Below are 57671 nucleotides of genomic sequence, written 5' to 3' on the forward strand. Positions count from 1 at the left end.
TACCAGGAGCTGCGCATATTATGAACTTTGTCCTCTTGACAGCCGTACTTTCGGCTGCAAATTCCGGAATCTATGCGACATCAAGAACGCTTTTTTCAATGGCACAAGGTGGTGTTGCACCTAAGGTGTTTGCAAAACTCTCTGCAAAGGGAATCCCATTAACAGGAATTATGCTTACGAGCATATGTATACTTGCAGGTGTTTACTTAGCGTATTTAACACCTAGTCAAGTTATAGGCTATCTCATGACTATTCCTGGGTTTACAGTGATGTTACTCTGGATCAGTATTTGCGCTGCACAGTTAAAACTAAGACCGCTTTATAAAAATCAACCGGCTTTTCAAGTGAAATGGTATCCATATACGACCATCTTCGCGATCGTATCTTTAAGCATTATCTTTATTGGATTTGTGTTTAATCCAAACAATCTGATTGGTACATCAGTCAGCTTGGCAACGATTTGCATGCTAATCATCCTCTCATTTTTTGTTAGAAAAAATGTTATGAATGAAATTACAATTTAATCAGTACAAAAAGGGCCATCAACTATTTGCTGGCCTTTTTTGCTTTTTCAGAAAAATATTCAATCACATACTGACGAAATTGTTGTCCGGCCTCTGTTAAATACCGCCGCTTTGACCAGCCTAACCCTATGGTCCTTTGGCACTTTGGTTCAATAATTCTCAGTTTATTTGGAAAGGGATTTGTATGATGGAACCAAGAAATTTCGGGAATGAAAGCTATCCCTAATCCTTTTCTCACCAAATCCCCTATCACCCCCGGCTCATCTCCTTCAAAAGCAATGCTTGGAACAAATCCTGCCTCACGACAAAATTCATCTGTTAGATTTCTAAATCCGAAACCTGTATTCATACTGATGAAAGGCTCGTTCTTGACTTCACTGAGATAGATGTTCTCCTTACTCGAAAGCTCGTGTTCCGGGGGAACAATTAAGTAAATCTCTTCTGTCATTAAAGGTTCCCAGATGATCTCCGTTCCCTCAATAGGCACGGATGAAATACAAAAATCAATCTCAGCCTTTTCAAGTTGGCTTTTCATTAAAGAAGTTGACGCAAGGACTTGTTGAAATTTAACATCGGGAAAATACTTTAAAAAAGAACTCAATAATTCTGGAAGGACTCTTGGGATACTGACAGCTAACGTAATTTGCGTTTGCCCCTGATGTGCTCTTTCCTCAATTTCTCTTTTCCCTTCATTCAATTCTAAAAATATCCTATTTACACGATCTAAAAACAGTTTTCCGTAGTCGTTTAACCTAAGCTGCCGATTTTTTCGATCAAATAACGGAACACCCAAATCTTCCTCTAATCGGGCGATGGTTTTACTTAAAGAGGGTTGGGCAATTTGAAGTTCTTCAGCTGCTTTGGTCATATGCTCCAGTCTGGCAACCGTTTGAAAATACTGTAATTGTAAAAGCTCCATAATTTTCCCCTCGCTTATCAATAGCTTGAAAGCTACTGAATGATAACTAATTATATATTATACAATATGGCAAAAAGTATTTATCATAGTGTTTATGTAAAAAAACTCATAAGTAAAGGGGTAATTATGAAAGGTATTCACTTAGTATTTAGAGATTTAAAGATGATGTGGCATCATAAGCATGGAAGAATAGCTTTAGTATTTCTTTTAATCGTTCCATTAATCTATTCTGGTTTCTTTCTTGCAGGATATTGGAATCCCTATGGAAGATTAGATCAACTTCCAGTCGCTGTCGTAAATCTAGATGAAGGATCGATGATGGATAACAAGTCCATTGAGGCAGGTCAGGAGTTTGTTAAAAATCTAAAAGAAAATAAGGATCTACATTTTTCTTTCCTCTCTGAAAAAACCGCAAACCAAGGTTTAAAAGACGGGAAATATTATATGGTGCTGACCATTCCAAAAGATTTTTCACAAAAAGTCAGTACACTTATGGATAAACATCCAGAGCAGGCAAAACTGAACTTTAAAATAAATCCAGGGAAGAACTACGTTGCCTCACAAATTAGCACGACCGCAACGGAAAAAATGAAGACAAAAATAGCAGCCAGCATTACGAAATCCTATGCAGACGGTGTATTTTCAAAGTTTGTTGAATTAGCAGACGGATTACAGGAGGCTGGCGATGGGGCCACAAAAATTAATCAAGGAACAATTGATGCCAAGAATGGAATGATCCAGCTTTCAGACGGCGTCGGCCGCTTAAATGATGGTGCTAAAAAGCTTGAGGATGGAAGTCAGGAACTTTCAAACGGTCAACAAAAATTAACTCAAGGGATCAATGGTTTAAAAGAGGGCTCACAATCACTTTCGAATGGCATAGAAAAGCTTTCTGATGGTCAGTCCCATTTAGAACTTGGAATGGAACAAGTGACGGACGGCATGCATTCTTTGGCTTTGAGTAGTGAAAAGTTATCTCAAGGACAAACAGGAATGAAAAACTCAACCGATGATTTAACAAAAGCTGTAGAACAATTTCTAAAAAATCACCCTGAGATGAAAGATGACCCGAACTTACAACAAATTGCTGCCATGTCAACTGGTCTATCAAAAGCAGCTGATTCATTGAGCAGTGGACAAGCACAACTTGCACAAGGGGCAAATCAATTAGTTCAAGGTCAAGAAAAAGTCCAAGATGGGATGAAGCAGTTCGGAAATAAAGTGGATGAAGCAGCCCTTGGGGCAAAAAGATTGTCTGAGGGAACCGAACAATTTTCTAATGGTTTCTCTCAATGGAATAATGGTTTTTCCGATTTAAACAATGGTATTAATGATTTAGTAAACGGCGGAAGTAAACTAGACAATGGCACAAATCAGTTAGTAGATGGTTTAGGTCAATTGACAGTTGGTTCAGACCAGTTAGCCTCTAAATTAAATGATGCAGCCAAGCAAACGTCTAGTATTCATAATAATGACCAATTAACTTCAATGTTCTCTGAACCAGTCAAATTAGTAGAATCAGATTTATCAGAAGTTCCCAATTATGGTACAGGAATTACACCATATTTTCTATCATTGGCATTTTATGTAGGTGGAATTATGGCAGCCAACATCCTTCCATTAGGACGAAGACAAGATCTCAAAGTCAATGGAACGCAACACTTTATTAATAAACTGGGGCTTAAGTACTTGATTGCATTAATACAAGTGTTATTTGTCGATTTGGTAGTCCTTTTCGGATTTAAAGTACATGTGGCAAGTGTTCCATTGTTTATTGTATCCAGCGTCGTTGTTTCCTTAACCTTCATGACGTTCATCCTGATGTTAGTAACGATGTTTGGAGTGGCAGGGAAATTTATGGCTGTCACATTATTAGTCTTACAATTAGCCACATGTGGTGGAACATTCCCGGGTGAATTGAGTAATCCTGTCCTTAGCAAAATCGGCAGCATTTTACCAATGGCCCATTCATTACGGAGCTTCCAAGAAGTTATATCCTTAGGGGACTGGGCTCAACTTCAACAGCAAATATTAATCTTACTTTTCTACCTAGTAACAGCCGGGGTTCTTGGATGGTTGACTAGTCATATTCAACATTCCAAATCTACCGTGGAGCCTACTGTTTAGCAACAAAAAAAGTGATATCCAGCAACGTGGGTATCACTTTTTTTATCCTTTTTTGTCGTCAGGCTTCTCAATTGACGAAGGATGATGTTCACTTATATTCCCATCCGATTCAACAAAAAGCCTAAGTGCCGACAATTTATTTTCCCAAAATAGCTCAAAATATTGAAGCCAATCTTTTAGTTCATATAAGGGTTCCGGCTCAAGCTTGTATCTTGTTTCCCTTCCGGCTTTCCGTTCCTTTACCAGTCCCGCCTCTGCTAAAACACGTAGATGTTTAGACACGGCGGTACGGCTTATCGGAAAGTGTTCACTTATTGCCGTAACAGGCATCTCTTCCTTACTAAGGAGTTTTAACAACTTTCGTCTTGTTGGATCAGCGATGGCTTGAAAGACATCATGCTTTGCCGATGAAGCTGCCATTTATGCCTCAACATAAGCTTGCAATTTTTTCACAAGACCTGCCCAGCCCTGATTCATGTTTTCACGAATAGGAGTATGAGGCGCGCCAAATTCAGTCACTTTGTTTGCGTCCCAACCGCCATGGATTAAAGTTAATTCTGTTTTATCATCCAGTTCTTTTAATTCAAATGTGAGATTCCAATCCTTCCCCCAATTAAAAGAAAGACGGTTTGGTGGATCAACATGTGTTACCTTACATGGCGACATGCCAAATTGTGCTGCATTTAAATGAAATTCATGTCCTTCAACAGGTTGAAGGTCATTTGGCATGAACCACGCACCCAGGCCCTCTGCTGTAGCTACAGCATCCCATACTTTTGCAATGGGAGCATTATATACGACTGTATACTTAATATCCTCTAATGTTGCTTGTGACTCGTTACCCATCATAATTACCTCCTCGAATTGTGCTGCGATTATTTCTTCATTACGAAACCATTTGGTTTCGCATTTAAACTATATAACACCATTTGGTTTCACGTCAAGCATTTCTTTTGAAAAAAAAACGGTGACTTCCCATTTAGTAAAGTCACCGGAACGTTTATTCAATATACTCGCATCCAATAAATATATAATCATGTATAGGATAAGCATTCAAAATATGCTACTTTTAATGTACTAGCTCCTACCAAACCTTATTAAAATAAAAATTCTGAGGTAATACATATGTTAAATTCACAATATTTACGAAGAATTAATTTGAAGAGAGAGGAAATTCCTTCTTTTAATAAATACCCGTTTAACCTGCCTAGTATGAAGACATTAGACGAGCTATCCTTTCATCCAAGTGTTACCTTTCTCATTGGCGAAAATGGCATGGGAAAATCCACTTTATTGGAAGCAATTGCGGTTGCACTTGGTTTCAATCCAGAGGGAGGGTCTTTTAATTTTAACTTTTCAACCTATGATTCCCATTCTCCTCTTGCTGATTTTATTAAAGCGATTAAAGGGATTGAAAAACCTAAGGATGGATTTTTCCTGCGAGCGGAAAGTTTTTATAATGTCGCTTCAAATATTGAAGAGCTCGATAAAGGTGATGGCGGCCGCAGAGTAATTGATTCATTCGGCGGTGTTTCCCTTCATGAGCAATCACATGGTGAGGCCTTCTTTGCAACATTTCTCCATCGCTTTAGAGGCAATGGAATTTATATTTTAGATGAACCCGAAGCCGCTCTCTCGCCGCTACGGCAGATGTCGATGCTAACAAGGATTCATGACTTGGTGAAGGAAAATTCACAATTTATTATTGCGACCCATTCGCCAATTATCATGGCTTATCCAGATGCAAAGATTTTTGAATTTACTGAAGAGGGTATTAAAGAAAGCATACTTGAGGAAACAAATCATTACCAGATTATGAAACAATTTTTTGATGATAAAAATAGGATGCTGCATCATTTGTTAGATGAATAATTGTTCAATAAAAAAAGCGCGGGATGAACCCGTGCTCATTTTATTGGACAATATTTTTCCCATAAAAGATTTCATCCATTTCAATCTTTAACCGCTCAGTAATTTCAATATGTTCATCAGGGGTTAAGGTATCTTTTGTATATCCAAACAAATAATTATTTAAATCGAATTCGCGCAATTTGCATTTTGTGTGAAAAATATGTTCCTGATAAACATTGACGTCAATCATATCGAATAATTCACCGACATCCTCAGGAATATAATTTTGAATCGAATTAATTTCATGATCAATAAAAAGCTTGTGCCCCGTTTTATCCCTTGTAAACCCGCGCACACGGTAATCAATCGTCATTACATCCGTTTCAAATGAGCGAATCAAATAATGAAGAGCCTTCAGTGGCGAAATCTCCCCGCACGTAGAAACATCAATGTCCGCCCTAAACGTACTGATTCCTTCATCCGGGTGAAATTCCGGGTATGTATGGACCGTGATATGGCTCTTATCTAACTGCATAACCACCGATTCCGGCAGCGGTCCAGGCGATTCTTCAAAGGATTCAGAAGGTGCATTGGCAACTGGACCTTCTGAAACTAAAAGCGTCACGCTTGCCCCGGCTGGTTCAAAGTCCTGGCTGGCCACATTTAATACATGGGCCCCAATGATATCTGAAACATGGGTTAATATTTTTTGCAGTCTGTCCGCACTGTATTGTTCATCAATATAATTTAAATAAGCTTCTCTCTCTTCCCTCGTTCTCGTAAAACAAATGTCATACATATTAAAGCTTAACGATTTCGTCAAATTATTAAAACCATGTAACTCGACTGCCTGCTCGTGTGTAAGTTTCATGTTAGTTCCCCCTTAAAATTAAGGTTTCCTTTTCAAGTAAATATTATTAAGATACCCATCGAATAACCGTGTTACTTATATTTTTTAAATGTTTTTTACCTTATTTATAATAATTATAATTTAATATTTACTTTTAATTAATATGTGTTATAATTAATTTAGATAAGAAATTAGGAGGAATGCTAAATGACGATTGAACAAGTAATCAACCAACAAATCGCAAACTGGAATGTATTGTATACTAAATTACATCGTTTTCATTGGTATGTGAAAGGTCCCCACTTCTTTACCTTGCACGCAAAATTTGAAGAATTATACGAGGAAGCAGCAACAACGATTGATGAGTTTGCAGAACAATTATTAACCATGGACGGTCGTCCTGTTTCTACCCTTAAAGAATATCTACAACTCGCAACGATTGAAGAAACGAACGACACTCTAACGGCCGAAGAAATGGTCCAAACCATCGTTCATGACTTTTCTTTAATCATTGATGAATTAAAGGCTGGGATGGAAGTTGCTGAACAAAACAATGACGAAGTGACCAGTGATATGTTTTTAGGACTAATTGGCAAACTTAACAAACATAATTGGATGCTTCACTCTTTCCTACAGGCTTAAAATAATGGTTATCTTAAAAAGGACAAGCTAAATGCTTTGTCCTTTTTTCGTGGGGTTGAAATTATTTTTTTCCAATCCTGGATGACTTTGTTATTATTAAACCAAGATTAGTTATTTGGGAGGTGCGGTACCAGATGAAGATATTCACGATCATGGTGATGGCCAGTTTCTCTTTAACTATGCTATTAACCGCCTGTAATCCGGAAAAGCCAACTCCAAGTAAAAATGTACAGCCAAAGCAAAATGCCTTACAGCCTAAGGAAATAAATCAAACCTATTTAACACAGCTGGATGAAATAAAGAATTGGTCTCAGAAAGGCATGGTGAAAGATTGTCCCTTTAATGCGCTTGAAAGCACAATTAGTCAGGTTACCACTGAATGGGGTGAGCCTGACAAGAACGATCAGGCAGGTGCGGGTACCTATGCAACCTATGATAATAAAAATACCGTTTTAGGCTATAACAAGGCAGGAGAAATTTTCGACGTCCGTTCCTATGCAACTGACTTCAAAAAAATTACAGATACTATGGTGGTTAAGGCTTACGGAAAGCCCAAAGAAATTCGGGAGAGTGACAATGAAAATATATATGTATATGAATGGGGTAAAGAAATTCAACTTAAGCTAATCGTTCCAAAAAGTGGCCATGTCATTGATCATATTTCAGTTTTCAACCCGAAAAGAGCCACAACAGTCACAACCACTAACAATGAATATATCCTTGATATCAAAGGAAAATCTAATAAGTTATCAGATTTAGCTTGGGCTTCTATGCAAAAGTGGCGTAAAGATATAGTTCTCTTTGCTAAAAATCAGGATAATGTTTATATTAATGGCCCTAATGAAAAAAAGGTTGCCTTAACATTTGATGATGGACCCGATGAGATAATTACACCTGCAATCATTGAAATATTGGCCAATTATCATGTAAAAGGGAACTTCTTTTTTATCGGCAGTAAGGTTACAAAGCACCCTGATGTGGTAAAGAATGCTTTTAATAACGGAAACTTAGTTTTAAGCCATAGCTTTAATCATGTGGAATTAACGAAATTAGGAACTGAAGCGATCCGACTCGAAATTGATCAAGCAGGAAAGGCTATTAAGTCAGTGATTGGGAAAGAGCCGGCTATTCTTCGTACACCATATGGGGATACAGACGAAAAGGTTGTGGACGTTACCGAGCAAGAGGGTTATTCCATTGTCCTATGGTCCATCGATACTCTTGATTGGTCCCAAAGGGATTCGAAAAATATTATTCGAAATGTCGTTGATAACTTACGAAACGGTGACATTATCTTAATGCATTCCGATTCTGATAAGAGTGAGACCAAAAAAGCACTACCGCTCCTAATTGAAGAATTGCAAAAAAGGAATGTTCAAATTGTCGATTTAGAAACTTTGCTACATGTGAAGGCCTATCAATAATAAAAATTGGAGATTCGCTGATTGGACCTTGAAATTCGCCGATTGAATGCAAAAATTCGCTGATTGAACCCAAAAATTCGCCGATAAAAATAAATATTCAAGAAAAAAGCCGTACCTGGTACTATAAAAAGAGAAAAAGCAGCTTCCAATGAGGCTGCTTTTTCATATATAGGGCTAATTCACTTGATAATTTCTCAATAACTCTACTTCTTCATCCGTTAGTTCACGATATTCACCTAATTCGAGTGTCTCATCCAGTGGCAAAGGGCCCATTGAAATCCGCTGGAGATAGACCACCCTTTTCCCAACCGCTTCAAACATTCTTTTCACCTGATGAAATTTCCCTTCGGTGATGGTTAGTTCAATATCGGATCGGATCCCAGATTTTAAAATTTTCAATTCACCTGGCTTTGTTTCATAGCCATCATCCAACGTGACGCCATTAGCAAACGCCTCAATATCTTCCTCAGTCACTTCACCATCAATAACAGCAAAATAGGTCTTCGGTACATGCTTTTTCGGAGAAAGCAAACGGTGTGCCAATTGACCGTCATTGGTGATTAGCAGTAATCCTTCGGTATCTTTATCCAATCTACCAACGGGAAACGGCTCATAGACCTGGTCCTCAAGCTCTAATAAATCGATGACAGTTTCTGTATTAGTATCTTCTGTCGCTGATAAAACTCCTTGCGGCTTATTCATCATCAGATAGATAAATTCTTTGTATTCAATAATTTCTCCGTTTAGTGTTACGGTTTGTTTAGATGGATCCACATGCTGTTTTGCATCTTTTACAACGACATCATCCACTTTAACCGCACTACCTTTTAACAGTTGCTTGACTTCTTTGCGGCTGCCGTAACCAAGGTTAGCCAGCATTTTATCAATTCTCAACGCTTCTCCTCCCCAGTTTTTTTATTTTGTTCATTAACCGATCAAGTTTATCTCCAAATAAACGGCTGGCAAGTCCTGATTTTAAGCCAAGATAAAAATAAATTCCAGCTCCCACTGTCGCACAAATAACGATTATTATAACAGATTGAATTTTTGATGCCGGAGAAAGGAATAACAATAATAGTTTGTACATTAATTCTGTTCCCACCCACATGAATCCAGCAAAGATGACAATTAACAAGCTCCTTCTCCAAACAAGTCGGAATGGATAACGGGCATATGCCTTAATAACAATAAAATTGATGAGAATGGCTGCAACATATCCAAGTGTAGTCGCCAATACTGCCCCTCTTGTTTCCATAATTTTTATTAACGGAATATTTAGAGACAGTTTAATTAATAATCCTACAAGTAAACTTAACACCGTAAATCGCTGTTCGTTGATCCCTTGTAAAATGGCTGCAGTGACAGAATATAAGGAAAAAAGAATGGCTACAGGTGCGTATGCCCTTAATACTTCAGTACCAATTACATCATGCTGATAAAACACTGTATATACAGGTTCTGCCAATAACGAAAGACCGATGGCTGCAGGTAACGTTAAAAATAGCAGTACCTGAAATGTCTGATTTAATTGTTGGTTTAGGCTTTCCCCTTCCCCCTCAACGAAGGCCCTCGTTATACTTGGTACAAGGGTTAACGAAAATCCTGTTGCCAGCGAAACTGGAATAATGACAATTTTATGGGATTCAAAGTTCAAAATAGAGAAGAAGGATTCTGCAAATTTCTTTTTCCCGATTTCTGCCATTGCCTGACTAAATGTGAATTGATCAATCGCCTGAAATAAAGGGTTGGCAATCCCCACTAACACGAATGGAAAAGCATAAATAAGAATTTCCTTATAAATATCCTTAAGAGAGATATCAATTGTGCCTTTATCATGTAAAAGGAGATCGTCTAAATACGGTTTTCGTTTATACCAATACCAAAATAAAACGATTAAACCGCCAATAGCGCCAATAAAGGCAGCAAACGTCGCCACACTTACGGCTGTTACCATTTTGCCATTAAAAAAATGTAAGACGGCGAAGGCCCCTAGAAGGGTAAACGCAATCCTGACAATTTGCTCCACGACTTGTGAAAGTGCAGAGGGGCCCATCGATTGGTGCCCTTGAAAGAATCCTCTAATGAGGCTCATAAATGGAACAACAATTAACGCAAAGCTTACAGCTCGCATGACCGTTGTGACATTATCTAAATTTGCCTTTTTATCACCAACACTCATTTCCGCTAATGTAGGTGCCGCAAGATACATCACTAAAAAAGCCATAACCCCTGTTAATGTCATAATGACTAAACCCGATTTAAACAACTTCCTGCCAACTGCATATTCCTCAAGAGCATTATATTTTGAAATAAATTTAGAAACGGCGAGCGGCACACCGGCTGTTGCGATGCTAATAAAAATCGTATACGGCACATAGGAAAACTGATAAAGAGTAGTCCCTTCCCTACCAACAATTTGAAAGAATGGTATAACATAAATTAAGCCGATAACCTTTGAAAGTATCGTTCCTAGCGTTAATATAAATGTTCCTCTTAAAAGCTTAGACTGCATAAAATCCCTTCCTACCCGAAGAAATAAGTGCGCTTTTTCATAAAGAAAACTCGCCGACTGGCGAGCCCGTTAGGGCGAAGACAGAGGCGTAGTTGCCCTTATGCGTTCAGAATTTATGATAATAAATTCTGATTAGCCAAATATAAATCGACTTTTTTTGCACACTATTAGTAGTTTACAACTTCTTTCTCTCTGACGCTACTAACAACTAAGTTAAATTTCTTAAAAAAAAGGCACATTCGTTTTATTTTGATGATAAATGTTTATAATGGAATGATGGATTAATATAAAGTTGGTGTAAATATGGAATATGATGTAATTGTCATCGGCGGCGGCCCCTCCGGGTTAATGGCGGCCATTGCTGCTGGTGAAAAAGGTGGAAAAGTACTTTTGATTGATAAAGGGGACAAACTCGGCAGAAAACTAGCTATTTCCGGTGGCGGACGCTGTAATGTGACCAATCGCCTGCCGATCGAAGAAATCATCAAACACTTGCCGGGAAACGGTAAATTTTTATATAGTGCTTTTTCTATCTTTAGTAATGAAGATATAATAAAATTCTTTGAGAGATTAGGAATTGCCTTAAAGGAAGAAGATCACGGCCGTATGTTTCCCGTCTCTAATAAAGCACAATCAGTTGTGGACGCATTATTAAATCAATTAGAAAAACTCCATGTACGAGTCTTCAAAAATAGTCCTGTCCGTGAACTCATCTATGAAAATGGACATGTTTCAGCTGTGGTGCTCAGAGATGGACAAATCATCTCGGCAAAATCCATTGTTATTGCGGTCGGAGGAAAGTCTGTCCCTCATACCGGTTCAACAGGAGATGGGTACGCCTGGGCTGAAAAGGCGGGTCATACCATTACGGAACTGTTTCCAACCGAAGTTCCAGTGACATCTAGTGAACCTTTTATAAAAAACAAAGTCCTCCAAGGTTTGTCGTTAAGAGATATTGACTTAAGTGTCTTGAATCCAAAAGGTAAGCCTATTATCTCGCACCGAATGGATATGATTTTTACCCATTTTGGACTAAGCGGCCCCGCCGTTCTTCGGTGCAGTCAGTTTGTGGTGAAAGCCATGAAAAAGTGGAATTTGAAAGAAGTTTCCATGAGTCTAGATGTGTTACCAGAAAAAAAAGAGGAAGAAGTTTTTCAAGAGATCCTTTCGCTTGTAAAAAATGAGCCTAAGAAAAGCATTAAAAATACGCTCAAAGGGCTAGTCCCTGAACGATACCTCTTGTTTCTATTAGAACATAATGGGATTGACCCAGCTGAGCAAGGCAGTACGATCTCTAATGAAAAAATTCGTAGTTTTTCTAAGAGTTGCAAGCAATTCCTCATTAAAGTTAATGGCACCCTGCCTCTTGAAAAAGCTTTTGTAACTGGCGGCGGAGTGTCAGTTAAAGAAATCGAACCGCAAACGATGGGTTCGAAATTAATGAATGGACTATATTTATGTGGTGAAGTTCTTGATATCCATGGGTACACTGGCGGGTATAACATTACCTCTGCACTAGTGACTGGAAGATTAGCTGGTACCAATGCAGCCCTTTCCGCAAAAAATAAAAAGGTCTGACTATTTGTCAGGCCTTGTAAATGATCATCGCTGAAAAACAATAAATTTGCTCCTCTTCTTCTTCCTCCGCCATCGCGGCCACATTATATTTAATATCGAGGAGGCTTGTTTCATCTATCCCTTTTAAAAAACGGTTCATTTCCTTCTCTAAATCCTTCTCATGCTCCCGATCAAACAACTTAACCTGAATCATTGTTCTCTCCCTCTCTTTTTTACTATCATTCTTACCATTTTTCAGAATTTTAAAAATCCATCCACTAAAAAGTTAAGTTTTTTTTAAGTTTGCGCTTGTAAACTCCCCTTTAGAATGACTGTTTTTTATTTTGAAAGAAAAAAACCGATTCCATCCTGGAATCGGTTATTCTGTGTATTCAGTCTCTCCCGGCCATGCAAGCATACCACCAACCATATTGCGGACCTTAAAGCCCTGATCCTGCAAATAATGGCAGACATTCCCACTGCGTGCACTTGAGCGGCAAATAAAGATATATTCTTTATCCTTGTCAAAATAGTCGAGTTTATCGGGAATATCCCCCATGCGGATATGCTTTGCCCCTGGGATCATCCCAAATACGACCTCGTTATCTTCTCTTACATCAACTAGCTCAAGTTCTTCCCCTGCCTCAAGCTTTTTTTGTAATTCTTCTGGTGTAATTGTTTGAATTTCTTCCATCTAGTCCATCCCCTTTAGGAAAAACAGCCCCAGCGAAGGGGCCATTCTTTTATTCTAATTTGCGACGATATTAACAAGTTTCCCAGGAACTGTAATTACTTTTCGAATCGTTTTTCCTTCAATTTGTTCCTTAATTTGAGCATCTTCCATTGCGATACCTTCAAGTGACTCTTTGCTTGCATGTGTTGGTACCATAAGCTTTGCTTTTACTTTACCATTTACTTGGATAACAATTTCAACTTCTTCATCCACTAGTTTTGCCTCATCATAGGCTGGCCATGCTTCGTAAGTGATTGTTTCACTGTGACCTAACTTTTCCCAAAGCTCTTCAGAGATATGCGGGCAAACAGGGGCAAGCAATTTTACGAATCCTTCAATGTACTCTTTTGGTAGTACAGTTGCTTTATAGGCTTCATTAATGAATACCATCATTTGTGAAATCGCCGTATTAAAACGTAAGCCTTCATAATCCTCTGTCACTTTTTTCACAGTTTGATGATACACTTTTTCCAAATTAGAGGCTGCTTCAGTTGCTTGAATCTTTGGATTTAATTCCCCGTTTTCCTCAACCAATAAACGCCAGATCCGATCTAAGAAACGGCGGGAACCATCCAGCCCATTTGTCGACCAAGCAATCGATGCATCAAGCGGTCCCATAAACATTTCATAAAGGCGAAGAGTATCAGCACCGTGACTGTCTACGATATCGTCAGGGTTAACGACATTCCCTTTTGACTTACTCATTTTTTCATTTCCTTCACCTAAAATCATTCCTTGGTTAAATAACTTTTGGAATGGTTCTTTAGTTGGAACAACGCCGATATCATATAAGAATTTATGCCAGAAGCGCGCATAAAGTAAATGTAATACGGCATGTTCTGCCCCGCCAATGTAGATATCAACAGGAAGCCAATGATTTAACTTTTCCTGAGAAGCAAGTTCTTGGTCATTTTTCGGATCAATGTACCGTAGATAATACCAGCAGCTTCCTGCCCATTGTGGCATCGTATTGGTTTCACGTCGGCCTTTTTTACCTGTTTCTGGATCGACAACGTTAACGAAATCATTGATTACCGCAAGTGGTGATTCTCCAGTTCCAGATGGACGGATTTCTTTCGTTTTTGGCAGCATCAGTGGAAGCTGGTCTTCTGGAACTGCAGTCATCGTGCCGTCTTCCCAATGGATAATCGGAATGGGTTCTCCCCAATAACGCTGACGGCTAAATAACCAATCCCGAAGGCGGAAAGTGACTTTCTTGGTGCCGATTCCTTTTTCTTCTAACCAAGTAATCATTTTTTGAATAGCTTCTGCTTTATCTAAGCCATTTAAAAATTCAGAGTTAATGTGTTCGCCATCACCTGTGTAGGCTTCTTTTTCAATATCCCCACCAGCAACAACCGCTTTAATCGGCAGGTTAAATTCTTTTGCGAATTCATAGTCACGCTCGTCGTGTGCTGGAACCGCCATAATTGCACCCGTACCGTAGCTTACTAATACATAATCTGCAATCCAGATGGGCATTTTCTCTCCATTTGCAGGATTGATGGCATAAGCGCCGGTAAATACACCTGTCTTCTCTTTGGCAAGATCAGTACGCTCTAAATCGCTCTTTGTTTTCACTTTATCCAAATAAGCATCAACAGCAGCACGCTGTTCAGCTGTTGTTATTTTATCCACAAAAGCATGTTCAGGGGCAAGCACGGCATACGTAGCACCGAATAATGTATCTGGGCGAGTTGTGAATACCGTGAAGGTCTCTTCGTGTCCTTCGATCGAGAAAGTAACTTCAGCCCCTTCCGAACGGCCGATCCAGTTACGCTGCATTTCCTTTAAGCTTTCCGGCCAATCAAGTTCTTCTAAGTCTTCAAGTAAACGGTCACCATAAGCTGTGATTCTTAACATCCATTGCTTCATTGGACGCCGTTCAACAGGATGCCCGCCACGTTCACTTTTGCCATCAATGACCTCTTCGTTCGCTAGGACCGTTCCAAGCGCTGGGCACCAGTTTACGGCCACTTCATCAATATAGGCTAAGCCCTTTTCAAACAGCTTTAAGAAAATCCATTGAGTCCATTTGTAGTATTCAGGATCGGTGGTGTTGACTTCACGATCCCAATCATAGGAGAATCCTAAGGATTTTATTTGCCGGCGGAAAGTGTTGATATTCTGTTCTGTAAATTCCGCAGGGTCGTTCCCTGTATCTAAGGCATACTGTTCTGCCGGTAAGCCAAATGCATCCCAGCCCATTGGGTGAAGGACATTGTATCCCTGCATCCGCTTTAAGCGCGAAAGAATGTCAGTTGCGGTATAGCCTTCAGGGTGTCCTACGTGCAGGCCTGCACCTGATGGGTATGGAAACATATCTAAAGCGTAGAACTTTCTTTTGTCATATTCTTCGCTTGTTTTAAATGTTTTTTCTTCTTCCCATTTCTTTTGCCACTTTTGTTCGATTTTATTATGATCGAAACTCATATCTGTTGCCTCCTAAAAAAAAATAAAAAACCCCTCATCCCAAAAAGGGACGAGAGGATTGTATGTATCTTCCCGCGGTACCACCCACATTAGTGTTGTAAACACTCGCTTCATTCATCCTTAACGCGGAAAACGGCAAGCCTTACTTTTCCTTCACGCTTGCAACTCAAAGGCGAGTTCATGATGTACCCGGTTGACTTGCACCAGCCGTCAACTCTCTATAGTGCGGGTATGAACCATTACTACTCCTAATCACAGTCATTTCAATATAACGTATTACGGTTATTGTATTAAATTTTTAATAAGTATGCAAGGCATACAATCGCCTAAGTTCAGGATGGACGAAATATTACCCTTTTAAACGACACTTTCCCCAAAAATAAGTGCTTTTTCCTTCTCCCCGATCCACTTCAGTTTCACGTACCTTTCCTTAGAAATTTGATGCCAAGGATGCAATTTTATCTTCTTTAATATCAAAATAATGATCTAGAAAACATTTTATGGCTTCATCTTCGAAAAATTACTTCTGTCTATTTATTTTCCCCCTAAAAATTTCTGTCGAACCATAAGGAATTGGAAGCATATGGGAGATGCTTGGCCAAATTCTAAGCATCTTGGAGGTCACATCACTAAACACAAATATATCAAAGGAGAGCCTAAATAAACCGTCCAAATCAATTTCGAGAATATTCAAAATTTATGTTAAGGTTAAGTGTGTCCAAAAAAATAATAGAAAAAAGGGGGAATAATTCTAGTGAAATATTTAATGAAAGCCCTATCAGTTTTAGCCCTGTTGTTTTCACTTGCGGCCTGTGGGAGCGACAAAACTTCGACAAACGGAATGAATTTAGTCGACGAAGGTAAATTTACTTTTGCTTCTTCAGGTGAGTTTAAACCATTTAGTGTGACTGATACTGATGGTAAAATGACAGGTTTTGACATTGATGTTGCTGTAGCAATTGCCAAAGAATTAGGACTTGACCCGGTTCAAAAGAAATTTAAATTCGGTGGAATTGTTGAAGGGGTAAAGGCGGGGCGCTTTGATGCTGCCGTAGCTAGCCATACAATTACAGAAGAAAGATTAAAGGCTGTTAACTTTTCTACTCCTTACTACTACTCCGGACCTCAAATCTTCGTAAGACCTGACAGTTCCATTAAAACCCTCGATGACCTAAAAGGTAAAGAAATAGCGGTATCTAAAGGTTCCACATACGCAAAAACAGCAGAGGAAGTAACAGATAAAATTATCCTGCTTGACAGTGACGTAACTGCGCTAGAAGCCTTGAGCAAGGGAAAGCATGATGCGGTTATTACTGATTTCATCACCGGTAAGGAAGCCATCGGGGCAGGAATGAAAATTGCCGGTAAAGAGTTGTTGGGACGCAGTGATCAGGCAATTGCGATTGCCAAAGATAACAAGAAGCTTTTAGAAGAAGTCAATAAAGCTCTTCAAACACTACGTGATAATGGAACATTAACAAAAATCAGCAAGAAGTACATTGGAGAAGACATAACCGTAGATCCTGAAAAGGAATAACTACTGGGCGAATGTACATGGGTAGTGCATTCGCTATCCGTATTTATACTAATCTATAATCATTTTAATTGGACTATTTAAAGGTCTATTAAGAAAAAAAAGAAAGAATGAGATTCGGAGGTAGGTTTACATAATTGACAGCACCGAGGAAGAAGGGAAAGCTATGGAATGGTTCAATACATTTATTAAATCGTATCCTGTTTTTCTAAAAGGAATGTGGCTGACATTTGAACTAACAGCCGTTGCTATATTTATCGGTATTTTTATTGGTTTATTTTTCGCATTTTTAAAAATTTCTAACATAAAAATTCTAGAGTGGATAGCAGATACTTATATCTTTCTTATTCGCGGGACCCCGCTCGTTGTCCAAATTTTCGTCTTCTACTATGGTTTAACTTCACTTAATATTTCACAATTTCTAGCAGTCGTCCTTGGACTTGCCTTCCATAATGGGGCCTATATTGCCGAGATCTTCCGTGGGACCATTCAATCGATTGATAGAGGACAAATGGAAGCTGCGCGGTCCTTAGGAATGAATTTAAAGTTAACATATAGGAGAATTATTTTGCCACAGGCGCTTCGCAGGGCGATGGCACCACTTGGAAACCAGTTCATCATTGCCCTTAAGGATTCTTCACTTGCTGCCTTTATCGGAATGTATGAGTTATTTAATGTCGCGACCACTTATGGCTCGAATACTTTTGATTTTATGACCTACTTATTGATTGTTGCCATTTATTATCTATTTCTAGTGCTTATATTGTCAATTCTTGTGCGTTACGTCGAAAAGCGCTTGTCTGCGAGCGATTAAGAAGGGAGGCTGTCGTATGGGTGAATCAGTGATGGTAAAAGCAGAAAAGTTAAATAAATCATTTGGCGACCTTCATGTTTTAAAGGATATTGATTTGACCGTAAACGAGAGTGATGTGGTTTGTTTAATTGGCGCTAGCGGCTCGGGTAAAAGTACCTTGTTACGCTGTCTTAATTTCCTTGAGGTCAAAGATAGTGGAAATATTTATATTGGTGGAGAGAAAGTGGAACGGGAAACTCATGATTTGAACGAAATCAGGACCCGAGTTGGGATGGTATTTCAGCATTTCCATCTCTTCCCACACATGACAGTAATTGAAAATATCATGGAAGCACCCGTAAATGTGAAAAAAATCCCTAAAGTCCAAGCCTATAAAGAGGCCAAGCAGCTTCTCGATAAAGTCGGTCTTAATGATAAGGAATCCGTCTATCCAGGTAAGCTTTCCGGCGGCCAAAAGCAGCGTGTCGCTATCGCTCGTGCACTTGCAATGAAACCGGACGTGATGCTTTTTGATGAACCAACATCCGCTTTGGACCCTGAACTCGTGGGTGAAGTTCTGGTGACCATGAAGGAGTTAGCCTTAGAGGGAATGACGATGATCGTGGTTACTCATGAGATAGGCTTCGCCAAGGAAGTGGCTAACTGGGTTGTATATATGCATGATGGCAGGATTGTTGAAGCAGGACATCCTAAAAAAATATTCGAACAACCTACTGAACAAAGAACGAAGGATTTCTTGGATTCTGTATTATAAAATGGTCTTTCTAGACTCTTATAGTTTCCTTTTAAGAACCATAAATATGTAGAAAGAAGCCGCTGACAAATGTTCAGCGGCTTCTTTTCAAATGCTCACCCGCTTAAAAGCGAAGTGTAATCGGGCTGCGGTTAAATTTAGTGATATTTTAAAGCTAGACTTCATTTAACCTCACTTGTTTTTGGACTTTCAGGCGATGGTCGTATAGTAAGGTCGTTAAGATTGCGATAATAAATAACCCTAATAATACAATAAATAGTATAGACATGCTAAAGAGATCAACGAGCATCCCCCCAAGTAAAGGACCGAGCATTCTTCCGCCCGTGGCGGTACTGTTGACGATTCCCTGGTAGAAACCCTCCCGTCCCTTTGGGGCTAAGTCGAAGGCGACTGTAGGAACTGCTGGCCAAATGAACATTTCACCTACAGTTAAGATAATCATGGCAACAAGGAACCCTGAGAAGGCCTCTGCCTTTCCTGCAACTAAAAACGAAACGATAAAGATGCCAATTCCAATTATCATTTGAATCTTTAGTGAAGCCGTAAGATGCTTTAGAACACCATTTAAAAGCGGTTGCCCAATAACAATTAAGGCCCCGTTTATCGACCATAATAAACTATATTGCGTTAACGAAATATGGATTTCCTGTGTATATGAGGCAATCGTTGTTTGCCATTGCACGTAGGCAACCCAACAAAGGAGATAGCCTGTGCATAGGATCATAAGTGCTTGCAAATTTTTTCTGTTCTTAATCGCAGGTGTTTCGATATCAATAGCTGCCTGTTTTCCTGATTTCCCTAAGATCCCTTTGTAGCCAAATACAGCAATAAGGAGAAAGATAATATACATGATGGTATTAGCAAGGAAGATTAGTTGAAATGAATAAGCGGCAACAATTCCCCCAAGGGCAGCTCCCACTGCTACTCCTAGGTTTTGGGCAACATAAATGGCATTAAAGGCTTTACGCCCTCCCTCTTTCCAGACCGAACCTGCCATTGCATACATCGATGGAAAAATAATTCCTGTACCAAACCCAATAATAATTTGGAAAATAATATAGGCTGGCCATCCATGCCAGAACGTTAAACCAATGAGGGCTGCGAGAGTAATACTAATTCCTAGAATAATAGACTTATAGCCGCCGATTTTATCAAATAGACTGCCGCCATATAGGTTCCCGATTACACTAGCTCCAGAGTTGAGCATCAAAACAATTCCGGCAACTGATAATGATTTTCCTAGATGGTCGTGAATATAGATTGTATTTAAAGGCCATAAAAAAGAAGAACCTGTAACATTAACAATCATCCCAATGATTAAGAGCCATAAGGCACGTGGCATGAAAAAACGCCCTTTCAAATTTCACTATTTCAATTTCCAAAGATTTATTCTATTCCTTTTTCAAACGGGGTGCAATCCTTTTTCCTTTCCAATACGTGTGGGCCGAATTTGCAAATATTTTGAACTCTTTTTAATAGGACTAGCTCCCTTCTTTCGGATTCCGCCGATTCGGGCCGAGATCCCGCCAACTTTCTAATTTATTCCGCCAAACTAAGATGGGATTCCGCCAACCTATCCATTTAATCCGCCAAATCTCTAGTTATTCCGCCAAACCCTTTTTTATGAAACGTTATCGCCCCAGGACTCCCTTTGTTTATGGACTAGCTCCCTTCTTTGGAATTCCGCCGAATCGGGCCAGGATCCCGCCAACTTTCTAATTTATTCCGCCAAACTACGTTGGGATTCCGCCAACCTATCCATTTATTCCGCCAAATCTCTAGTTATTCCGCCAAACCCTTTTTTATGACCCAGAACTCCCTTTGTTTGATTCTGCCAAATTCCATTTTCCCCACTTAAAAAGCTTATTAAAAAAAAACACTGTCCACATAAGTGCAACAGTGTTTTCCTATCATTCACATTATTTAGGATTATTTCTTCGGTGCTGTTGGTACAATTGGTGCTTGAGCAGGGAAATAGCTATTAACGGCTGCGTCTTTTTTCTTCTCATTTACTTTTTCGTCGAGAACGGCCTTTTTCACCTTTTCAATTTCCCTATCTACCTCTTCCATATCGACGCCTTTTTTGACAAGTTCCTCTGTGGCCAGGCGAACTGCTTTGTTGGATTGTACAACTGATTCTCTCAGTGAATCCATCGAACCCTGTGGATTATGGAAGCCTGCAGAGTTTTCAGCTGCGATAATATCCCAGAACCATTGGCCCTTGCGAACGAATTCTTGTGCTTGTTTAATTTTCGTTTGGTTCACACCAGTTGTAATCATTTTGTTTACATAATAATGTGAAGTCGTGGATATATCTTGGGCTTCGTGTAATGCACTGACATTGGTTTCTTGGATATCAAGTACACGATCTTTAAGTTTATCTAAATCACGGTCGCCGTGACACTGACCGCATGAAGTTTGCATTGTTTTAAGTGGAGAAGTCCACCAGTGTGAGGTGATTTTTCTTTTTCCATCAACACGCTCATATGGCATATGACAGTCGGCGCAGGAAACATTGGCTTTGCCATGTGTACCTGATGAATGTGTTTCATACTCAGGATGCTGCGACTTTAACATCGGAGTTCCTGAAATATTACTAATCCAGTCTTTTTCAAAGCCCTTTTCTTTAGCAATCGTGCTGTAATACTCATACATTTCTTCCGGTTTAAAACCTTTTGTCCATGGGAAGGTTACTTCACTATTGTCCGCCGCAAAATAATATTCCACGTGACACTGACCGCAAACATAACTGCGCATTTCATTCTTTGTTGGATTGGATGTATCTACACCCTTCGCTTCCAATGCTTTATAAAAGCTTGGACGAGTAACACGTAAGTCCATTGTTTTGGGATCATGACAATCGGAACAGCCTATCGGAGAGTGCCCCATCTCTTCACCCTTTGGCCAAATATCTTTATTAAAATTAGCGCCCCAGTAATGGTCACCCATTTCCTCAATCATTTTTGGAACAGCCGTCGATTTACAGGTATAACACGAGCCAACTGATTTATCGGTAATCCGTTGAATACTACGAATGTCTTCTAAGGCATATGTATGTCCTCGTTCCTCATTGTATTCGGTTGCAAATCCATATCCATTAAAAAGGATCGGTAACAAAGGCTCTTTATCCGCTTCAAATTTGCTTCGTTTTTCTGAACCGCCGTAAGTGGTGTCTTTCATCTTTTCATTCTTTTTGTAACTATTATATTGAAGTGGAAATAAGTCCTTAAACGCTTCATTACTAATTTCATCGGCTGAGAGGCCTGTTGTCTTCTTACCCGCAGCGGAAGCTGTTTTCTCACTGGATTCGTTGCTGCACCCAGTAATAATCAAAACAAAAGCTAGCAGGAGAAGATACGCCCCATATCGAAACCTTCCCATTTCTAAAATCCTCCCTTATTTTCTAATAACTCTCCTGAAACAGGTGGCTTATTATAACTATCGTCTTTAAAGCCTTTCCCATGTGGTACTGTTTTGTGACAGGATATACACTTTTCCTTTGCATCATGAGATACATTGCTTAGTGTACTTTTGTGACAAGAACTACAGTTGTCATTCATGATTTTCTCCGTTCGATCGGTCGCCTCAATCACATCCGGAATTTTCTTTGTTCCGAGTGTGTTAAAATAAATATGTGTCATCCCAGCGCGACCCTTAAAAAATAATTTACCAACTTCACTTTTATGTGGAAGATGGCAGTCATTACACTGTAAATCCGAGTGAGTAGAATCCATAAATGACTTATGGACGGATTTCATCGTATGACAGTTTTGACAAAAACCAGGTGAATCCAAGTAGGCCATTGTTTTTACCGTTGAAAAAGATAAAAACACACCAATCAGAAGGGCCAACACAATTAAAAACTTTTTGTCCATTTTTAGTAATTTTTTAAACATTCCTTCACCTCCCATAGAAAATCTTTTTCTCTCTTTTTTTATAGTTAAAGTACATTTCTGTACCTTAATCCCAAATGAATTAAAGCATGAAAGTCATTGTGGCTAAATTGTGAATGCGTTCACATAAATGTCAAAAAAGATGTTAGATGAACCATGCTTCTTTGATTCATCTAACATGGAGTAGAGGTTTACTAGCTGAAATTTTTAATCCATACCTTATTTAAACCATGATATATAATGGCAAACTGTGACGTGCGTCACAAATAAAACAGCACTTGTTACCGAACTGTGAACGGAGATTTCCTTCTATTTTCAAGTTGTATTTAATGAAAAATTGTTATTCCAAGTGGTTTTAAGCAATTTATTATGTATTTTGCTCAAATAAATTTATCAAAAAAAAGAACCCCTCCATGAGGGATCCTTCCATATTTCAGGACGACTGGTCTTTTTCCTGGTGAAATTTGGATTTAACTGGTTGTCCACCTGTTTTTTCATATTTTTTCTTTGATTGCTTGACAAGATCAACATCTTGCCCGAGCTCTAGATCTTGATTATTTATTCCATTTCGTGTTTTCTGTTCGGGATTTTGTTGCTTTGAACGTTTTTTCATAGGTTTTCCTCCTTATTCCCCTTCTAAAATCATTGTATTCTGAAGCTGCTGCAGCTGGAGTCTCATCCTATGGAGTTGATCACGTTGTTGCGCGTTAGCACTTATTGCCATTTTAGCAATGTCTTGATAAGTATCTTCAAGCTGCTGCAATGCCTGTGTATAATTATCATTATTATATTGCTCTTGGAGACTGCTTTGTTTGTATTGTTCTTCGGCAAAGCGAATCGTATCCTCAACCTGCTGCATTAAATTATCCATTGAGTCGCGAGTAGCCATCTAAGAACCCCCTTCTGAAATAACTCAATCCCCTAGTTAGAAGCATAATGCTTCATTTCTTATTTTGTTCTCCATTCTTTTTCCTATAACATAATCACTTGGATAATTATTACCAGCCAGTGCCGTAAATAAATACATTTGGATTAGCTTGTCACAACATGATAAAATTGATGTTATGCACTTTTTATTATTTTAAAGGAGGTTTTCTGATTGATTCAGATGAGACCTTTTCCATATGCTTCTGATGATAAACGTTACCATACCTGGAATTATCACTTGCGCCAAGAATTTGGTCATAAGGTGTTTAAAGTTGCACTGGATGGCGGTTTTGACTGCCCGAATCGTGATGGCTCGGTTGCACACGGAGGCTGTACCTTTTGTAGTGCGTCCGGATCAGGTGATTTTGCCGGTAACAGAGTCGAGCCCCTAGAAACTCAATTCAACGAAATTAAAGAAAAAATGCACACCAAATGGAAAGATGGTAAATACATGGCCTACTTTCAAGCTTTTACGAATACCCATGCGCCGGTAGAGGTTCTCCGTGAAAAATACGAATCAGTTCTGAAGCAGGAGGGTGTAGTCGGTTTATCGATTGCCACTCGTCCTGATTGTCTTCCTGATGATGTTGTCGAGTATTTAGCGGAACTGAATGAACGAACCTATTTATGGGTGGAACTTGGCCTCCAGACTGTTCACGAACGGACCGCCTTACTTATCAATCGTGCCCATGATTTTCAGTGTTATCAAGATGGGGTTAATAAGCTACGAAAGCATGGAATTCGCATCTGCTCCCATATTATTAATGGATTGCCGCTTGAATCCTATGAAATGATGATGGACACTGCTCGTGAAGTAGCCAAATTAGATGTTCAGGGAATAAAAATTCATTTGCTTCATTTGTTAAAAGGAACGCCAATGGTAAAGCAATATGAAAAAGGCATGCTTGAATTTATGGCCCAGGATGACTATGTAAAATTAGTATGTGACCAATTAGAAATATTACCACCAGAAATGATTGTTCACCGGATTACGGGTGACGGACCGATTGATTTAATGGTCGGACCGATGTGGAGTGTAAATAAGTGGGAAGTCTTAAATGCCATTGATGCAGAACTGAAGAATAGAGACAGTTGGCAAGGGAAGTTTTATCAAGGTAATTTGGTGAAGTAACCATGAAAATAGATAAGATTCTTCCATTTGCGAAAAATTTACTCCAAAAAGCGGTTCAACCCGGAGATATCGTAATCGATGCGACAGTAGGAAATGGCTATGATACAGTTTTCTTGGCAGAACTTGTAGAAGAATCTGGACACGTTTACGGATTTGATATTCAAGAGAAAGCAATTGTCACTACTCAAGAACGGTTGGTAAAGTATTGCCTGTCAGACCAAACAACGATTTTCCATTCAGGTCACGAACATCTGTCCCAATTGATTCCTGACATTTACCACGGTAGGGTAACTGGTGCCATTTTTAACTTAGGTTATCTTCCCGGAAGTGATAAAACGATTGTTACACAACCTGACACTACCATTGCTGCTATTCAACAACTTTTGGAGATAATGGCACCTGAAGGTATCATCGTGCTCGTTATTTATCATGGACACAACGGCGGGGCAGAAGAACGTGATTCTTTGCTTGATTATTGCCAGCAAATAGACCAAAAGACAGCACATGTACTTCAATACCAATTCATTAATCAACAGAATCATCCAGCGTTCATTATCGCCATCGAAAAAATATAAACCAGGCAGCCGGGAAGTTAACAATATAGATTGTTAACAACTCCCAGCTCCTGGTTTTTATTTTGAAATTAATCTAGTCACAAACTCCGGAACTGATTTTTGGAGAGAGCGGTAGGCAAGACCATTCACATAAAAGAAATAGCTAGTCCAACCACCCGCTTTGATCATACCCTTTGCCAATTTACGAACATTTTTCTGTTTACGAACTTTGGCATCTGATAAATAAATTCCTAACAAACCACGGTTAATTAAGCGATGAAAATTTTTATGAGGAAGAAATTCTGTGTGCCGATCAGCCTCTTCAACAAAATGATTCAACCGCTGAAAAAGCCTTTCCTCATTATGATAATAGGAACAAAAATTTAAGTCTCCCCCTATAAGATCTTCCTCTTGATCAATAAAATAATCTAAAAGAATATGTAAGCCTTGAATATAGGGAAAGTACCCTTTTCGAATATTATCAGCATCACTGAGCTTAAAATCATCACGAAGCGCGTAAGAAACTAAGCAAAATATCCCTAATGTAGAACCCGAACAAGCAGAAAATTCATACCATTCCATTTCAGGCAGGTGATGTTGATTTTTTTGAAACCATTTTTCAAGACGCGGAACCCGCTCCTCTGGAATGACATGTTTGTGAATTTGTAACTCACAATAGTATTGGCAGAGCTCAAGCAAGAAATCTTTAATTCCGTCATAATTCTTAATTTCTCTTAGGACAGAACGACAGGTTTCCGATAAATCATTTAAATAATTATCATCATCCTGATCCTCGCGAAGGCGGTAAAAGTTTTTCTTGTCAGCCCTAAGGACGAGAGCATCTGCCATCGATTCATGGAGCGCGGCAAAATCCTTAGGGTCAAGAGAGGTAGACCGGTCACAGAGATTATCTAAATAATCGCTGATGGTCTGATAGGCAACGATAAATTTTATCGCCTTTTTATAGTCCTCTTTAGCGGTTAGTGCAAGGATTGCTCCACCCTCGCAATGGAATGTTTTATGATTGATGCTTGCAAGCGCTTGAGTTCTTAGTTCCTCGTTTGGGATTTTTTCAGCACGGCTTTTCCAATAAGCCAATTCTTTGTGTACTGCTGGAAGTATTTTGCGATATACCCTGGACATTAGGGTGACTGGCATCATTGGAACCGACAACCTTTCTAAACAATATATCCGATAGCTTTTAATTGACTATAAACAAAATCCTTAGCGTATTCAAATACCTCTTCCCGCTCCGGTTCATTAAAAATTTCATGGTAGCATTTAGGCCATTCCTTAAATCTTTTTTCAGAAAGTGGCACCTGATTAAACCATTCTTTCACAGTAATTTTATTAACAATTTTGTCATCGCCGCCTTGCATGACAAGCATCGGGATATCCTGTATTTTTTCATTCGCATGAAAAGCTTCTTTCATGGCAGCTGCTAATTCCCGATACCATCGAACAGAGACTTTCGTTATATAAAGGGTATCATTTGAATCAGCTTCACGGACTTCTTCGTTTCGTGTTGCCATTTGGACGGTTAATCCGGACTTTATTCTAAGTGTCGGAAATACCAAATTCAAGCCATGTGATAGGATATCTAAAAATCTGGAAGGGGTATGAACTAAACCTAAACACGGAGAAGAAAGAATGACTCCTGCTACATTTACTTTTTCTTCCTGTAAGATACGAATCGAGATTAATCCTCCCATACTATGACCAAGTAAAAAGACAGGTAAATCATAACGATAGGCAGCCTGAATCCAATCCTTTACCTCAAAGATATAGTCATCGAAGGAAGTAATATGACCGCGGTTGGATCTGGTCGTCATCCCCTGGCCAGGAAGGTCCGCCATAATAACATGGAATCCAGCTGAACGCCACATTTCAATCAGCCAGCCATAACGGCGATGATGTTCCATCGCACCATGGACAATCACGATGACCGCCTTTGCTTCCCCTTCTGCTTCCCACTTCCACATAAATTTCCCTCCTAGAGTAGTTACGTACCAATGATGAAAAAATAGTCAAAATAATACCATAGCTTGACTATTACAAAAAAGACGAATTATTGTTAATCGCTTCCTACTTCCGATAAAATAGTATCATCATGAAAAAGGAGCGAGAAGAATGATTTATCCTTATAAAGATAAGTATCCAGAAATTGCTGATACTGCTTATATTGCCGATTATGCCACGATTACTGGTGATGTTACGATTGGCGATGAGTCAAGTGTTTGGTTTAACACTGTCATAAGAGGGGATGTTGCCCCAACCATTATCGGTAAAAGAGTAAATATCCAAGATAATTCTATCTTACACCAAAGCCCCAATAACCCGCTAATTTTAGAAGATGAAGTTACCATTGGACATCAGGTGATTTTACATAGTTGCATCATTAGAAAAAAAGCATTAATTGGTATGGGTTCAATTATCCTTGATAATGCTGAAATCGGCGAGGGTGCTTTTATTGGTGCTGGCAGCCTTGTTCCCCAAGGGAAGAAAATCCCCCCTAATACTTTAGCATTTGGCAGACCCGCAAAAGTTATTAGAGAATTAACTGAAGAAGACATTAAAGATATGGTAAGAATCTCTACAGAATATGCAGAGAAGGGTCAATATTATAAGTCCATAAAATAATAAAATAATAAATAATCAAAAACAAAAGCACCCATTGAAATTTGGGTGCTTTGATTTTTAATTTTTCGATGTTTGCAGGCTTTTTTCTAATGCAAAATCGCGCTGGAAGGAATAAACATCCTCCACATACACTTGATGCCATACCATAAACATTAGTACTGTCCAAATCTTTCTGCTGTTATCGGCCTTGCCCTGGCAATGGTCTTCAAGCAATTGAAGCACATAAGATTTATTGATTAAATGCTCCGTGTTGCTTTCGCGAATAATTTTTTTCGCCCATTCATTCATCTCATCCTTCAACCAGTGACGGATAGGCACAGGGAAACCAAGTTTTCTGCGGTCAAGCACATGGGCAGGAACAATCCCTTCAGCTGCCTTACGTAAAATATACTTTGTCGTTCCATGAACAGTTTTCAGGCTTGTCGGGATTTTGGATGCTACCTCGAAGACCGCTTTATCAAGGAATGGCACACGAAGTTCTAATGAATGAGCCATTGTCATTTTATCGGCCTTCAGTAAAATATCACCACGCATCCAAGTATGGATATCAATATACTGCATCTGGTCAACCAGATCGTAGCCTCGGGATTCGGCGTAAAGAGGCTTTGTAATGTCAGTATAATCTAATCCTTCACGATAAACATTTAATAATTCACGCTTCTCTACTTCTGTAAACATCTTCGCATTTCCGATATAGCGTTCTTCCATTGGCGTTACACCACGTTCGATAAAGCTTTTTCCTCTCATTCCTTCTGGCATCATGCCCGCGATCCCTTTTAAAAGGGCTTTTCCCGCTCTTGGAATTTTATTAAATACCTCTAATGATTGCGGTTCATGGTAAATATTGTATCCGCCAAACAATTCATCCGCACCTTCACCAGAAAGAACAACGGTTACGTGCTTTCTTGCCTCACGAGCCACAAAATAAAGCGGGACACAGGCTGGGTCTGCCAGAGGATCATCCACATGCCACATAATTTTTGGTATTTCGTTCATGTATTCCTGTGGTGAAATCACATAACTGATATTTTCGACTCCAAGCTTTTCAGCCGTCTCTTTTGCGACATCAATTTCACTAAAACCATTATGCTCAAATCCTACTGAGAAGGTTTTAATTGCAGGGTGAAATTCTTTGGCAATCGATGCAATAATCGAAGAATCTATCCCGCCAGAAAGGAATGAACCAACAGGAACATCACTGCGCATATGCATTTTGACAGAGTCAAAGAGGACATCTTTAATTTCCTTGATAAAATCAGGTTCTGATTTTTGTACTGGCTTAAAGTGTGCTTTCCAATATCGCTTGATTTCCATTGGAGAGCCAATTTTTTTTGTAAAGAAATGACCAGGCTCTAATTTCTTAATTCCATCAGACAAAGTATTAGGTTCAGGAACAAATTGATAGGTCAAATAATGCTGCAAGGAATCATAATTAAGCACGTCATTTTCAATACCTAACAGAATACTCTTTTTCTCAGAAGCAAAAAACGTGCGATCACCATCTTCAAAATAAAAGAACGGTTTGATTCCAAAGGGATCACGTGCCCCATAAAGGCTTTGCTCTTGTTTATCCCAAATAACAAATGAGAACATTCCGCGCAGTTTTTCGACGGCTTTTTCCTTCAAATGACTGAAAAGCGCAATAATTACCTCAGTATCGGAGCTCGTTGAAAATGTTAAGCCTTCAGATAATAGTTCTTCACGCAGTTCTACATAGTTATAAACTTCACCGTTAAAGATAATCCAGTAGCGTTCATTCTCATAGGTTAGCGGTTGATGACCGCTCTCAATATCAATGATACTTAAACGGCGGAACCCAAATTGGATATGATCATCATAATAAAAACCATCATCATCCGGTCCACGATGAGTTATAATATCGTTCATATTTTTAAATTGTTGTTTTTGTTCTTCACTATAGTTTTGTGTTTTATCGTGTACACAACCTATAAAGCCACACATTATGTACCTCACCTCATTCTAAATATCCCTTAAGAAGGACGTATTGTCCAATAGCGCAAACACCTTACGCTAGGAGTAGTCTAAAAAACATACTCTCTAATACTACCACTTTTTTTCTAAAAAATGCACTGTGAACAATAGGTAATTTTAATATCCACATTTTTCACTTCTTTTGGCCTGCGTAAACATTTCATTTTATGCACTTTTCGTTTTATTGTACAGGTAAAAAGACGTATAAATAAAAACAGGAGTTACATGTAGAATGTAACTCCCCTTTTTCCTATTTATTGGTTCGCTTGACGTAAAACCTCTACTTTGTCTGTTCGTTCCCAAGGTAGATCTACATCTGTACGGCCAAAGTGACCATATGCTGCGGTTTGTTGGTAAATTGGACGGCGAAGATCCAACATATTTATGATACCTGCTGGGCGAAGGTCAAAGTTTTCACTAACAAGATCAACTAAAACATCCTCGCTTACTTTGCCAGTACCAAACGTATCAACAGCAATTGAAACAGGTCGTGCCACACCGATTGCATAAGCAAGCTGAACTTCACACTTTTCAGCAAGCCCTGCGGCTACGATGTTTTTAGCAACATAACGTGCGGCATAGGCTGCAGATCGGTCCACTTTTGTAGGATCTTTACCGGAGAAAGCACCGCCGCCATGACGAGCATATCCGCCATATGTATCAACAATAATTTTACGGCCCGTTAAGCCTGCATCCCCTTGTGGTCCGCCAATTACAAATCGTCCTGTTGGATTAATAAAATATTTTGTGTTGTCATCGATAAGTTCTTTTGGTACGACAGGATTGATAACATATTCTTTCAAGTTACGTTGAATTTGCTCTAACGTTACTTCTGGGTTGTGTTGGGTAGAAATAACAATAGTATCAATACGTACCGGTTTATCGTTCTCATCATATTCGACAGTTACTTGGGTCTTTCCGTCTGGACGAAGGTAATCAAGAACTTTGTCTTTCCGCACTTCTGTTAATTTACGAGCAAGCTTATGTGCAAGTGAAATGGGAAGAGGCATTAGCTCTTTCGTTTCATTACAAGCAAAACCAAACATTAAACCTTGGTCTCCTGCACCAATAGCTTCAATTTCCTCATCAGACATTTGACCTTCACGTGCTTCCAAAGCCTGGTCAACACCCATCGCTATGTCCGCAGACTGTTCATCAATAGAGGTTAATACGGCACACGTCTCAGAGTCAAAGCCATATTTTGCGCGATCATAACCGATCCCTTTAATCGTTTCACGAACAATTTTTGGAATATCCACGTAAGTAGAAGTAGTGATTTCCCCTGCTACTAATACTAATCCAGTTGTTACTGAAGTTTCAGCCGCAACCCGAGCATTAGCATCCTTCGCTAAAATAGCATCTAAAATGGAATCAGAAATTTGGTCACAGATTTTATCAGGATGACCTTCAGTAACTGACTCAGAAGTGAACAAACGACGTTTTGTTGACATCTGAATTCCTCCTATATTATGAGATCATCGAGGTTTTTGGAAGGTTACAGGAATACTTCTTGAACCTCGTGAATTTGATACGGTACTCATTCCCTTAGTATGTAATTAACAAAGGATTTTTATTAGAGACTCTTATTAAAAAGGACTTATACAAAACAAAAAACCTTACCATAGAGGAAAGGTTGTTTTCGGGCCTTTCGCTCTTATCGTTCAAGGCATTAGCCTTGCGTCAGATTAGCACCTTCGCATTTGAAAAGGACCTTTTAAGTGGTCAATCATTTCATATTGCAGGTTGCTGGGTTTCATTGGGCCTGTCCCTCCACCAGCTCGGGATAAGAGAGTATCCGTTCAAATTAGAATAATATCATACTGTCTAACAATGTCAATGAATTTTTCAAAGTAAAAAGGAAAAAAGGAACTTACTTTCTTAATATAAACAATTTTTATATCTATTGATAAATTTTAAAAAGTATTAAAATCACTTTAAATAGTATGGATTATTATTACTAATGTGCTATACTTTTTATTACATTTACAACATAAAAAACTAATAAAGGATGGTTTCATTAAATGAATTCTGTTGACACTCCAAATGAATTATTACAGTTTTTAAAAGAAAGTCACGTCCATGTGCAACTATCAGTTCCTCAATTAGTTGAAAAAATCTTAACCCGTAGCGAAGGGTCTCTTACTTCTACAGGCGCGATTAGTGTCGCTACAGGAAAGTATACAGGCCGCTCTCCTCAGGACAAATTTATTGTATTAGAAGAGTCCACAAAAGAGAAAATTGAATGGGGTACGACCAATCAACCGATTTCTGAAGCAGCTTTCACACGTCTTTATCACAAGGTTATTGATTATTTAAAAGAGAAAAATGAAGTGTTTGTTTTTAAAGGGTTTGCCGGTGCCGATAAAAAATCTCGTTTGCCCATCCAAGTGGTTAATGAATTAGCGTGGCAAAATTTATTTGTCCATCAGCTATTTATTCGTCCATCAGATGATGAATTACTTGCTCACGATAGTGAATTCACCGTTATTTCTGCCCCTAATTTCAAGGCAGATCCAGCAATCGATGGTACAAAATCAGAAGCCTTCATTATCATATCTTTTGAAAAAAGAATTGTTTTAATCGGTGGAACAGAATACGCAGGCGAGATGAAGAAATCTATTTTTTCTGTTATGAATTATTTACTGCCTGAAAATAATATTTTTTCCATGCACTGTTCTGCTAATGTCGGCCTTGAAGGTGATGTTGCATTATTCTTTGGCCTATCCGGTACAGGAAAAACAACTCTATCCGCTGATCCGAGCCGACGATTAATTGGTGATGATGAGCACGGCTGGTCCTCCAATGGAGTCTTTAATATCGAGGGAGGTTGCTATGCTAAATGTATTAATCTTTCTCGTGAAAAAGAGCCGCAAATTTTTGATGCTATCCGCTTTGGAACTGTCTTAGAAAATGTAACCTTGAACAAAGAATCCAGAATCCCTGATTATGATGATGGAACCTTGACAGAAAATACACGTGCCGCCTATCCGATTCAGGCGATTGATAATATTGTTCAACCAAGTATTGCCGGTCATCCAAACACAATCATCTTCCTGACTGCTGATGCTTTTGGCGTATTGCCGCCAATTTCAAAACTAACTAAGGAACAAGCAATGTTTCACTTTTTAAGCGGCTATACGTCAAAATTAGCCGGAACGGAGCGCGGAATAACATCACCACAAGCTACCTTCTCTACTTGCTTTGGTGCCCCATTCTTACCGTTGCCAGCGACTCGTTACGCAGAAATGTTAGGTGAAAAAATCCTTGAGCACAATGCGAATGTATTTCTAGTGAATACAGGTTGGACGGGCGGTGAATATGGTGTCGGTAATCGAATGAAACTTTCCTACACTCGTGCCATGGTTCAGGCGGCACTTGGAGGAGAACTAAATCATGTCGAGACTGTCCAAGACAAAATCTTTGGTTTAAATATTCCGCTTCATATTGCGGGTGTCCCAGATGAAGTCCTACAACCAAGTAAAACATGGTCTGATCCGTTTGCTTATGAGAAGAAGGCAAAAGAATTAGCAGCAAAATTCCGCGAAAACTTCAAAAAATTTACGAATGTTGCTGAAGAAATAGAAGAAAAAGGCGGACCAATCGCTTAAGCGGAAGCGCCGTTATATATAAAGTATGCCCATATCAAATCGATATGGGCATTTCTATTTTATTAGTTTGTTGAATTTAAAGAAATTAATTGATAGGTGATCGTTGTGGTGTTATTTTGCATCTCGACTTTTTTAATAAGCGCGGTACCACTTGAATCACTATCCATAGTTTTTCTTACATCAATCGGAATCTCAATTGGATAAAGTCTGTACCCTTCCTTTTCTAACAAGAAGACGTTTTCCTCTACGCGTTTCTCTCTGCCCTTTGTCACAATCATCGTATTTAACTCAAGAGGCATTCCCATAACTATATCGCTCCTCTGCTTGTTTTACCTATATCTTATCATCTTTTACGTTGACTTTTCATCCACTTTGATAAATCCGCAACGACTTTTCTATTGATCACAGGTGGGAAGTAATGTGTATACTCATTAAAATACCAACATTCCACTGGTTTTTCTAATAATCTTAACCTTCTTTCCAGACGATAGGCGTGCTCCACGGAGACATTTCCATCGTTTACACCATGGATAATCAGAACAGGGGCGGTCAGTTTTTCTAATGTATAAAGAGGAGTTCTGTCCTGATAGCGTTCTGGATATTTTTGCGGGGTCCCGCCAATAACCCTTTTCATCATCCTGCGTAAATCTTTACGTTCCAAATAAGTGAGGGACATATCACTGACTCCCCCCCAGGTAACAATAGAGGCAGTTTCCGGAAACTCTATCGCGGTCAAAAGTGCCATTACTCCCCCCCGCGAGAACCCAAAAATATGTACATCCCGTACCTTTGGCAATGATTTTAACAGCCAAAAAGCCGCAAACGCATCTTCCCTATCGTCCCCGGCAAAATCCTCATTGCCCTCACCGCCTTGATTGCCACGATAATAAGGCGCAAAAACAATGAAACCCTCAGCAGCAAACTGGGCAATTCGAGCGGGGCGGACTTTGCCCACATTTTTGATACCGCCACGTAAATAAAGGAACCCATCAAAGACGCCTGCCCCAATCGGTTCCGCAAGCATCCCTTTCACTTTTAATCCATTGGAAAGGTAGGTGATAACCTTTAATTCAACGTTTGGATTGGGGGAAGGAAAGCGTGTTATATCAACAATCTCCCCATTATTGTATTGGTTCATCTGCACATCTTACCTCTTTTTATAAAATTTATTATCACTAGGCATTCACACATTTTTCTCCGCTTCATACGATATCTTAGGCAATGAGCCCAGATTTTTTATGATATCTAAGGAGGCACGCTTCATGAAAAAATCGTTAAAATTCAGTTTCTCCTTTCTCCTCATCACTATACTCATGTTTTCACTTGTCGCTTGTAATAGCACCACAAAAGATGAAACGAAGAAACTTGAAAAAGTTCGAATCGCTGAAGTTACCAGGTCTATTTTCTATGCCCCGCAGTATGTTGCCATAGCCAAAGGATTTTTTAAAGCTGAAGGTTTAGATGTTACGCTGACAACCACGCCTGGCGGGGATAAAACCATGACCACGCTTATTTCAGGTGGAGCGGACGTTGCTCTAGTTGGATCAGAAACTTCGATTTATGTATACGCACAAGGGGCTAGTGACCCAGTTATTAATTTTGCCCAATTGACTCAGACAGATGGGACTTTCCTAGTTTCTAGAGAAAAAATTGATAATTTCTCTTGGGATCTCTTAAAAGGGAAAACTTTCTTAGGTCAGCGTAAAGGCGGTATGCCACAGATGGTTGGAGAGTTTGTTTTAAAGAAGCATGGCATTGACCCACATCAAGATTTGAATTTAATTCAGAACATTGATTTTGCCAATATTGCCAACGCCTTTGCCTCAGGAACGGGTGAATTTGTTCAATTATTTGAACCAACGGCAAGTATTTTTGAAAAAGAAGGTAAAGGCTTTATTGTTGCTTCCTTCGGGAAAGAATCTGGCCATGTTCCATATACATCGTTTATGTCCAAGGAAAGCTATATGAAAGAAAATAAGGGAACCATCGAGAAATTTACAAGGGCCATTTATAAAGCACAACAGTGGGTTGCGTCACATAGTGCCGAAGAAATTGCCAAAGCGGTTGAATCATTTTTCCCAGATACAGATTTAACTATTATGACCACTGTTGTTGAGCGTTATAAAAATCAAGGCTCTTTTGCTACAGATCCAAGACTCGATCAAGAGGAATGGAACAATCTTCAGAACATCATGAATGAAGCTGGAGAACTTCCTAAAGAAGTGGATTATCAAACACTTGTTAATACCGAAATTGCTGAAAAAATCATAAAAGAATAAAGATAAGGGAGGCCGTCCCCATGAGTTTTTTGACCGTTCAAAATATTCATCACACTTATTTTACTAAAGCCTCTGCTACTACGGCCCTCTCCGATATTTCATTAATAGTTGAAGAGGGCGAGTTTATCTCCCTCCTCGGCCCAAGCGGCTGTGGTAAGACGACACTGCTTTCCATCATATCTAGTTTACTTAAACCAACGCAAGGTACTGTCTTGTTAGAAAATAAACCTGTATCAACATCCAAAAACCAAATTGGTTATATGCTCCAGCAAGATTATTTGTTTCCGTGGAAAACAATTGAAGAGAATATCCTTTTGGGGCTGAAACTATCGAAACAGTTGAATCATCATACAAAAACAGCTGCCCTTGACCTGCTTAAGCAAATCGGATTAACCGGAGTGGAAAAACAACTGCCACGGCAGTTATCAGGGGGGATGCGGCAGCGGGTAGCGCTCGTTCGGACCCTTGCCACAGAACCAAAACTACTAATGCTAGATGAACCCTTTTCCGCTCTCGATTATCAAACAAAGCTGAAACTTGAGGACTTAGTCTCACAAACATTAGATGAGTTTGGTAAAACGGCGATTCTCGTTACTCATGATATTGGCGAAGCCATTGCCATGAGTGACCGTGTCTATTTGATGTCACCAAGTCCCGGAAGAATATATAAAACATTTACGATGCCTGAGGAACTAAGAAATGTATCTCCATTTGAAGCAAGAAACCATGAAGCATTTTCAAATATCTTTCAAACGATATGGAAGGAGTTGGAGTCTCTTGAGCCAGAAAAAGAATAAGCTAGAACTCCTCCATAGAAGCTATATTCAATCTTTAAAAGTAGAAAAAAGATGGGTTAGGTTTTATCAAGCGATCATTTTCGTCGTCTTTTTCTCGAGCTGGGAATGGTCTAGTCAAAAACAGTGGATTGACCCACTTCTTTTCAGTTCCCCATCGAAAATTTGGAACTTGCTTTTGGAAAAAATTCACGATGGATCTTTAGTAAGTAATATCGGAGTGACTTTGACGGAAACGGTACTAGGATTTATTCTTGGGACACTTCTGGGTACGATATTAGCTGCGGTTCTATGGTGGTCCCCAATGATTTCAAGGATCCTAGATCCCTATCTTGTCATCTTAAATGCAATGCCAAAAGTCGCATTGGGACCAATTTTGATTGTGGCACTAGGTCCAGGGTATACATCGATAATTGCTATGGGTACGATTATCTCGATTATCATTACCACCATCGTTGTTTATACCTCATTCAAAGAGGTGGATCCGAATTATCTTAAAGTGCTCCAAGCCTTCGGAGCCACACGCTGGCAATGTTTCAAGGAAGCAATCCTCCCTGCTAGTTTTCCGACAATTATTTCTACCTTAAAGGTAAATGTCGGATTGTCATGGGTCGGTGTTATTGTTGGAGAATTCCTTGTATCCACAAAAGGGCTTGGCTATATGATCATTTACGGCTTCCAAGTATTTAATTTTACCCTCGTATTCTTATCACTTTTGGTTATTGCCGTATTTGCAACCATTATGTACCAACTCGTAGAATTATTGGAGAAAAAAATTATTAAGGAATAGCAGAAATAGAAAAGCGGAAGGGCCTTGCACAAGGAAAAAGAGGTTCATTTTTTCCCAGGGGCGACAAGCATAAGACGAGCCGACGAGAAGGTTGCTCTTTAACCTTCTTGACGGATTGGCTTATGACCTCGAGCCCCTAGGCGCTGGAGCTAGACATTGTGACCAAGGCTTTCTGCTATTCTTTTTGATCTTGTAATTTTTGAATGAGTTTCACACATTGCTCAACAACCTGATCTTTCATAATAAAGCTGTACTCATCCCCAAATCGTTGCAATAATAAGTCACCTTGTACAAAAACGGGCCCATTTGTTTCGTAGTAACTAGACGTTGCCTTCATCCTTTTTACCTTTCCCCAAAAGACTGACTTCACAAATGTCATGCTTGGGTCAGAAATTTTATACTCAGCCAAAAATGTAAGCTCACCTAATATTGCACCTGTCTCCTCATATACTTCTCGTCGAGCTGCCTCTTCGAGAGTCTCTCCTGGCTCCATTTTTCCTCCAGGAAATTCAAAACCTCTTTTTTTATGCCTCGTCAAAAGCCATTCTTCCCCACTTTGGCAGATGACTAACACATGTTTTGCCTTCTCTTCGAAGGCATTTTGAATAAAAGACAATTCAACCTGATTCCCATTTTCATCTAAAAAATGTATCATTCTATATTCCGCCTCAACAGTTATTGCTCTTATTATAATCAAAAAAAGAAAAATCCTAAAGTTAGGATTTTTCTTAAATGTAATTATTTTTCCTTGGTAAATTAAATCCCATTTATTTTACCTTGGTAAAATATTCATACTTTCTATATGACTCTTTGCTTCTTCATCACCAAGTTTATGCAGCATCCCATACACTTGTTGGATCGTATGATCATAGGCATCGTTTTCACGGTCGTAATGATACTCAAGGTATGGAACATGGGCTCGAAAGAAGTTCTTCCATTCGGTTGAATAATTCTGATTGAATAGCTCACGGAGTTGGGAAATTTCTTCATCATTTGCCTGTATTTTATAACTCCAGGTTGAACTTGTGGCACTTTGTGAAATTTCTCCGCTTCCTACATCAATATAATAAGTTTTCTTTTGCTCATCCATTATGTCATCCCCTTTTTCTCTTTAGTAATTTGCAAATAGAAAAAATTTATTCTATGCCAAATTTCGATTCATTTTTTAGAAATGAATACGCTATAATAAACATACAATCAAAGAAACAGACTTTTCTGTTAATTTACAAAAGAGTTATTTAGAATTATTTTATCTTTATAAGGGAAAAGATTATAACAAGGAGGTGTTTGAAATGAAACTAGTCGATGAATTGTATGAGATGTATCGAAATAAGTTAACGGGTGATGAAGAGGATATCGACATGCTGGCATTTGCCTTTTTAGAAGAAATGTCACATGAGGATTTACTTTCTTTAATCCAAGAAATGGATAAGCAGGAATTATACAATTTAATGGGAATTTATTTAATCGAAAGTTTAAAAGGTAAATTCGCTCAAGAAGAGTACGGCCAGCATCGCACGAATACTTATCATCCTCGGAATATTCATTGATTATACATAATAGTATAGAGACGGAAGCCCAAACAACGGGCTTCCCTTTTTCTTTTCTCAAGAAAACATTAATTCATCTATTCATGTTACAATAAAGAAAAAAGGAGGTTCCCATCTAAAATGTATGTAGTAGCTGTTATTTGTATTATTATTGTTATCGTTGTCCTTCTTCTTGCTGTGGGCACCACTTCTAAAGCCTACACATATAAACATACTGTAGACCCATTAGAAAATAATCCACATCTTGATCACGAAAAAAATCAAGAAACTGATCATGACCAAAAGAAAGCTTAAAAAAATTCCTATTCAAGTCGAATAGGAATTTTTTATTTAATAACAACCAAAAACCCTTGATTATACAAGGGTTTTTCTTATGTTTGGCACGTGCCAAGTTTCAATTCGCGCCAAGTTTTTGCCAAGCTTTTATCGCTTCATACACATTAAGGTAAAAGGGAGAAATGAAAAATGGAAAGAAATATTTTAGTGGTTATAATAAACATGGTTGATTCATTTTCTCGAATTATTGGATTGTATGTCTTGCTTATTTTCTTATTGGTGACATTGTTATTTCTCCTTTTATTGATATCATGTTTTTCTTTTTTGCTCCCATGCCATCCATGGAGGTTTTTCTTTTGTGGCTTTAGCCGCTATATTAGTGGAAGGAAGTCAGAGGGGACAATGGGAATTTAAAATGAAAAATAAAAATCACTTCTTTTTTCACGATTGAATAAGATACGTAAAAATACGGTTAAAAGAATGGATGTTAATTTAATGTATACAATTATCACTGGAATGAACGGTCCTATTTATCATGGATACGGTCGTCCGTTTATGGGTGCTTGGGCACAAATGATTCATGGAATATATCCACATAATTATATTTCTTTTGGCGGATATCATGTCCCAATTTCCCCCCCTCTTTATCCTACTAAATATATTTTACCATCGACTCATGGCGGGACATTTGAACCCTCTTTTTACGGCATCTTTCGATAAAAAAAGAACCGATAAAGGTTCCTTTTTTTTTGTCACAGACCGCATAGACATGCCTTCTTAGACGTTTTAAAAGGTTTAGGCTATAATCCCTTTTCGATAAGGTGAATAATAAACAGAGCGCATATTTAGGACGCTATTATATAAGACAAATCAAGGATTCCAATCCAATATGAAAGAAGTTGATTCTACTTGAGTTTTGAAGCGATTCCATGTTTAATTTGCAAAAGCCAAGGCAGATATTCAGGTTCAATCCCTTATTGTTCATCATGTTGGGATAAACGGATTGAAGATAATATTCAACAAATGATAAAGAGTATGAAAAGTGAAGCAAGGGAAGGAAAACCCTTGCTTGATCAATCAAAATAAAACATCAATTGAAAATCCTGCAAAATCCTTATTTGGAATTTTTCGGAGTAGATTTCATGCTATTTTTAGCATTTCCTATTCAAGTCGAATAGGAATTTTTATTATTATGGCTAGCCTAAGACGCTGCTTTTCTAATTATGCAAAAACTTGTTTTAAGTCTTCTTTGCCTTGTTCCAGCCAGAAACGCATTAAACGTTTTGCTCCTTCTAAATCATGCAGCTTTGCTTGACCGCATTGTCTTTCATTAGCAGCTGGGATTTCAATAATTTCAAGGGCATCTTTCATAGTATCTTCTAAAAGATCAATGATTTCTTCCACAGTAGGTTCTCCGCTAACTACTAGATAATAACCTGTTTGACAGCCCATTGGTGAAATATCAATAATATCGAAATGATCATACTTCTCAGAATGCTTACGAAGATTAAAAGCAAGCAAGTGTTCTAATGTATGGATTACATCAGGTTTCATTGCTTGTTTATTTGGCTGGCAAAAACGAATATCATATTTATTAACAACACCGTCACTACCTACTTTGTGAACACCACAATGTCTCACATAAGGGGCTTTAACAGCGTTATGGTCTAAATCAAAGCTTTCAACTGAAGGCATCGAAATCACTCCTTTTTTTATCTCCTATTATCATACATTAAATTCCGAGTTTTTTCATCTACTTACATATATTTAACAATTTAGACGTTACTATTAAATTATGATATGTTGTAGATAATTGTAATAAAGGAGTGTCTCATATGTTAAAAAAAATCTTCCTTGCTGTTATTCGTTTTTATCAAGTTGCTATCTCTCCATTAAAGCCACCGACCTGCAGATTTTATCCGACCTGTTCGCATTATGGGGTAGAAGCCATCCAACGGTTTGGGGCCTTTAAAGGCGGCTGGCTAACGCTTAAAAGGATATTAAAATGCCATCCGTTCCATCCAGGTGGTTTGGACCCTGTTCCGGAAAAGGATAACCATTAATTCTTATAACCATCCACAACAAGATCTAGCTTTCCTGTCTTAGGGTCGATTACTAAGCCATGAACTGGTACATCCTTAGGCATTAACGGATGATTTTTTATAATTCCGACACTATGTTCAACACTTTCGGTTACATTATCAAACCCATGCAGCCACTTTTTTATATCTATTCCGGAATAGGTAAGCGTATCGATCGTTTCTTCCGAAATTCCCCGTTCTTTCATATTTTCAATCACTGGTTCTGCTTTGAGACCGCTCATACCGCAATCATAATGAGCGATCACTAAAACCTCTTGAGCCTGTAATTGATACAGGGCAATCAATATACTTCTCATTACACTGCCAAACGGGTGTGAGAGCAGACCGCCAGCATCCTTAATGAGTTTCGCATCACCATTTCCCAAGTTTAACGCTTTCGGCAATAGTTCTAGCAGCCTTGTATCCATACATGTTAGAATCACCATTCGTTTATTAGGGTATTTGGTTGTTTCATACTTTTCATACTCTCGGTTTTCTACAAACTTTTCATTAAATTCTAGGATCTCATTTAAAATATTCGAGTTATTCATATTAACCACCCTTCCATTGTTTCTTTCTAAGCATACCTAATATTTGATGATGAAACAAAATTTTATACTTGCTTTTGACGAAAATTTTTTGTAAGAATCTAATGGAAATCGGAATCGTTCCGTATTATGTAGTTGTTATTTTTCAGAATTCAAAAAAAATTTCGATAATAAATCGTAATAAATCCGATTTATATACATTTGAAGGAGACCCTATGAAAAAAATCATTTTAATCCTTTCTTGTCTGTTACCATTAAGTCTTCTGTTGGCGGCGTGTTCAAATGGTAAAGAACAAGTACAAAAAAACAAAGACCAGTTAACCATTTATACCACTGTATTTCCACTTCAATACTTTACTTCGCAAATAGGTGGAAAATATGTAAATGTACAAACGATCTATCCACCTGGGGCAGATGAACACACATTTGAACCATCTCAAAAGGATATGATGAATTTAGCTGATTCAGACTTATTTTTTTACATCGGGCTCGGGCTTGAAGGATTTGTAGAAAAATCAAAAGAAACATTAAAAAACGAACATGTAAAACTAGTGCCAACAGCTGAAAAAATTGATCTGCCAAGATTGACCGATTCGCATGATGAAGATGAGGAAGATCATCATGACACCCATGAGGATGTCAATCCACATGTTTGGCTTGACCCAATTTATTCAAAGGAAATGGCAGCTGTCATTCGTGATGCACTAAATAAACAGATGCCAGAACACAAAGAAGTTTTCAATGCGAATTTTCAAAAACTTGCTCTTCAATTAGATGAACTAAATACGAAGTATAAGCAAACAATTGAAAATGCAAAACATAAAAAGATAATCGTTACCCATGCTGCGTTTGGTTATTGGGAGAAACGCTATGGGATTGAGCAAATTAGTATTTCAGGGCTATCGACAGCTAATGAACCGACCCAAAAGGAATTAGAAAAAATCATGTCCGTTGCTGAACATGAAGGGATACACTATATGCTGTTTGAACAAAATGTCCACTCAAAACTTGGAAAAATCGTTCAAAAAGAAATTGGGGCAAAAGAATTACCAATCCATAACCTTGCTATTTTATCAAAAGACAATATTAAAAACAAAGAAACCTATTTTTCATTAATGAATCAAAATCTTGAATCATTAAAAACCGCTTTAAATAACTAAATAAATTATGCAATGAACCAGGCCCATCAACCTGGTTCATTTTTTTATGAAAGGTCTGTTAAACTTGGATGTTGATTTCCGCTCCAGGCACTTCGCTTTCCGCGGGCGGTCCGGGGAGCCTCCTCGGCGCAAGCGCCTGTGGGGTCTCCCCAGCCCCGTCCTCCCGCAGGAGTCTTCGTGCCTTCCGCTCCAATCAACATGGTGCCAAAATCATCCAGGTGCTTCATCATTACCTTATGAAAAAATCACTTTATAAAAATTTTGTTCCTAAAATACAAATGTCTCTTTCCATTGTATGACTTCCCGTAGGCGTTTCTGGTTAATCTCAAATCCTATTCCAGGTCCCGTTGGAACAGCTATAGAACCGTTTTGGACAATTACTTCAGGAGTAATGATGTCCTCTTCCCAAAAGCGATTGGAAGAAGAGATATCACCTGGGATAGAAAAGCCTGGTAAGGAAGCGAGCGCAATATTATGGGCACGGGATATCCCAAATTCGATCATCCCCCCACACCAGACAGGTATCCCCTTTTCAAAACAATAGTCGTGGATTCGTTTTGCTTCATATAAGCCGCCAACCCTGCCGACCTTAATATTAATCACCTTACAACTTCCGAACTCAATTGCTTTTCGTGCATCATCATAGCTGTTAATACTTTCATCTAAGCAAATCGGGGTTTTGATTTCCTTTTGAAGCAAAGCGTGTTCAATAATATCATCATAAGCAAGGGGCTGCTCAATCATCAGCAGGTTAAAGTCATCTAGAGCTTTTATCCGTTCTATATCCTGTAACGTATAGGCAGAATTTGCATCGGCCATGATAGGCAGGTCTGGATGAGAACGGCGAATTTCTGCAAGAAACGTATAGTCTAATTTTGGACTAATTTTCACTTTTATCCGCTGATAACCTTCCTTAAGATATTGGTCAATCTGCCGGAGTGCTTTTGTTGTAGAGTCTGTTGCCACCACCACACCTGCCGCAGTAACCGTGCGTGTACCTCCAAGGATTTTTGACAATGACTGTGCATGAATCTTCGCATATAAATCCCATAGTGCCGTCTCTAAGGCTGCTTTAGCCATATGGTTCCTACGTATCGAACTAAAAAGCTGAGACGCCTGTGCAGGATGATCGATCGGATTATTTTTAAGTAGTGGAATTAAAAAATCAGTTAACATATGTAAACTTGTTTTAATCGTTTCTTCCGTGTACCACGGTGTGGAAAAAGCAACCCCTTCTCCAAAGCCTGTAACACCCTCTGAATTGGTAATTTTAATAATGATTCCTTCTCGTACCTTTACAGCTCCTAAATGGGTCAAAAATGGGTCCTTTAAGGGCATTTCAATGACATTTAACTCAACAGAGGTGATCTTCATCATCGGTCCTGCCTTCCTTTACCCACTCACGAAGTTCCCTGCGAAGCAGTTTTTTAGAAGCATTTCTTGGCAATTCTTTCGTAAAATAAAATGCTTTTGGCACTTTATATTTAGCCAATTGTTGTTTGCAAAATTGCTCAAGTACTTCCTTAGAAGGAGTCGTTCCTTCCCTTTTCACAATAAAAGCTACCGGCACTTGTCCCCATTCCACATGTTCTGAATGAGTGACACCTGCTTCACTAACATCGGGGTGTGCCAACAATGCGGCTTCTATTTCTGCAGGGTAAATATTTTCCCCTCCTGAAATGATTAAGTCCGAACGCCGGTCGAGGACATATAAGAAACCAGCCTCATCTAGGTAGCCAATATCACCAGTATGAAACCAACCATCGCTAAACTTTTCATTTGAAACTTCTGGACGAAATAAATAACCCGGGGTAACATTGGGCCCTTTTATGACAATTTCACCTGGAACACCTGTTGGCGCCACACTTCCATCCTCATTTACAATCTGAATTTGAGAGGGAAACAATGGCTTTCCAGCAGAACCTAGCCTTTTCAAACTGTATTCAGGTGCAAGGGTTACAATTTGCGAGGAGGATTCGGTCATACCATAGGTTTGAAATACTGGGATATCTTTCTCTACACATGCTTGGAGTAACGGGAATGGTGCGGGCCCACCTCCTAGGAGCATACAGCGGAAATGGTTAGGAAGGCGCCGTTCTTGAAGGGCTTCAACGATTCTAGTCAGCGTTGTCCCAACAACAGACATAATGGTTACCCTTTTTTCTTGGATATCTGTTATTGTCCTTTCCACATCAAATTGGTCATGAAGAACAATCGGCATGCCATAAATGACACTGCGCATTAATATGGAAAAGCCGCTAATATGGAACAATGGAACACTACAAAGCCAGCAATCCCCTTCCATAAAACCTAAATTTAAGGCTGAACCAACCGAGCTCCACCAGTGATTTCCATAGGTTTGGATGACACCCTTGGGATTACCGGTCGTTCCTGATGTATACATAATTGTACATATATCGGAAAGCGAAAGTTCTTCGAGAATATTCGGCACGTCCGCAGCACTGGAAAATAGATCGCCCTTTGTTAAGACTTTTAGAGATGGAATTTGATTGGTTATGAAAGCTTTTGTTTCATCCAAAGTATCTTCAAGAATCAACGAAACAGCCTTTGAATCGTTAAGCTGCCAGGCAAGTTCTGCTGGAGAAAGGCGGTTATTCAATATCACAGACCTTACTCCTACTAACTGAAGGGCAAATAATATAATAACTGTATCGAGATTGTTTTTTAATAAAACCCCAACATAGTGGTCTTTTTGAACACCTAATCCATGTAACTGCCCTGCCACCTGAAAAGAACGTTGATAGAGTTGTTCAAAGGTTACTATTTGTTCCTGAAAATAAACGGCAGGTCGCTCCGGAGTTAAAAACGCTCTTTTCTGCAAAAAATTAGGCATAATTTCGTTCTGCATAACGGTTCACCTTTCTTATTCACTTTCTAGCTTAGCCATGCTTGTCTATTAAAAACAGCCTGATGGAAACCATCAAGCTGTTTAAGAAAAGCGTAAGCGCCCATTTTAAAATAACGATCAAGGAAAACGCGGGAATTTCCCAAAATCAGGCTTACGCTTTTCTTTAAAGGAATCGCGGCCTTCTTTTGCTTCATCTGTTGTATAGTAAAGCAGGGTTGCATCCCCAGCAAATTGTTGCAGTCCAGCTAAGCCGTCAGTATCCGCATTCATTGCTGCTTTCAAGAAGCGCAGAGCAGTTGGACTCTTCTCAAGTATTTCATTACACCATTGAATCGTTTCTTCTTCTACTTTTTCAAGTGGAACAACTGTATTAACTAAGCCCATATCAAGTGCCTCTTGGGCATTATATTGACGGCATAAGAACCAAATTTCACGAGCTTTTTTATGACCAACAATTCTGGCAAGGTAGCCTGAGCCATAACCTGCATCAAAGCTTCCAACATTCGGGCCAGTTTGTCCAAAAACAGCGTTATCCGCTGCGATTGTTAGGTCACAAACAATGTGTAGAACGTGACCGCCGCCAATCGCATATCCTTTTACCATGGCAATTACAGGTTTTGGAATCACACGGATAAGGCGTTGAAGGTCTAAAACATTTAAACGAGGAATCTGGTCCTCTCCAACATATCCTCCATGTCCGCGTACTTTTTGGTCTCCGCCTGAACAAAATGCTTTATCTCCTGCACCTGTCAAGACAATAACCCCTATACTTGCATCATCACGAGCATAGGCAAATGCGTCAATTAATTCAGAAACAGTTCTCGGTGTAAATGCATTATGTACATGTGGACGATTAATGGTAATTTTGGCAATACCATTGTATGTTTCATATAAAATTTCTTCATATTTGCGTCCTGCAATCCATTCTACTGTCAAAATGATTTCCTCCTTTATATATTTTCATTGGACAAAAAGTCACTTACTATTGTACCAAACTTTTTAGGATCTTCCACATGAATTACATGCCCGCTGCCTTCAACAACTATCCAAGTGCTATTTTTTAGCTCCTTCATCATCCGATCCGCAATGTCACAAAACTTCTGATCCTCTGCACCTGTTATTAGCAAAACTTCACAGGTTAGTTCCTTTAATTTCCCCCACCAGGAAGGTTGAGAACCTGTTCCCATCCCAAGCAAACTGTTAGCTAAACCTTTTTGAGAATTTTTCAAACGTTGTTGTCTAATTTTATGCTGGGAGACCAAAGGGAGACGCTTCAGCGTTGAAAATAGTGAAATCTTTTCCCAATAATCTACAAACGCGCTTATCCCCTTTTCAGTAATAAATTTAGCAAGTTCGGCATCCTTCATACGGCGTTGTTGGCTTTCATCCTCAGTTGCAAGACCTGGTGAACTACTTTCAAGGATTAATTTTCGAACACTCTCAGGGAAAAGAAGGGCAAAGGTTAAGGCAAGTCGGCCACCCATTGAATAACCAAGTAGATCTACTTGTTTTACCCCTATTTGATCAAGGATATCTTTTAAGTCAGTCGCAGCAGCCTCGATATGATATCGACTCAGTTCATCAGGCGAGTCAGTTTTTCCGTGGCCAATTATATCAGGGATTATGAGCTTTGTGTATTGTCCCCTCCATTCATGGAAATTGGCCCAAGTGGTAGAGTCCCCCGTAAATCCGTGTAACAAAACTAGTGGAACAAGCCCATCACCACATACTTCGACATGATAACGAATCCCATTGATAACGATATACATTTATTGCTCACCTTTGACAAAGTTCGATATTTCCCGGGAAACAAATCCCCAAAATTCACGATGTTCAGCAAGATTCATCTCTCTATTGGTTACCAGCTCGTATACATTAATCCCAGTTGAACCTACTACTTTCATCATTTCTGATCCTAAATGATCCCAATCCTTAATCTTTGTAAAATTACCATTAAACATCTTAACAGCATGTTCAAATTCAATCCCCAGCGGAGTACCGAACAAAAGTTCAAAGTTGTTAGGATGTTCAGATTGTGGCAGAAACGAGAAGATTCCACCGCCATTATTGTTGACAAGAATAATATTAATATTAATATTGTATAGTTTTGCAGCAAGCAAACCATTTAAGTCATGGAAAAAAGTTAAGTCTCCTAGGACAAGGTATAAGGATTGCGAATTTAAAGCAGCACCTAGGGCTGTCGAAACGGTCCCATCGATCCCGTTGGCCCCTCTGTTCGCCATTACTTTGATTGATTTATTATTGGTAAGAAAAAAACTATCTAAGTCACGGATAGGCATACTATTGCCAACAAAAAGCGTAGCACCTTCAGGCAGTATTTCGGCTAATTGATAGAAGAGCCTGCCTTCACTTAATTCTGTAATATCTCTAAGCGAAGTCATCTGATCTTTGGTTAATTGGTTCACCTTTTTCCAATCCATTAGAAAATCGGATGTGGATTTCTCATTTATATAAGTTATTAACTTCTCACAGAATAACGTTTCATTACAAGAGACCATATTTGTTGATAACGATGCCGGATCACGCCAGCCGCCACCGCCATCAATCACATATTGCTCTGCACTTCCATTCTCTTTTAAAAAGATGGTTAATGCTTTTGAAGTGGGCATTGCTCCAAATCGTAAAACAACATCGGGTTTTAAGAATACTTTTGCGTCATCGTTCCTTAAAAAAGTATCATAAGATTCAACTATATTTTCAAGGCTATGTTTCCCACTTCTCAACTGTGATAAGGGATCAGCTATAATTGGGAATTTTAATGTATCAGCTAGCCGCGTCACTGCTTCAGGGAAAACATCATCTACAATGCTCCCACAAACAATTATCCCTCTTTCTGTTTGGGACAGTTTTTCAGCAATTTCTTGAAATGGTTCATCCGCAATTGTCAAATCACCCCTATGAACTTTCACATATCCGTTTGGACGTTCGTGAAGTTGGAAGAGTTCGTCATTTATCTTTGGTATAAGTGGTTCCCTAAAAGGAAAATTCAAATGAACAGGACCTGAAGGGGCACTTGTGGCAATCGAAACTGCTCGAGCACAAACGGTTCTAGCATAACGGATGACTTCATTACTTTTTTCAGGTAAAGCCATTTCGGAGAACCATTTCACATGCTTCCCATATAAATGAATTTGATCGATTGCTTGAGGGGCGCCTACTTCTCTTAGTTCATGCGGCCGATCTGCTGTTAATACAATCAATGGAACCCGCGCATAACGTGCTTCAACGATTGCAGGAAAATAGTTCGCTGCTGCCGTACCTGAAGTACAAAGAAGCGCAACAGGCTTATTTAATGACTTGGCAATCCCTAATGCAAAAAATGCTGCTGACCGTTCATCCACATGAATATGGACTTTAAGGTCAGGGTGTTCTGCCATAATCATCGCCATTGGAGTTGACCTAGAACCAGGGCTGACTACGACGTCGGTTACTCCCGAAAAAATAAGTTCTGAAACAATGGCCGCTATATAGGCTGTTAATGATTCTTGATGATTCATGTCAATTTCCTCCAAGGGCTCGGAGCATTGGTTTAAATTTCAAACTCGTCTCCATATATTCACTTTCTGAGTCAGAATCTGCAACTACACCACATCCTGCAAACAACGACACTTCATTCCCCTGAATAAGCCCAGAGCGAATTGACACAGCAAATTCACCATTTTTTCTGTAATCGACCCAGCCTAATGGTGCAGCATAGAAACCTCGAGCCAGTTCTTCTACTTCTCTAATCTTAACAACCGCTTCATCCTTTGGCAGTCCGCCGAGTGCTGGTGTTGGATGCAGTCTTTCTACCAATAACATCAACGAAGCATCCTTATGGCACTTTCCGATTACAGGTGTATAAAGATGCTGTATATCTCTTATTTTCATAAGTTGTGGCTTTTCAGGCAGAATAATTTCTTCGCAAGATTCTTCTAGTGCTTCTTTAATCATTTCAACAACAAACCCATGCTCAATTAGGTTTTTTTGATCATTTAATAGCATCTGACCTAATTTTAGGTCTTCCTCTTCAGTTTTCCCGCGAGAGATAGATCCGGCAAGGCATGTTGAATATACTTCATTTCCTTGCTTTTTCACCAGTCTTTCTGGAGATGCACCTATAAAACAATCACCATTCGATTCAAAGGCAAAAATAAAACTTTCATGTTGCTGCATATACAAATTATTGAGTACTTCCTCGGCCTCCACTTGGTCATCAAATTCAAGTCTCAACTCACGGGCTAAAACGACCTTTTTTAGGGGGCCTTCTGTTAATTCCTTCACAACTCCATCGACAGTTTTTTTCCACTTCTCCGGTCCAATCTCTTTGATCTCCACAAGTGCAGCAGATTTTCTCTGGTCAATTTGATGAAGAGATTGTAAAATCTCATTTCTCTCTTCGCTTACTTTCTTAAATAAGTAAGGATCCTCATGTGGAGTACAGACAGTATTCGTGGTTAAAAATGTTTGACCATTAATGATACTTAATAAATATTTTGGTAGATGGAACAATGAATCAGCGTACTTCGACCAAAGGTCAGTTTTTTCTTTGTAGGGGTCGAAAGAAAAGCCTCCGAACATGACTGGCCCTACACCAACTTCAGTATATGGATTAAAAATAAGGCAGTCTTCTAAAAATTTCTCCCATTCTTTTTCAACATGAAAAAAGCGGTCAGAAGCCTGATCCGACTGAATTTGTTTAGAAATCCCAAGTCCAATAAGTACGGTCTCATCTGTTGGGTCCTTCCAAAAGAATCGTTCACCGCGATAGTGTTCTTTTCCTATATTAAAAAATGATAGTGGGTTAATCGTGTCCATTTTATGGACTTCACTAATTAAAATGGGCCGGCCTAGTTCTTTCGCGCGATTGACAGCTAAAAGACCACGTTCCATTATTTCCAATTCTTGAATGGTAATCAAACAAATCCCTCCAAAACAGCCGAAATGACTGTTATCCATTCATGTTAATGCTATTTTTAACATACTACTTTCATTGTAAAGAAGTCAGTAATACTTGTCACTAACAAACCTGCTTCATTCCATATTATACATTAAGATTTCACCTAATTGATAAAAACAGCCTTCTCATTTATTTTTCATTATTATCATTTTCCCACCAACCTTCCAATAATAATCAAACAGGTATAATCTTCTAGATTTGATAGGAAAAATTCATTGACACTATTCTTTGAATTACATACACTTAGGTTTGGGCAAGGCCCATAATTTAATTGAACCTAACCTTTTATATAGAGAGAAATTACCTAAAAAGGGAGAGAACAATATGCAACTAAATACACAACCTGTTGTTGAATCAAATCGCGGCTTTCAAGTTTGGTGGCAAATGATCCGTCCACATACACTAACAGCCGCATTCGTACCGGTTCTGCTTGGTACTGCTCTATCCCTTAAGCATGGGAACATTCATTTTGGTTTATTTTTTGCTATGCTTATTGCGAGTTTGTTGATCCAAGCTGCAACCAATATGTTTAATGAATATTTCGATTTCAAACGCGGTCTTGATACTGCTCAATCTGTTGGGATTGGCGGCACAATAGTTCGTGACGGAATCAAGCCAAAAACAGTCCTAAACCTTGCTTTTGGCTTTTATGGAATTGCTTTATTAATAGGGGTTTATATTTGTGCAAATAGCAGCTGGTGGTTAGCGGTTGTAGGTCTTATCTGTATGACCGTGGGCTATTTTTATACAGGCGGACCTTTACCAATTGCTTATACACCATTTGGGGAAATATTCGCAGGTTTCTTTATGGGAATGCTGATTATTTTAATTTCATTTTTTATTCAAACCGGAACTATTGATCTAACAAGCGTTCTTGTATCTGTTCCAATTATGGTTTTGGTTGGAGAGATCTTATTAGCAAACAATATCCGTGACCTTGATGGAGACAAAGAAAACGGTCGTCGAACGGTTGCGATTCATTTAGGAAAGAAACGTGCTATTTATTTGTTAGCAGGGATGTTCACATTTTCTTACCTTTGGGTAATCGGCCTGATCATAAGTGGTATAGCACCAATCTGGACCGCTATTGTCATTCTGAGCATTCCAAAGGCGATAAAGGCAACCAAAGGATTTATTGAAAATTCGGTGCCGATTCAAATGGCACCAGCTATGAAAGCCACTGCACAAACGAATACAATTTTCGGATTTTTATTAGCCATTGGAATTTTCGTTGGTCACTTCTTGTAAAAAAAACTTCTGCCGGATGGCAGAAGCTTTTTTTTATTGTAGAGGCTTAATCCCCCATATCTCGTTTGCGTATTCCTTAATCGTACGGTCACTTGAAAAGTAACCTGCATGGGCGATATTTTTTAAACTCATTTGCTGCCACCGTAATCGATCAGTAAATGCCTCTCCGATGGATCGTTGGGTGTCTGCATACGAAGCAAAATCCTTTAAGACAAAATATTGATCATTTTCCTGTAGGAGCGAGTCAAATATCGGTTCAAATTCGTTATGAACCCCAGGAAAAAAGCCATTTACAAATTGATCTATTGCCTGGCGAATCCGATAATCATGGTGGTAATATTCATCGGATTGATATCCACCGTGCTGATAGTAGTGAAGGACTTCATCTGCTGTTAATCCAAACGTGAAAATATTGTCATTGCCAACTAATTCACGAATTTCTATATTGGCACCATCTAAGGTTCCTACCGTTAATGCGCCATTGATCATAAATTTCATATTTCCTGTTCCTGAGGCTTCCTTACTTGCAGTGGAGATTTGTTCACTCACATCTGCGGCAGGAAAGATTTTTTCCGCAAGGGAAACGCGATAATTTTCAAGAAAAATCACTTTTATTTTATCGCCAATAATTGGATCATTGTTCACCTTTTCAGCAACCGTATTTATTAATTTGATAATTTTTTTTGCATAATAATATCCTGGAGAAGCTTTTGCTCCAAAAATAAACACTCTAGGAACGACAGGGAAACTTGAATCCTCTTTGATTCGATTATACAGATGCATAATATGTAAAACATTTAAAAGCTGCCGCTTATATGCATGCAGACGCTTTACTTGTACATCAAAGATGGCACCAGTATCCACCGTAGTTCCGGTCTTATCGAAAATAACTTTCGCAAGAGTTTGTTTGTTTTCATTTTTTATTTTTAACAGTTGATCCAAAAACGAGGTGTCATTCTGATAATTAAGTAGTTGGGTAAGTTCCGTAGCTTGAAATGTCCAATCAGGACCGATTGTTTCAGTAATCAGTGAAGATAATCTGGGATTTGCTTTTAACAGCCAACGCCGGTAGGCGATTCCATTGGTCTTATTGTTAAATTTCTCAGGAAACAGTTGATAAAATTGATTCATCTCTCGTTTCTTTAGAATTTCTGTATGCAGTTTCGCCACACCATTAACACTAAAACTTCCAACAATCGCTAAATGAGCCATTTTTACAAAATTGTCTGCAACGATGGCTAATCCTTTAATCCGCTCCCAATCACCAGGAGTTTGTTCCCATAACTCATGGCAAAATCGTTCATTGATTTCTTCTACTATCATATAAATCCTTGGAAGTAACGGTTTAAAAATATGTATCGGCCACTTCTCTAAAGCCTCTGACAATGTCGTATGGTTCGTATAAGAAATCGTTTGTTTGGTAATATGCCATGCCTGCTCCCAATCAAATCCTTCATCATCAAGCAGGATTCTCATTAACTCTGGAATGGCTAATACAGGGTGAGTATCATTTATATGAATACAAATATGCTCATGAAGTTGCTTTAAGCTGCTATGTTGCTTCCGATAGGTCTTTAAAATCGATTGGATACTAGCGGATACTAAAAAGTATTGCTGCTTCAATCTTAAAGTCTTACCTTCATCATGGGTATCATCTGGATATAAAAACTCAGAGATCATTTCCGTTTCCCGTTTATATTTTAAGATATCCTCATGGAGGGGAAATTGAGAAGGCTCTGCATTCCAGAGTCTTAATGTATTGACTGTTTTTGACTGATACCCGATGACCGGCATATCGTGAGGCACAGCCGTAACCGTTTCAGTATTTAGATGCTGAAAAACAAGTCGGCCATTTTCCATCCTCGCTTCAACCTTACCCCAAAAGGGAACTTTAATAGAATTATCGGCTTTGCGAATTTCCCAAACATTCCCATTCTTCAACCATTGTTCCGGCAATTCAACTTGATAACCATCAACAATCTTTTGTTCAAATAAGCCATGTTTGTAACGAATTCCATGACCATGGCCCGGCAGATTTAGCGAAGCTAGCGAATCTAGAAAACAGGCGGCTAATCTTCCTAAGCCGCCGTTTCCTAAGCCTGCATCTGCCTCAAATTCCTCTAATTCACCTAACTCTATCCCCAGTTCCTTCAGGCCAGCCAGAACCGTTTCTTCCACACCAAGGTTAATTAGATTTTGTCTGAGTAATTTCCCCAATAAATATTCAATGGAGAGGTAATATACTTGCTTTCCCTTTGCAGCCAGATGTTGCTCGTTTGTAGTAATCCAATCTGTACTAACAAATTCACTAATCATCGTACCAAGGGTTTGATAATGGTCCCTGGCTGAGCTTTCTGAGAAACTCTTCCCACATATCATCTCAAGCCTTTTTAGAAAGGTTTCCTTAAACTCGACCGTATTAGAAAACATGTGTTTCACTCCTTGAAACGATCTCTGCATATAATTGGTTATAGCTATATGCTGACTGTGCCCAGCTATAATCCATTTCCATTGCTTGTTTTACAATAGAATTCCACGAATTTGAATCGTGGTAAACACTTAGAGCTCGTTTTATTGTATAGAGCATGTCATGGGCATTAAAATTTGTAAAGGAAAACCCGTTTCCTTTTCCTGTAAATTCGTTCCAAGAATTTATTGTATCATTTAAGCCGCCTGTTTCCCTAACAATCGGAATAGCTCCATATTTCATGGCAATCAACTGTCCAAGCCCGCAAGGTTCGAATTGGGAAGGCATTAAAAACAAATCTGCTGCAGCATAAAGTTTATGAGCCAGGCCTTCATTAAAACCCGTATGAACTTTTAGTTTTTCAGGATAAATCCGTGCCACCTGTCTTAAATGTTCTTCGTATTCATAATCACCTGTTCCTAATACAATTACCTGCAGGTCCTCCTGTAATATTTCACGGAGGACACACTTGACCAAATCAAGACCTTTTTGCCTTGTCAGCCTGGTAATCATCACTAATAAAGGTGTACGAGCAGATTGTGGTAACCCAAAGTGATTTTGAATCTCACTTTTGTTTACCGCCTTTTTCTGATGATTATTAACCGTATAAGTTTGATAAATTAATGGATCTTTCGCAGGATTATAAAAATCTTCATCGATCCCATTTAAGATACCAATCAGGTCCTCTTTTCTTGCTCTTAACAGACCGTCTAATTTTTCACCGTATACTGGTGTTTGAATTTCTTCTTTATAGGTTGGACTCACAGTCGTAATTTTGTCAGCTGCAACAAGAGCACCCTTCATATAATTAATATTTCCGAAAAACTCTAAGTGACCGGATTGAAAGGAATTATAATCCATTCCTAACAAATCTACTAATACCTCTTTCGGAAAAATCCCTTGGAATTGCAGGTTATGAATGGTAAACACAGTCCTCATGAGACCGTAACCTGTTCGCTTATTATATTCAGTCCGTAAAAGGTAAGGAATCATTGCGGTATGCCAATCATGGCAATGCAATACATCTGGATAAAAATTCAACTGTTCCAGTGTCTCTAAAACAGCCCTATTAAAATAGGCAAATCTTTCCCCATCATCAAAATATCCATATAAATTTTCCCGTTTAAAATAGTATTCATTATCGACAAAATAGAAGGTTACTCCTTGATGTGTAAGTTCCTCTATCCCACAATATTGATTTCTCCAGCCTACAGAAACAGTGAATTCTTTAACCTTTTTCATTTCACTCTTAAATTCTTCTGCAATGGTTCCGTACTTGGGCAGAATGACCCTTACATCCGTTCCTAGGCTCTTTAATTCTTTGGGAAGGGAACCTGCAACATCGGCAAGTCCTCCCGATTTTGCAAATGGTCCACATTCCGAAACAGCAAATAATACTTTCACGAGTTCATCAACGCTCCTTGTTTTGTTCCTTTACGAATCACAAATGGTGCTGTTGCTGTGCCGGTTAATTGCGCTCCTGCCTCTACTTTAACGTCTTTGTCTAAAATTACGGAGTCTAGATAACAATTTTCTTCAATCTGGCACTTTTGCATAATGATACAGTTCTTGATGACTGCTCCTTTGCCAATTTTCACCCCACGTGAAATGATACTGTTTTCTACCGTTCCGCTGATGATACACCCATTGGCAATCATTGCATTTTTTACCTCAGATCCTTTTACATACTTCGTCGGTGGTTCATCCTTAACTTTTGTAAAGATTGGCTGATCTTTTGGAAATAGTGTTTTCCAAACATCAGTCTTTAATAAAGTCATACTAGTAGAAAAATAGTTTTCAATTGAATCTATCATCACGGCATAACCGTCATATTCATAGTGGCAAACAGAGTAAAGATCCTGAAGGTCATTAACCACATCCTTCATACAGGTATACCCCGTTTCATTTCGCGTTTCAATTAACTTAATAAGGAGGGATGTTTTGATTAAGTACATCTCCATTGAGCCGCCATCCTTGTGATGGATTTCAGTGATGTCACATCCAGATCGACTATGCCAATCTAGGATTGGTCTAAAGTTCATGTTGAACACTGTATAACAATTGGAGATGATGGCGTATTCTTGGGTACTTCGATAAAAAAAGTCTAAATTTGCCGCAAAATGCTCAAATGATCCGATTTTATTTCCATCGTTATCAACAATCGGTGATGGGAAAAAGAAAAGGCCATCACGCTTGCGATTTAAGTCCCAATTCTTTCCAGAACCTAAGTGATCCATTAACGAACGGTATTGCATTTTCGGGAAAATAGCCACACTACGAATACCTGAATTCACCATATTCGATAAAACAAAATCAATTATGCGGTAACGCCCGGCAAAAGGCAGGGCAGCGAGTGAGCGATGTGTTAATAAATCTTCTAAATCATCATGGTATGTTGTGGCGTCAATTACACCTAAAAGCTTTCTTTTCAATCAAAGTCCCTCCTGGATTTTATTATAAAGCAGGATATAGCCCGCTTAACATTTCATTCGTAACTAGAATAATCTCATCATCAAATGAGCGAATAACGGTCCCATCTGGAACCTTTACATCTTCTTGAACAATCGCTTTCTCAATCAAACAATTACTGCCAATGATAGCATCAGGCATAATGACAGACTCTTTAATAATGGTTCCTTTTCCGACGGTCACACCTTGAAATAGAACCGATTTGTCTACTTCCCCTTCAATCGTACACCCTTCATTAATAAGTGATTCTTTAACGATTGAATCTGAAGAAATAAATTGAGGAGGCTGGTTTGGATTGACAGAATAAATCCTCCAACCGTGATCAAATAAATCTAAATCACAATCTTCACCTAACAAGTCCATGTTAGCTTCCCAAAGGCTTTTAACTGTACCGACATCTTTCCAATAACCTTTAAACGGATAGGCAAACAACTTCTTATTTTCCTCTAAAAGCAATGGGATTACATCTTTACCAAAGTCATGACTAGAATCAGGATTTCGGTCATCCATTTCAAGATATTCTTTAAGTATATTCCAGCTAAAAATGTAAATGCCCATCGAAGCAAGGTTATTTTTTGGATCAGCTGGCTTTTCATCAAAATCAGTTATTCTTAAATCCTCATCAGTATCCATTATTCCAAAACGGCTTGCTTCGTTCCATGGAACTTCGATTAGGGAAATCGTTACGTCTGCTCTTTTTTCAATATGGTATTCGAGCATACTTTCATAATTCATTTTGTAAATATGGTCACCGGAAAGA

57 protein-coding genes, 1 riboswitch and 1 other annotated feature (2 of these 59 running past the window's edge) are annotated in these 57671 nt (G+C 38.8%); of the genes, 22 read left to right on the plus strand and 35 right to left on the minus strand.

The annotated features are described in order from the left end of the window. Positions 1–524: the 3' end of an amino acid permease gene (locus ACJ004_RS19755; protein WP_410894847.1), read on the plus strand. The gene continues 832 nt to the left of window position 1, outside the view; 524 of the gene's 1356 nt are visible here — the last part of the coding sequence; its start codon lies beyond the left edge, outside the window; it ends in the stop codon at positions 522–524. A gap of 22 nt (positions 525–546) precedes the next feature. Here the strand turns inward: ACJ004_RS19755 and ACJ004_RS19760 are convergent, their stop codons facing one another. Then, positions 547–1443 (minus strand): LysR family transcriptional regulator, encoded by an 897-nt coding sequence (locus ACJ004_RS19760; RefSeq protein WP_410894848.1) that lies wholly within the window; start codon positions 1441–1443, stop codon positions 547–549. 126 nt (positions 1444–1569) lie between these two features. Between ACJ004_RS19760 and ACJ004_RS19765 the strand changes: the two genes are divergently transcribed. Then, a complete protein-coding gene (locus ACJ004_RS19765) occupies positions 1570–3570 on the plus strand; it encodes a YhgE/Pip family protein (protein WP_410894849.1) in 2001 nt (666 codons plus the stop codon). 42 nt (positions 3571–3612) lie between these two features. On the opposite strand, the gene ACJ004_RS19770 is transcribed toward ACJ004_RS19765, so the two are convergent. Beyond that, entirely contained in the window at positions 3613–3990 is a 378-nt protein-coding gene (locus tag ACJ004_RS19770; RefSeq protein ID WP_410894850.1) for an ArsR/SmtB family transcription factor, read from the minus strand. Beyond that, positions 3991–4416 (minus strand): SRPBCC family protein, encoded by a 426-nt coding sequence (locus tag ACJ004_RS19775; RefSeq protein ID WP_410894851.1) that lies wholly within the window; start codon positions 4414–4416, stop codon positions 3991–3993. 279 nt (positions 4417–4695) lie between these two features. On the opposite strand from ACJ004_RS19775, the gene ACJ004_RS19780 reads away from it, so the two are divergent. After that, a complete protein-coding gene (locus ACJ004_RS19780; RefSeq protein WP_410894852.1) occupies positions 4696–5442 on the plus strand; it encodes an AAA family ATPase in 747 nt (248 codons plus the stop codon). 40 nt (positions 5443–5482) lie between these two features. Here ACJ004_RS19780 and speD read toward each other — a convergent pair whose 3' ends face one another. Continuing rightward, positions 5483–6292, minus strand: coding sequence for an adenosylmethionine decarboxylase (gene speD / locus ACJ004_RS19785; protein ID WP_410894853.1), 810 nt, complete (start codon positions 6290–6292; stop codon positions 5483–5485). A gap of 186 nt (positions 6293–6478) precedes the next feature. Here speD and ACJ004_RS19790 point away from each other — a divergent pair, with 186 nt between their 5' ends. Then, positions 6479–6913 carry a Dps family protein gene (locus ACJ004_RS19790; protein ID WP_410894854.1) on the plus strand — a complete coding sequence of 145 codons (435 nt, stop codon included), beginning with the start codon at positions 6479–6481 and terminating at the stop codon, positions 6911–6913. A 134-nt stretch (positions 6914–7047) separates the two neighbouring features. After that, positions 7048–8337, plus strand: a complete 1290-nt coding sequence (locus ACJ004_RS19795; RefSeq protein WP_410894855.1) for a DUF4309 domain-containing protein — start codon at positions 7048–7050, stop codon at positions 8335–8337. A gap of 174 nt (positions 8338–8511) precedes the next feature. On the opposite strand, the gene ACJ004_RS19800 is transcribed toward ACJ004_RS19795, so the two are convergent. Both ACJ004_RS19800 and ACJ004_RS19805 read right to left on the minus strand, forming a co-directional pair. Continuing rightward, positions 8512–9231: a 16S rRNA pseudouridine(516) synthase gene (locus ACJ004_RS19800; RefSeq protein ID WP_410894856.1), complete on the minus strand. Its 720-nt coding sequence runs from the start codon at positions 9229–9231 to the stop codon at positions 8512–8514. Beyond that, positions 9221–10849 carry a putative polysaccharide biosynthesis protein gene (locus ACJ004_RS19805; protein WP_410894857.1) on the minus strand — a complete coding sequence of 543 codons (1629 nt, stop codon included), beginning with the start codon at positions 10847–10849 and terminating at the stop codon, positions 9221–9223. Before ACJ004_RS19805 ends, ACJ004_RS19800 begins: the two co-directional genes overlap by 11 nt. 303 nt (positions 10850–11152) lie before the next feature. On the opposite strand from ACJ004_RS19805, the gene ACJ004_RS19810 reads away from it, so the two are divergent. Beyond that, positions 11153–12427, plus strand: a complete 1275-nt coding sequence (locus tag ACJ004_RS19810; protein WP_410894858.1) for a BaiN/RdsA family NAD(P)/FAD-dependent oxidoreductase — start codon at positions 11153–11155, stop codon at positions 12425–12427. Positions 12428–12434: 7 nt separating this feature from the next. Here the strand turns inward: ACJ004_RS19810 and ACJ004_RS19815 are convergent, their stop codons facing one another. From ACJ004_RS19815 to leuS, 3 genes are all read right to left on the minus strand, one after another. Then, a complete protein-coding gene (locus ACJ004_RS19815) occupies positions 12435–12620 on the minus strand; it encodes a sporulation protein Cse60 (RefSeq protein ID WP_066258247.1) in 186 nt (61 codons plus the stop codon). 165 nt (positions 12621–12785) lie between these two features. Continuing rightward, positions 12786–13100, minus strand: coding sequence for a rhodanese-like domain-containing protein (locus tag ACJ004_RS19820; RefSeq protein ID WP_410894859.1), 315 nt, complete (start codon positions 13098–13100; stop codon positions 12786–12788). Positions 13101–13154: 54 nt separating this feature from the next. After that, positions 13155–15572, minus strand: a complete 2418-nt coding sequence (gene leuS / locus ACJ004_RS19825; protein ID WP_410894860.1) for a leucine--tRNA ligase — start codon at positions 15570–15572, stop codon at positions 13155–13157. 42 nt (positions 15573–15614) lie between these two features. Beyond that, positions 15615–15837: a binding site (T-box leader), on the minus strand. A gap of 501 nt (positions 15838–16338) precedes the next feature. Here leuS and ACJ004_RS19830 point away from each other — a divergent pair. From ACJ004_RS19830 to ACJ004_RS19840, 3 genes are all read left to right on the plus strand, one after another. Beyond that, complete coding sequence (locus ACJ004_RS19830) at positions 16339–17109, plus strand: transporter substrate-binding domain-containing protein (protein WP_410894909.1); 771 nt, start codon at positions 16339–16341, stop codon at positions 17107–17109. Between the two features lie 163 nt (positions 17110–17272). After that, positions 17273–17920, plus strand: a complete 648-nt coding sequence (locus ACJ004_RS19835) for an amino acid ABC transporter permease (protein WP_410894861.1) — start codon at positions 17273–17275, stop codon at positions 17918–17920. Positions 17921–17936: 16 nt separating this feature from the next. Then, positions 17937–18674, plus strand: coding sequence for an amino acid ABC transporter ATP-binding protein (locus ACJ004_RS19840; RefSeq protein WP_410894862.1), 738 nt, complete (start codon positions 17937–17939; stop codon positions 18672–18674). Positions 18675–18828: 154 nt separating this feature from the next. Here ACJ004_RS19840 and ACJ004_RS19845 read toward each other — a convergent pair whose 3' ends face one another. The 5 genes from ACJ004_RS19845 to ACJ004_RS19865 all read right to left on the minus strand — a co-directional run bounded on the left by ACJ004_RS19845 (position 18829) and on the right by ACJ004_RS19865 (position 23456). Further along, positions 18829–20016 carry an MDR family MFS transporter gene (locus ACJ004_RS19845; RefSeq protein ID WP_410894863.1) on the minus strand — a complete coding sequence of 396 codons (1188 nt, stop codon included), beginning with the start codon at positions 20014–20016 and terminating at the stop codon, positions 18829–18831. A gap of 587 nt (positions 20017–20603) precedes the next feature. Then, the gene (locus tag ACJ004_RS19850; protein ID WP_410894864.1) at positions 20604–22055 is read right to left on the minus strand and encodes an ammonia-forming cytochrome c nitrite reductase subunit c552; all 1452 of its coding nucleotides are present in this window, start codon (positions 22053–22055) and stop codon (positions 20604–20606) included. 2 nt (positions 22056–22057) lie between these two features. Next, positions 22058–22570: a NapC/NirT family cytochrome c gene (locus ACJ004_RS19855; protein WP_410894865.1), complete on the minus strand. Its 513-nt coding sequence runs from the start codon at positions 22568–22570 to the stop codon at positions 22058–22060. Between the two features lie 430 nt (positions 22571–23000). Then, positions 23001–23180 carry a glycogen biosynthesis protein GlgD gene (locus ACJ004_RS19860; RefSeq protein WP_410894866.1) on the minus strand — a complete coding sequence of 60 codons (180 nt, stop codon included), beginning with the start codon at positions 23178–23180 and terminating at the stop codon, positions 23001–23003. Positions 23181–23192: 12 nt separating this feature from the next. Beyond that, complete coding sequence (locus tag ACJ004_RS19865; protein WP_410894867.1) at positions 23193–23456, minus strand: YtzC family protein; 264 nt, start codon at positions 23454–23456, stop codon at positions 23193–23195. Between the two features lie 210 nt (positions 23457–23666). Between ACJ004_RS19865 and mnmL the strand changes: the two genes are divergently transcribed. Both mnmL and mnmM read left to right on the plus strand, forming a co-directional pair. After that, positions 23667–24626 carry a tRNA modification radical SAM protein MnmL/YtqA gene (mnmL, locus tag ACJ004_RS19870; RefSeq protein WP_410894868.1) on the plus strand — a complete coding sequence of 320 codons (960 nt, stop codon included), beginning with the start codon at positions 23667–23669 and terminating at the stop codon, positions 24624–24626. A gap of 2 nt (positions 24627–24628) precedes the next feature. After that, on the plus strand, positions 24629–25201 hold the full coding sequence (mnmM, locus tag ACJ004_RS19875; protein WP_410894869.1) for a tRNA 5-(aminomethyl)-2-thiouridylate-methyltransferase MnmM: 573 nt from the start codon (positions 24629–24631) through the stop codon (positions 25199–25201). Positions 25202–25258: 57 nt separating this feature from the next. Here mnmM and ACJ004_RS19880 read toward each other — a convergent pair whose 3' ends face one another. Together ACJ004_RS19880 and ACJ004_RS19885 are read right to left on the minus strand one after the other, a co-directional pair. Further along, positions 25259–26323 (minus strand): tetraprenyl-beta-curcumene synthase family protein, encoded by a 1065-nt coding sequence (locus ACJ004_RS19880; protein WP_410894870.1) that lies wholly within the window; start codon positions 26321–26323, stop codon positions 25259–25261. Between the two features lie 35 nt (positions 26324–26358). Beyond that, positions 26359–27162, minus strand: coding sequence for an alpha/beta hydrolase (locus ACJ004_RS19885; protein ID WP_410894871.1), 804 nt, complete (start codon positions 27160–27162; stop codon positions 26359–26361). Between the two features lie 148 nt (positions 27163–27310). On the opposite strand from ACJ004_RS19885, the gene ACJ004_RS19890 reads away from it, so the two are divergent. Beyond that, positions 27311–27820 carry a gamma carbonic anhydrase gene (locus ACJ004_RS19890; protein WP_410894872.1) on the plus strand — a complete coding sequence of 170 codons (510 nt, stop codon included), beginning with the start codon at positions 27311–27313 and terminating at the stop codon, positions 27818–27820. A gap of 57 nt (positions 27821–27877) precedes the next feature. Here ACJ004_RS19890 and asnB read toward each other — a convergent pair whose 3' ends face one another. Next, positions 27878–29782, minus strand: coding sequence for an asparagine synthase (glutamine-hydrolyzing) (gene asnB / locus ACJ004_RS19895; protein ID WP_410894873.1), 1905 nt, complete (start codon positions 29780–29782; stop codon positions 27878–27880). A gap of 284 nt (positions 29783–30066) precedes the next feature. Then, positions 30067–31263, minus strand: coding sequence for a methionine adenosyltransferase (gene metK / locus ACJ004_RS19900; RefSeq protein WP_410894874.1), 1197 nt, complete (start codon positions 31261–31263; stop codon positions 30067–30069). Between the two features lie 200 nt (positions 31264–31463). Continuing rightward, positions 31464–31602: riboswitch (SAM riboswitch) on the minus strand. 231 nt (positions 31603–31833) lie between these two features. Between metK and pckA the strand changes: the two genes are divergently transcribed. Then, on the plus strand, positions 31834–33420 hold the full coding sequence (gene pckA / locus ACJ004_RS19905) for a phosphoenolpyruvate carboxykinase (ATP) (RefSeq protein WP_410894875.1): 1587 nt from the start codon (positions 31834–31836) through the stop codon (positions 33418–33420). Between the two features lie 62 nt (positions 33421–33482). On the opposite strand, the gene ACJ004_RS19910 is transcribed toward pckA, so the two are convergent. Both ACJ004_RS19910 and ACJ004_RS19915 read right to left on the minus strand, forming a co-directional pair. Beyond that, positions 33483–33725: a DUF2584 domain-containing protein gene (locus tag ACJ004_RS19910; protein ID WP_410894876.1), complete on the minus strand. Its 243-nt coding sequence runs from the start codon at positions 33723–33725 to the stop codon at positions 33483–33485. A 38-nt stretch (positions 33726–33763) separates the two neighbouring features. After that, positions 33764–34558: an alpha/beta hydrolase family protein gene (locus ACJ004_RS19915; protein WP_410894910.1), complete on the minus strand. Its 795-nt coding sequence runs from the start codon at positions 34556–34558 to the stop codon at positions 33764–33766. Between the two features lie 175 nt (positions 34559–34733). On the opposite strand from ACJ004_RS19915, the gene ACJ004_RS19920 reads away from it, so the two are divergent. Genes ACJ004_RS19920 through ACJ004_RS19930 form a run of 3 tightly spaced genes read left to right on the plus strand, consistent with a single transcriptional unit; the run spans position 34734 to position 37283 of the window. Continuing rightward, positions 34734–35699, plus strand: a complete 966-nt coding sequence (locus ACJ004_RS19920; RefSeq protein WP_410894911.1) for an ABC transporter substrate-binding protein — start codon at positions 34734–34736, stop codon at positions 35697–35699. A 20-nt stretch (positions 35700–35719) separates the two neighbouring features. Then, positions 35720–36496: an ABC transporter ATP-binding protein gene (locus tag ACJ004_RS19925; protein ID WP_410894877.1), complete on the plus strand. Its 777-nt coding sequence runs from the start codon at positions 35720–35722 to the stop codon at positions 36494–36496. After that, the gene (locus tag ACJ004_RS19930) at positions 36477–37283 is read left to right on the plus strand and encodes an ABC transporter permease (RefSeq protein ID WP_410894878.1); all 807 of its coding nucleotides are present in this window, start codon (positions 36477–36479) and stop codon (positions 37281–37283) included. The genes ACJ004_RS19925 and ACJ004_RS19930 overlap by 20 nt, the downstream gene beginning before the upstream one ends. Before the next feature lie 175 nt (positions 37284–37458). Here the strand turns inward: ACJ004_RS19930 and ytkD are convergent, their stop codons facing one another. Beyond that, positions 37459–37938: an RNA deprotection pyrophosphohydrolase gene (ytkD, locus tag ACJ004_RS19935; protein ID WP_410894879.1), complete on the minus strand. Its 480-nt coding sequence runs from the start codon at positions 37936–37938 to the stop codon at positions 37459–37461. A 117-nt stretch (positions 37939–38055) separates the two neighbouring features. Further along, positions 38056–38373 carry a hydrolase gene (locus tag ACJ004_RS19940; RefSeq protein ID WP_410894880.1) on the minus strand — a complete coding sequence of 106 codons (318 nt, stop codon included), beginning with the start codon at positions 38371–38373 and terminating at the stop codon, positions 38056–38058. Positions 38374–38575: 202 nt separating this feature from the next. Here ACJ004_RS19940 and ACJ004_RS19945 point away from each other — a divergent pair, with 202 nt between their 5' ends. The 3 genes from ACJ004_RS19945 (at position 38576) to ACJ004_RS19955 (ending at position 39829) form a co-directional block, all read left to right on the plus strand. Continuing rightward, on the plus strand, positions 38576–38833 hold the full coding sequence (locus ACJ004_RS19945) for a DUF6154 family protein (RefSeq protein ID WP_410894881.1): 258 nt from the start codon (positions 38576–38578) through the stop codon (positions 38831–38833). Positions 38834–38953: 120 nt separating this feature from the next. Beyond that, the gene (ytzI, locus tag ACJ004_RS19950) at positions 38954–39127 is read left to right on the plus strand and encodes a YtzI protein (protein ID WP_410894882.1); all 174 of its coding nucleotides are present in this window, start codon (positions 38954–38956) and stop codon (positions 39125–39127) included. Between the two features lie 477 nt (positions 39128–39604). Then, complete coding sequence (locus ACJ004_RS19955) at positions 39605–39829, plus strand: hypothetical protein (RefSeq protein ID WP_410894883.1); 225 nt, start codon at positions 39605–39607, stop codon at positions 39827–39829. 501 nt (positions 39830–40330) lie between these two features. Here the strand turns inward: ACJ004_RS19955 and ACJ004_RS19960 are convergent. After that, on the minus strand, positions 40331–40804 hold the full coding sequence (locus ACJ004_RS19960; protein ID WP_410894884.1) for an S-ribosylhomocysteine lyase: 474 nt from the start codon (positions 40802–40804) through the stop codon (positions 40331–40333). A gap of 140 nt (positions 40805–40944) precedes the next feature. Here ACJ004_RS19960 and yidD point away from each other — a divergent pair, with 140 nt between their 5' ends. After that, positions 40945–41172: a membrane protein insertion efficiency factor YidD gene (gene yidD / locus ACJ004_RS19965; protein ID WP_410894885.1), complete on the plus strand. Its 228-nt coding sequence runs from the start codon at positions 40945–40947 to the stop codon at positions 41170–41172. On the opposite strand, the gene ACJ004_RS19970 is transcribed toward yidD, so the two are convergent. Further along, positions 41169–41741 carry a beta-class carbonic anhydrase gene (locus ACJ004_RS19970; protein WP_410894886.1) on the minus strand — a complete coding sequence of 191 codons (573 nt, stop codon included), beginning with the start codon at positions 41739–41741 and terminating at the stop codon, positions 41169–41171. The genes yidD and ACJ004_RS19970 overlap by 4 nt on opposite strands. A 212-nt stretch (positions 41742–41953) precedes the next feature. Here ACJ004_RS19970 and ACJ004_RS19975 point away from each other — a divergent pair, with 212 nt between their 5' ends. Beyond that, on the plus strand, positions 41954–42898 hold the full coding sequence (locus ACJ004_RS19975; protein ID WP_410894887.1) for a metal ABC transporter solute-binding protein, Zn/Mn family: 945 nt from the start codon (positions 41954–41956) through the stop codon (positions 42896–42898). Positions 42899–42942: 44 nt separating this feature from the next. Here ACJ004_RS19975 and ACJ004_RS19980 read toward each other — a convergent pair whose 3' ends face one another. The 7 genes from ACJ004_RS19980 to ACJ004_RS20010 all read right to left on the minus strand — a co-directional run bounded on the left by ACJ004_RS19980 (position 42943) and on the right by ACJ004_RS20010 (position 50687). Beyond that, complete coding sequence (locus ACJ004_RS19980; RefSeq protein WP_410894888.1) at positions 42943–43128, minus strand: hypothetical protein; 186 nt, start codon at positions 43126–43128, stop codon at positions 42943–42945. 37 nt (positions 43129–43165) lie between these two features. Next, positions 43166–44272 carry an o-succinylbenzoate synthase gene (menC, locus tag ACJ004_RS19985; protein WP_410894912.1) on the minus strand — a complete coding sequence of 369 codons (1107 nt, stop codon included), beginning with the start codon at positions 44270–44272 and terminating at the stop codon, positions 43166–43168. Further along, positions 44253–45767 (minus strand): o-succinylbenzoate--CoA ligase, encoded by a 1515-nt coding sequence (locus ACJ004_RS19990; RefSeq protein WP_410894889.1) that lies wholly within the window; start codon positions 45765–45767, stop codon positions 44253–44255. The genes menC and ACJ004_RS19990 overlap by 20 nt, the downstream gene beginning before the upstream one ends. Before the next feature lie 117 nt (positions 45768–45884). Beyond that, entirely contained in the window at positions 45885–46703 is an 819-nt protein-coding gene (gene menB, locus ACJ004_RS19995; protein ID WP_410894890.1) for a 1,4-dihydroxy-2-naphthoyl-CoA synthase, read from the minus strand. Positions 46704–46717: 14 nt separating this feature from the next. After that, positions 46718–47536 carry a 2-succinyl-6-hydroxy-2,4-cyclohexadiene-1-carboxylate synthase gene (menH, locus tag ACJ004_RS20000; protein ID WP_410894891.1) on the minus strand — a complete coding sequence of 273 codons (819 nt, stop codon included), beginning with the start codon at positions 47534–47536 and terminating at the stop codon, positions 46718–46720. Further along, positions 47537–49285, minus strand: coding sequence for a 2-succinyl-5-enolpyruvyl-6-hydroxy-3-cyclohexene-1-carboxylic-acid synthase (gene menD / locus ACJ004_RS20005; protein WP_410894892.1), 1749 nt, complete (start codon positions 49283–49285; stop codon positions 47537–47539). A 1-nt stretch (position 49286) separates the two neighbouring features. After that, positions 49287–50687, minus strand: coding sequence for an isochorismate synthase (locus ACJ004_RS20010; protein ID WP_410894893.1), 1401 nt, complete (start codon positions 50685–50687; stop codon positions 49287–49289). A gap of 364 nt (positions 50688–51051) precedes the next feature. On the opposite strand from ACJ004_RS20010, the gene ACJ004_RS20015 reads away from it, so the two are divergent. Further along, positions 51052–51975 (plus strand): 1,4-dihydroxy-2-naphthoate polyprenyltransferase, encoded by a 924-nt coding sequence (locus ACJ004_RS20015; protein WP_410894894.1) that lies wholly within the window; start codon positions 51052–51054, stop codon positions 51973–51975. A gap of 33 nt (positions 51976–52008) precedes the next feature. Here ACJ004_RS20015 and ACJ004_RS20020 read toward each other — a convergent pair whose 3' ends face one another. The 4 genes in view from ACJ004_RS20020 to ACJ004_RS20035 are tightly spaced (at most 22 nt apart) and all read right to left on the minus strand, a layout consistent with a single transcriptional unit that may run on beyond the window. Beyond that, a complete protein-coding gene (locus ACJ004_RS20020) occupies positions 52009–54405 on the minus strand; it encodes a glycogen/starch/alpha-glucan phosphorylase (RefSeq protein ID WP_410894895.1) in 2397 nt (798 codons plus the stop codon). Continuing rightward, positions 54395–55846 carry a glycogen synthase GlgA gene (gene glgA, locus ACJ004_RS20025; protein WP_410894896.1) on the minus strand — a complete coding sequence of 484 codons (1452 nt, stop codon included), beginning with the start codon at positions 55844–55846 and terminating at the stop codon, positions 54395–54397. Before glgA ends, ACJ004_RS20020 begins: the two co-directional genes overlap by 11 nt. Next, positions 55843–56874, minus strand: coding sequence for a GlgC family sugar phosphate nucleotidyltransferase (locus ACJ004_RS20030; RefSeq protein ID WP_410894897.1), 1032 nt, complete (start codon positions 56872–56874; stop codon positions 55843–55845). Before ACJ004_RS20030 ends, glgA begins: the two co-directional genes overlap by 4 nt. A 22-nt stretch (positions 56875–56896) precedes the next feature. Next, positions 56897–57671, minus strand: partial view of a glucose-1-phosphate adenylyltransferase gene (locus tag ACJ004_RS20035; protein WP_410894898.1) — the 3' portion only. The gene runs 371 nt beyond the window's last position; 775 of the gene's 1146 nt are visible here — the last part of the coding sequence; the start codon falls outside the window, past its right edge; it ends in the stop codon at positions 56897–56899.

This window comes from Neobacillus sp. 204, from assembly GCF_046562815.1.
Lineage (GTDB): Bacteria > Bacillota > Bacilli > Bacillales > Cytobacillaceae > Neobacillus.

Excerpts from the sequence above, each read along its gene's own strand:
- ACJ004_RS19920 (WP_410894911.1), top strand. The coding sequence starts at position 34,734 with ATGTTTTCACTTGTCGCTTGTAATAGCACCACAAAAGATGAAACGAAG.
- ACJ004_RS19925 (WP_410894877.1), top strand. The coding sequence starts at position 35,720 with ATGAGTTTTTTGACCGTTCAAAATATTCATCACACTTATTTTACTAAA.
- ACJ004_RS19770 (WP_410894850.1), bottom strand. The coding sequence starts at position 3,990 with ATGGCAGCTTCATCGGCAAAGCATGATGTCTTTCAAGCCATCGCTGAT.
- ACJ004_RS19860 (WP_410894866.1), bottom strand. The coding sequence starts at position 23,180 with ATGAAAAAACGTTCAAAGCAACAAAATCCCGAACAGAAAACACGAAAT.
- asnB (WP_410894873.1), bottom strand. The coding sequence starts at position 29,782 with ATGTGTGGCTTTATAGGTTGTGTACACGATAAAACACAAAACTATAGT.
- ytkD (WP_410894879.1), bottom strand. The coding sequence starts at position 37,938 with ATGATACATTTTTTAGATGAAAATGGGAATCAGGTTGAATTGTCTTTT.
- ACJ004_RS19910 (WP_410894876.1), bottom strand. The coding sequence starts at position 33,725 with ATGGGAATGCCTCTTGAGTTAAATACGATGATTGTGACAAAGGGCAGA.
- ACJ004_RS19915 (WP_410894910.1), bottom strand. The coding sequence starts at position 34,558 with ATGAACCAATACAATAATGGGGAGATTGTTGATATAACACGCTTTCCT.
- ACJ004_RS19780 (WP_410894852.1), top strand. The coding sequence starts at position 4,696 with ATGTTAAATTCACAATATTTACGAAGAATTAATTTGAAGAGAGAGGAA.
- ACJ004_RS20020 (WP_410894895.1), bottom strand. The coding sequence starts at position 54,405 with ATGTTTTCTAATACGGTCGAGTTTAAGGAAACCTTTCTAAAAAGGCTT.
- ACJ004_RS19990 (WP_410894889.1), bottom strand. The coding sequence starts at position 45,767 with ATGCAGAACGAAATTATGCCTAATTTTTTGCAGAAAAGAGCGTTTTTA.
- menD (WP_410894892.1), bottom strand. The coding sequence starts at position 49,285 with ATGAATCATCAAGAATCATTAACAGCCTATATAGCGGCCATTGTTTCA.
- menC (WP_410894912.1), bottom strand. The coding sequence starts at position 44,272 with ATGAAGATCACCTCTGTTGAGTTAAATGTCATTGAAATGCCCTTAAAG.
- ACJ004_RS19775 (WP_410894851.1), bottom strand. The coding sequence starts at position 4,416 with ATGGGTAACGAGTCACAAGCAACATTAGAGGATATTAAGTATACAGTC.
- mnmM (WP_410894869.1), top strand. The coding sequence starts at position 24,629 with ATGAAAATAGATAAGATTCTTCCATTTGCGAAAAATTTACTCCAAAAA.
- ACJ004_RS19890 (WP_410894872.1), top strand. The coding sequence starts at position 27,311 with ATGATTTATCCTTATAAAGATAAGTATCCAGAAATTGCTGATACTGCT.
- ACJ004_RS19940 (WP_410894880.1), bottom strand. The coding sequence starts at position 38,373 with ATGGATGAGCAAAAGAAAACTTATTATATTGATGTAGGAAGCGGAGAA.
- menH (WP_410894891.1), bottom strand. The coding sequence starts at position 47,536 with ATGTATATCGTTATCAATGGGATTCGTTATCATGTCGAAGTATGTGGT.
- yidD (WP_410894885.1), top strand. The coding sequence starts at position 40,945 with ATGTTAAAAAAAATCTTCCTTGCTGTTATTCGTTTTTATCAAGTTGCT.
- ytzI (WP_410894882.1), top strand. The coding sequence starts at position 38,954 with ATGTATGTAGTAGCTGTTATTTGTATTATTATTGTTATCGTTGTCCTT.
- ACJ004_RS19790 (WP_410894854.1), top strand. The coding sequence starts at position 6,479 with ATGACGATTGAACAAGTAATCAACCAACAAATCGCAAACTGGAATGTA.
- ACJ004_RS19970 (WP_410894886.1), bottom strand. The coding sequence starts at position 41,741 with ATGAATAACTCGAATATTTTAAATGAGATCCTAGAATTTAATGAAAAG.
- ACJ004_RS19845 (WP_410894863.1), bottom strand. The coding sequence starts at position 20,016 with ATGCCACGTGCCTTATGGCTCTTAATCATTGGGATGATTGTTAATGTT.
- ACJ004_RS19795 (WP_410894855.1), top strand. The coding sequence starts at position 7,048 with ATGAAGATATTCACGATCATGGTGATGGCCAGTTTCTCTTTAACTATG.
- ACJ004_RS19835 (WP_410894861.1), top strand. The coding sequence starts at position 17,273 with ATGGAATGGTTCAATACATTTATTAAATCGTATCCTGTTTTTCTAAAA.
- ACJ004_RS19850 (WP_410894864.1), bottom strand. The coding sequence starts at position 22,055 with ATGGGAAGGTTTCGATATGGGGCGTATCTTCTCCTGCTAGCTTTTGTT.
- pckA (WP_410894875.1), top strand. The coding sequence starts at position 31,834 with ATGAATTCTGTTGACACTCCAAATGAATTATTACAGTTTTTAAAAGAA.
- ACJ004_RS19830 (WP_410894909.1), top strand. The coding sequence starts at position 16,339 with ATGAAAGCCCTATCAGTTTTAGCCCTGTTGTTTTCACTTGCGGCCTGT.
- ACJ004_RS19955 (WP_410894883.1), top strand. The coding sequence starts at position 39,605 with ATGTATACAATTATCACTGGAATGAACGGTCCTATTTATCATGGATAC.
- ACJ004_RS19880 (WP_410894870.1), bottom strand. The coding sequence starts at position 26,323 with ATGTCCAGGGTATATCGCAAAATACTTCCAGCAGTACACAAAGAATTG.
- ACJ004_RS19820 (WP_410894859.1), bottom strand. The coding sequence starts at position 13,100 with ATGGAAGAAATTCAAACAATTACACCAGAAGAATTACAAAAAAAGCTT.
- leuS (WP_410894860.1), bottom strand. The coding sequence starts at position 15,572 with ATGAGTTTCGATCATAATAAAATCGAACAAAAGTGGCAAAAGAAATGG.
- speD (WP_410894853.1), bottom strand. The coding sequence starts at position 6,292 with ATGAAACTTACACACGAGCAGGCAGTCGAGTTACATGGTTTTAATAAT.
- ACJ004_RS19865 (WP_410894867.1), bottom strand. The coding sequence starts at position 23,456 with ATGGCTACTCGCGACTCAATGGATAATTTAATGCAGCAGGTTGAGGAT.
- ACJ004_RS19945 (WP_410894881.1), top strand. The coding sequence starts at position 38,576 with ATGAAACTAGTCGATGAATTGTATGAGATGTATCGAAATAAGTTAACG.
- ACJ004_RS19885 (WP_410894871.1), bottom strand. The coding sequence starts at position 27,162 with ATGTGGAAGTGGGAAGCAGAAGGGGAAGCAAAGGCGGTCATCGTGATT.
- metK (WP_410894874.1), bottom strand. The coding sequence starts at position 31,263 with ATGTCAACAAAACGTCGTTTGTTCACTTCTGAGTCAGTTACTGAAGGT.
- ACJ004_RS19815 (WP_066258247.1), bottom strand. The coding sequence starts at position 12,620 with ATGATTCAGGTTAAGTTGTTTGATCGGGAGCATGAGAAGGATTTAGAG.
- ACJ004_RS19805 (WP_410894857.1), bottom strand. The coding sequence starts at position 10,849 with ATGCAGTCTAAGCTTTTAAGAGGAACATTTATATTAACGCTAGGAACG.
- ACJ004_RS19810 (WP_410894858.1), top strand. The coding sequence starts at position 11,153 with ATGGAATATGATGTAATTGTCATCGGCGGCGGCCCCTCCGGGTTAATG.
- ACJ004_RS19760 (WP_410894848.1), bottom strand. The coding sequence starts at position 1,443 with ATGGAGCTTTTACAATTACAGTATTTTCAAACGGTTGCCAGACTGGAG.
- ACJ004_RS19980 (WP_410894888.1), bottom strand. The coding sequence starts at position 43,128 with ATGATGAAGCACCTGGATGATTTTGGCACCATGTTGATTGGAGCGGAA.
- ACJ004_RS19765 (WP_410894849.1), top strand. The coding sequence starts at position 1,570 with ATGAAAGGTATTCACTTAGTATTTAGAGATTTAAAGATGATGTGGCAT.
- ACJ004_RS19960 (WP_410894884.1), bottom strand. The coding sequence starts at position 40,804 with ATGCCTTCAGTTGAAAGCTTTGATTTAGACCATAACGCTGTTAAAGCC.
- ACJ004_RS19975 (WP_410894887.1), top strand. The coding sequence starts at position 41,954 with ATGAAAAAAATCATTTTAATCCTTTCTTGTCTGTTACCATTAAGTCTT.
- ACJ004_RS19840 (WP_410894862.1), top strand. The coding sequence starts at position 17,937 with ATGGGTGAATCAGTGATGGTAAAAGCAGAAAAGTTAAATAAATCATTT.
- ACJ004_RS20015 (WP_410894894.1), top strand. The coding sequence starts at position 51,052 with ATGCAACTAAATACACAACCTGTTGTTGAATCAAATCGCGGCTTTCAA.
- ACJ004_RS19855 (WP_410894865.1), bottom strand. The coding sequence starts at position 22,570 with ATGTTTAAAAAATTACTAAAAATGGACAAAAAGTTTTTAATTGTGTTG.